The organism is Alloalcanivorax venustensis ISO4 (assembly GCF_015356855.1).
Classification (GTDB): domain Bacteria; phylum Pseudomonadota; class Gammaproteobacteria; order Pseudomonadales; family Alcanivoracaceae; genus Alloalcanivorax; species Alloalcanivorax venustensis.
Genome location: NZ_ARXR01000001.1, coordinates 112944 through 169770, shown reverse-complemented (window position 1 = coordinate 169770; position 56827 = coordinate 112944). Strand labels below are relative to the sequence as shown.

The 56827-nt window shown below is 62.6% G+C and carries 52 protein-coding genes (2 of these 52 only partly in view); 31 read left to right on the top strand and 21 right to left on the bottom strand.

Annotated elements, in window-relative coordinates; genetic code table 11:
- Nucleotides 1-439: the final stretch of a complex I NDUFA9 subunit family protein gene (locus tag ISO4_RS00755; RefSeq protein ID WP_194854811.1), read on the top strand. 470 nt of this gene lie to the left of the window's left edge; only the last 439 of its 909 coding nucleotides appear in the window; its start codon lies off the left edge, out of view; its stop codon occupies nt 437-439.
- Between the two features lie 9 nt (nt 440-448).
- On the opposite strand, the gene ISO4_RS00750 is transcribed toward ISO4_RS00755, so the two are convergent.
- From ISO4_RS00750 to ISO4_RS00740, 3 genes are all read right to left on the bottom strand, one after another.
- Nucleotides 449-2065 carry a glucan biosynthesis protein gene (locus tag ISO4_RS00750; RefSeq protein WP_194854810.1) on the bottom strand — a complete coding sequence of 539 codons (1617 nt, stop codon included), beginning with the start codon at nt 2063-2065 and terminating at the stop codon, nt 449-451.
- Between the two features lie 68 nt (nt 2066-2133).
- Complete coding sequence (locus tag ISO4_RS00745) at nt 2134-3303, bottom strand: YbfB/YjiJ family MFS transporter (protein WP_194854809.1); 1170 nt, start codon at nt 3301-3303, stop codon at nt 2134-2136.
- A 201-nt stretch (nt 3304-3504) separates the two neighbouring features.
- A complete protein-coding gene (locus tag ISO4_RS00740) occupies nt 3505-3993 on the bottom strand; it encodes an FKBP-type peptidyl-prolyl cis-trans isomerase (protein WP_194854808.1) in 489 nt (162 codons plus the stop codon).
- Nucleotides 3994-4237: 244 nt separating this feature from the next.
- Between ISO4_RS00740 and can the strand changes: the two genes are divergently transcribed.
- Nucleotides 4238-4876, top strand: coding sequence for a carbonate dehydratase (gene can / locus ISO4_RS00735; protein ID WP_142947552.1), 639 nt, complete (start codon nt 4238-4240; stop codon nt 4874-4876).
- A 6-nt stretch (nt 4877-4882) separates the two neighbouring features.
- Here the strand turns inward: can and ISO4_RS00730 are convergent, their stop codons facing one another.
- From ISO4_RS00730 to ISO4_RS00690, 9 genes are all read right to left on the bottom strand, one after another.
- Nucleotides 4883-5449, bottom strand: coding sequence for a c-type cytochrome (locus ISO4_RS00730; RefSeq protein ID WP_142947551.1), 567 nt, complete (start codon nt 5447-5449; stop codon nt 4883-4885).
- 94 nt (nt 5450-5543) lie between these two features.
- Nucleotides 5544-6260 (bottom strand): copper resistance protein B, encoded by a 717-nt coding sequence (locus ISO4_RS00725; RefSeq protein ID WP_142947550.1) that lies wholly within the window; start codon nt 6258-6260, stop codon nt 5544-5546.
- Nucleotides 6257-8161 carry a copper resistance system multicopper oxidase gene (locus ISO4_RS00720; RefSeq protein WP_194854807.1) on the bottom strand — a complete coding sequence of 635 codons (1905 nt, stop codon included), beginning with the start codon at nt 8159-8161 and terminating at the stop codon, nt 6257-6259. The genes ISO4_RS00725 and ISO4_RS00720 overlap by 4 nt, the downstream gene beginning before the upstream one ends.
- Nucleotides 8162-8211: 50 nt before the next feature.
- Complete coding sequence (locus ISO4_RS00715) at nt 8212-8583, bottom strand: hypothetical protein (protein ID WP_194854806.1); 372 nt, start codon at nt 8581-8583, stop codon at nt 8212-8214.
- Between the two features lie 62 nt (nt 8584-8645).
- Entirely contained in the window at nt 8646-9428 is a 783-nt protein-coding gene (locus ISO4_RS00710) for an SDR family NAD(P)-dependent oxidoreductase (RefSeq protein ID WP_067605000.1), read from the bottom strand.
- Nucleotides 9429-9500: 72 nt separating this feature from the next.
- Nucleotides 9501-10202 (bottom strand): DUF6901 family protein, encoded by a 702-nt coding sequence (locus ISO4_RS00705; RefSeq protein WP_194854805.1) that lies wholly within the window; start codon nt 10200-10202, stop codon nt 9501-9503.
- Nucleotides 10192-11649 (bottom strand): sensor histidine kinase, encoded by a 1458-nt coding sequence (locus ISO4_RS00700; protein WP_194854804.1) that lies wholly within the window; start codon nt 11647-11649, stop codon nt 10192-10194. The genes ISO4_RS00705 and ISO4_RS00700 overlap by 11 nt, the downstream gene beginning before the upstream one ends.
- Before the next feature lie 5 nt (nt 11650-11654).
- Entirely contained in the window at nt 11655-12107 is a 453-nt protein-coding gene (locus ISO4_RS00695; protein WP_138773370.1) for a response regulator, read from the bottom strand.
- Between the two features lie 167 nt (nt 12108-12274).
- Nucleotides 12275-12706: a PaaI family thioesterase gene (locus ISO4_RS00690; RefSeq protein WP_194854803.1), complete on the bottom strand. Its 432-nt coding sequence runs from the start codon at nt 12704-12706 to the stop codon at nt 12275-12277.
- A 500-nt stretch (nt 12707-13206) separates the two neighbouring features.
- On the opposite strand from ISO4_RS00690, the gene ISO4_RS00685 reads away from it, so the two are divergent.
- The 5 genes from ISO4_RS00685 to ISO4_RS00665 all read left to right on the top strand — a co-directional run bounded on the left by ISO4_RS00685 (nt 13207) and on the right by ISO4_RS00665 (nt 20674).
- A complete protein-coding gene (locus ISO4_RS00685) occupies nt 13207-14556 on the top strand; it encodes a TolC family protein (protein WP_194854802.1) in 1350 nt (449 codons plus the stop codon).
- A complete protein-coding gene (locus ISO4_RS00680) occupies nt 14553-15773 on the top strand; it encodes an efflux RND transporter periplasmic adaptor subunit (RefSeq protein ID WP_194854801.1) in 1221 nt (406 codons plus the stop codon). Before ISO4_RS00685 ends, ISO4_RS00680 begins: the two co-directional genes overlap by 4 nt.
- A gap of 13 nt (nt 15774-15786) precedes the next feature.
- Nucleotides 15787-18894 (top strand): efflux RND transporter permease subunit, encoded by a 3108-nt coding sequence (locus ISO4_RS00675; protein WP_142947545.1) that lies wholly within the window; start codon nt 15787-15789, stop codon nt 18892-18894.
- A gap of 49 nt (nt 18895-18943) precedes the next feature.
- Nucleotides 18944-19270: a P-II family nitrogen regulator gene (locus ISO4_RS00670; protein ID WP_194854800.1), complete on the top strand. Its 327-nt coding sequence runs from the start codon at nt 18944-18946 to the stop codon at nt 19268-19270.
- A 105-nt stretch (nt 19271-19375) separates the two neighbouring features.
- Nucleotides 19376-20674, top strand: coding sequence for a cation diffusion facilitator family transporter (locus ISO4_RS00665; protein WP_194854799.1), 1299 nt, complete (start codon nt 19376-19378; stop codon nt 20672-20674).
- A 340-nt stretch (nt 20675-21014) separates the two neighbouring features.
- Here ISO4_RS00665 and ISO4_RS00660 read toward each other — a convergent pair whose 3' ends face one another.
- Complete coding sequence (locus tag ISO4_RS00660; protein WP_194854798.1) at nt 21015-21911, bottom strand: cation transporter; 897 nt, start codon at nt 21909-21911, stop codon at nt 21015-21017.
- Between the two features lie 95 nt (nt 21912-22006).
- On the opposite strand from ISO4_RS00660, the gene cadR reads away from it, so the two are divergent.
- Nucleotides 22007-22405, top strand: coding sequence for a Cd(II)/Pb(II)-responsive transcriptional regulator (cadR, locus tag ISO4_RS00655; protein ID WP_067609328.1), 399 nt, complete (start codon nt 22007-22009; stop codon nt 22403-22405).
- Between the two features lie 109 nt (nt 22406-22514).
- Here the strand turns inward: cadR and ISO4_RS00650 are convergent, their stop codons facing one another.
- From ISO4_RS00650 to ISO4_RS00640, 3 genes are all read right to left on the bottom strand, one after another.
- Complete coding sequence (locus ISO4_RS00650; protein WP_194854797.1) at nt 22515-23447, bottom strand: bile acid:sodium symporter family protein; 933 nt, start codon at nt 23445-23447, stop codon at nt 22515-22517.
- Nucleotides 23448-23462: 15 nt separating this feature from the next.
- Nucleotides 23463-24692, bottom strand: a complete 1230-nt coding sequence (gene nhaD / locus ISO4_RS00645) for a sodium:proton antiporter NhaD (protein WP_067604968.1) — start codon at nt 24690-24692, stop codon at nt 23463-23465.
- 86 nt (nt 24693-24778) lie between these two features.
- On the bottom strand, nt 24779-25627 hold the full coding sequence (locus tag ISO4_RS00640; RefSeq protein WP_067604966.1) for an SDR family oxidoreductase: 849 nt from the start codon (nt 25625-25627) through the stop codon (nt 24779-24781).
- A gap of 157 nt (nt 25628-25784) precedes the next feature.
- Here ISO4_RS00640 and ISO4_RS00635 point away from each other — a divergent pair, with 157 nt between their 5' ends.
- Entirely contained in the window at nt 25785-26417 is a 633-nt protein-coding gene (locus tag ISO4_RS00635; RefSeq protein WP_067604964.1) for a carboxymuconolactone decarboxylase family protein, read from the top strand.
- Here the strand turns inward: ISO4_RS00635 and ISO4_RS00630 are convergent.
- A complete protein-coding gene (locus ISO4_RS00630) occupies nt 26414-26830 on the bottom strand; it encodes a MerR family transcriptional regulator (RefSeq protein WP_067604962.1) in 417 nt (138 codons plus the stop codon). The genes ISO4_RS00635 and ISO4_RS00630 overlap by 4 nt on opposite strands.
- A gap of 144 nt (nt 26831-26974) precedes the next feature.
- Here ISO4_RS00630 and ISO4_RS00625 point away from each other — a divergent pair, with 144 nt between their 5' ends.
- The 15 genes from ISO4_RS00625 (at nt 26975) to ISO4_RS00555 (ending at nt 42051) form a co-directional block, all read left to right on the top strand.
- Nucleotides 26975-27163, top strand: a complete 189-nt coding sequence (locus ISO4_RS00625) for a type II toxin-antitoxin system VapB family antitoxin (protein ID WP_067604960.1) — start codon at nt 26975-26977, stop codon at nt 27161-27163.
- Nucleotides 27160-27549, top strand: a complete 390-nt coding sequence (locus ISO4_RS00620) for a type II toxin-antitoxin system VapC family toxin (RefSeq protein ID WP_067604959.1) — start codon at nt 27160-27162, stop codon at nt 27547-27549. Before ISO4_RS00625 ends, ISO4_RS00620 begins: the two co-directional genes overlap by 4 nt.
- A 62-nt stretch (nt 27550-27611) precedes the next feature.
- Complete coding sequence (locus tag ISO4_RS00615; RefSeq protein WP_067604957.1) at nt 27612-27953, top strand: DUF3703 domain-containing protein; 342 nt, start codon at nt 27612-27614, stop codon at nt 27951-27953.
- A gap of 56 nt (nt 27954-28009) precedes the next feature.
- Nucleotides 28010-28348 carry a hypothetical protein gene (locus ISO4_RS00610; protein ID WP_138773357.1) on the top strand — a complete coding sequence of 113 codons (339 nt, stop codon included), beginning with the start codon at nt 28010-28012 and terminating at the stop codon, nt 28346-28348.
- A 59-nt stretch (nt 28349-28407) separates the two neighbouring features.
- Nucleotides 28408-29703, top strand: a complete 1296-nt coding sequence (locus tag ISO4_RS00605) for a TolC family protein (RefSeq protein ID WP_194854796.1) — start codon at nt 28408-28410, stop codon at nt 29701-29703.
- Nucleotides 29700-30923 (top strand): efflux RND transporter periplasmic adaptor subunit, encoded by a 1224-nt coding sequence (locus ISO4_RS00600; RefSeq protein ID WP_194854795.1) that lies wholly within the window; start codon nt 29700-29702, stop codon nt 30921-30923. Before ISO4_RS00605 ends, ISO4_RS00600 begins: the two co-directional genes overlap by 4 nt.
- 24 nt (nt 30924-30947) lie before the next feature.
- Complete coding sequence (locus ISO4_RS00595; RefSeq protein WP_067604952.1) at nt 30948-34073, top strand: efflux RND transporter permease subunit; 3126 nt, start codon at nt 30948-30950, stop codon at nt 34071-34073.
- Nucleotides 34074-34274: 201 nt separating this feature from the next.
- Entirely contained in the window at nt 34275-35192 is a 918-nt protein-coding gene (locus tag ISO4_RS00590; protein WP_067604950.1) for a cation diffusion facilitator family transporter, read from the top strand.
- A 23-nt stretch (nt 35193-35215) separates the two neighbouring features.
- Complete coding sequence (locus ISO4_RS00585; protein WP_067604948.1) at nt 35216-35869, top strand: cation transporter; 654 nt, start codon at nt 35216-35218, stop codon at nt 35867-35869.
- Between the two features lie 33 nt (nt 35870-35902).
- Nucleotides 35903-36118, top strand: coding sequence for a DUF3820 family protein (locus tag ISO4_RS00580; protein ID WP_067604947.1), 216 nt, complete (start codon nt 35903-35905; stop codon nt 36116-36118).
- 109 nt (nt 36119-36227) lie between these two features.
- Complete coding sequence (locus ISO4_RS00575; protein ID WP_194854794.1) at nt 36228-37367, top strand: efflux RND transporter periplasmic adaptor subunit; 1140 nt, start codon at nt 36228-36230, stop codon at nt 37365-37367.
- Nucleotides 37367-39325: a MacB family efflux pump subunit gene (locus ISO4_RS00570; RefSeq protein WP_194854793.1), complete on the top strand. Its 1959-nt coding sequence runs from the start codon at nt 37367-37369 to the stop codon at nt 39323-39325. The genes ISO4_RS00575 and ISO4_RS00570 overlap by 1 nt, the downstream gene beginning before the upstream one ends.
- Entirely contained in the window at nt 39318-40733 is a 1416-nt protein-coding gene (locus ISO4_RS00565; protein ID WP_194854792.1) for an efflux transporter outer membrane subunit, read from the top strand. The genes ISO4_RS00570 and ISO4_RS00565 overlap by 8 nt, the downstream gene beginning before the upstream one ends.
- 41 nt (nt 40734-40774) lie before the next feature.
- Nucleotides 40775-41683 carry a histone deacetylase family protein gene (locus ISO4_RS00560; RefSeq protein WP_194854791.1) on the top strand — a complete coding sequence of 303 codons (909 nt, stop codon included), beginning with the start codon at nt 40775-40777 and terminating at the stop codon, nt 41681-41683.
- Complete coding sequence (locus tag ISO4_RS00555; protein ID WP_194854790.1) at nt 41683-42051, top strand: sirohydrochlorin chelatase; 369 nt, start codon at nt 41683-41685, stop codon at nt 42049-42051. The genes ISO4_RS00560 and ISO4_RS00555 overlap by 1 nt, the downstream gene beginning before the upstream one ends.
- 10 nt (nt 42052-42061) lie before the next feature.
- Here the strand turns inward: ISO4_RS00555 and ISO4_RS00550 are convergent, their stop codons facing one another.
- From ISO4_RS00550 to cfa, 4 genes are all read right to left on the bottom strand, one after another.
- Nucleotides 42062-43252, bottom strand: coding sequence for a lipid A deacylase LpxR family protein (locus ISO4_RS00550; RefSeq protein WP_228547810.1), 1191 nt, complete (start codon nt 43250-43252; stop codon nt 42062-42064).
- A gap of 133 nt (nt 43253-43385) precedes the next feature.
- Nucleotides 43386-45695 carry a TonB-dependent siderophore receptor gene (locus ISO4_RS00545; protein WP_228547809.1) on the bottom strand — a complete coding sequence of 770 codons (2310 nt, stop codon included), beginning with the start codon at nt 45693-45695 and terminating at the stop codon, nt 43386-43388.
- A gap of 94 nt (nt 45696-45789) precedes the next feature.
- Entirely contained in the window at nt 45790-46968 is a 1179-nt protein-coding gene (locus ISO4_RS00540; protein WP_185956855.1) for a sigma-70 family RNA polymerase sigma factor, read from the bottom strand.
- A gap of 93 nt (nt 46969-47061) precedes the next feature.
- Nucleotides 47062-48243 carry a cyclopropane fatty acyl phospholipid synthase gene (gene cfa / locus ISO4_RS00535; protein ID WP_194854789.1) on the bottom strand — a complete coding sequence of 394 codons (1182 nt, stop codon included), beginning with the start codon at nt 48241-48243 and terminating at the stop codon, nt 47062-47064.
- Between the two features lie 368 nt (nt 48244-48611).
- On the opposite strand from cfa, the gene ISO4_RS00530 reads away from it, so the two are divergent.
- The 7 genes from ISO4_RS00530 to ISO4_RS00500 all read left to right on the top strand — a co-directional run.
- On the top strand, nt 48612-48944 hold the full coding sequence (locus ISO4_RS00530) for a hypothetical protein (protein ID WP_142947532.1): 333 nt from the start codon (nt 48612-48614) through the stop codon (nt 48942-48944).
- 75 nt (nt 48945-49019) lie between these two features.
- Nucleotides 49020-49268 (top strand): hypothetical protein, encoded by a 249-nt coding sequence (locus ISO4_RS00525; RefSeq protein ID WP_142947531.1) that lies wholly within the window; start codon nt 49020-49022, stop codon nt 49266-49268.
- Between the two features lie 716 nt (nt 49269-49984).
- Nucleotides 49985-51328: a TolC family protein gene (locus ISO4_RS00520; protein ID WP_194854788.1), complete on the top strand. Its 1344-nt coding sequence runs from the start codon at nt 49985-49987 to the stop codon at nt 51326-51328.
- A gap of 5 nt (nt 51329-51333) precedes the next feature.
- Nucleotides 51334-53229: an efflux RND transporter periplasmic adaptor subunit gene (locus ISO4_RS00515; RefSeq protein WP_194854787.1), complete on the top strand. Its 1896-nt coding sequence runs from the start codon at nt 51334-51336 to the stop codon at nt 53227-53229.
- Nucleotides 53223-56456 carry an efflux RND transporter permease subunit gene (locus tag ISO4_RS00510; RefSeq protein ID WP_194854786.1) on the top strand — a complete coding sequence of 1078 codons (3234 nt, stop codon included), beginning with the start codon at nt 53223-53225 and terminating at the stop codon, nt 56454-56456. The genes ISO4_RS00515 and ISO4_RS00510 overlap by 7 nt, the downstream gene beginning before the upstream one ends.
- Before the next feature lie 89 nt (nt 56457-56545).
- Entirely contained in the window at nt 56546-56782 is a 237-nt protein-coding gene (locus ISO4_RS00505) for a hypothetical protein (protein WP_142947527.1), read from the top strand.
- Nucleotides 56779-56827, top strand: partial view of a DUF411 domain-containing protein gene (locus tag ISO4_RS00500; RefSeq protein ID WP_221929718.1) — the beginning only. The gene runs 422 nt beyond the window's last position; the window shows 49 of its 471 coding nt (coding positions 1-49); the start codon lies at nt 56779-56781; the stop codon falls past the right edge of the window. Before ISO4_RS00505 ends, ISO4_RS00500 begins: the two co-directional genes overlap by 4 nt.

The following is a 56827-nucleotide window of genomic DNA, read 5'->3' as shown; positions in this document are numbered from 1 at the left end:
GGACGCGTTGATTCGCTCCCTGGCGATGCTCAGCCGCGCCCCGGTGATTCCGTTGTTCGGGCGTGGCCTGACGCGGTTGCAGCCGGTCTGGGTGGAGGACGTGGCCGGGGCGCTGGCACGGCTGGCGGACCACACCGCGCCGGCGGCGGGGCTCTATGAGCTGGGCGGCGCCGAGACGCTCCGGTACCGGGCGCTGGTGGCCGCCGTGTGCCGTCATCTGGGGCGCCGCCGGGTGCGGCTGGCGGTGCCCTTCGTGCTCTGGCATCTGCTGGCGATGGGGTTGTCGCGGCTGCCGTCGCCACCCCTGACGCGGGACCAGCTCTGGCTGATGGCCAAGGACAACGTGGCCTCCCGGGAGGCGGACGGCTTCGCCGCCCTGGGCATGCGGCCACGGGGTGTCCGCGAGGCCTTGCCGGTCTGCCTGGGGCCGCCCCGCTAGACGTCGCGCTTAAAGGTGCGTCGGGTTGTGCAGGTCGCGCTGGTCCATGGGCGGTGGCGACCACTGATAAATCCAGGTTTCGGTGAGCGGCTCGCCGTTGTCCTTGCGCTTGAGATAGAGGCGCAGGTTGATCGGTGTGGTGTCGTCTTCCGGCGGCACCACGTCGAACATGGCCCGGTAGCCGTTGATGGCGTGCAGCGGCCGTGCCGAGGTGATCTCCACGCGGCCGGACGAGTGCTCGATCACCGGCACCACTTCCACGTCGCCGGCCAGGCCGTCGATGGGCCCGCCCAGGAAGTCCACCGCGAACCGCCAGCTGAAGTATTCCCGGGTCTGCCCGACCACGCCGCCGAGGCCGGTGCGGGTGGCCACACAGCGCGCCAGTGACGGCCGCGGCGCGCGGCCGGTCCAGGACAGGCGGTAGGCGAACAGGGCTTCCTCGCCGGGCTGTACCGGCTTGTCCGGGTTCCAGAACGCGACAATGTTGTCGAAGGTTTCGTCCAGGGTGGGGATCTCCACCAGCTGGATGCTGCCCTTGCCCCAGTCGCCCCGGGGTTCCACCCACAGGCTGGGGCGGCGTTCGTAGAACACGCCGTCGTCCTGGTAGTGATCGAAATTTCGGTCGCGCTGCAGCAGCCCGAAGCCGCGCGGATTGTGGTCGGCGAAGGCGTTGAAGCGCAGCTGGGGCGGGTTGACCAGCGGCCGCCAGATCCACTCGCCGCCGCCGGTGTGTATCGCCAGGCCGTCGGAGTCATGAATTTCCGGGCGCCAGTCCCAGGCCACCCGGCGGCTGTTTTCGCCCACCTGGTACATGCTGGTGAGCGGCGCCACCCCCAGCCGCTCGATCGGCTTGCGCGGGTAGAGGGCGGCGTCCACGTCCATGATCACGTCCCCGGACACCCGTCCGATGATAAAGCGGTAGGCGCCGGTGACGCTGGGCGAATCGAGGAAGGCGTAGACGATCACCTGGTCGGCGTCCGCCGGGCGTTCGAACCAGAAATGGGTGAATTCCGGAAACTCTTCCGGCTCCGACATGGCGGTGTTCACCGCCAGGCCCCGTGCCGACAGACCGAACTGCAGCGACGCGCTGGTGGCGCGGAAATAACTGGCGCCGAGAAAGGCGGCGATGTCCCGTTCCCAGTCGCTGTGGTGCAGCAGCCGGAAGCCGGCGAAACCCAGCCCCTCGGGCAGCGACGAGGTGTCCAGATCGGTGTGGCTGAAGTCGAACAGGTCGGTGCGGTAGGGAATCGGCCGGGCCCGGCCGTCCACCACTTCGTGCATCTTCACCGGGGTGTGGAAATTGAGGCCGAGATGGAAGAACTGCATGCGGAAGGCGGCGTCCCGGTCGTCCGCCCACAGCGCCTCATCATCGCGATACTGAATGCCCTGGTACTGGTCCCAGGACAGGTCGTCGATGGCCGGCGGGAGGTCCAGGCGGTGGCTGTGGTAGCGCTGCCCGGCGAAATGCCGCGCCATGCCTTTCAGCCAGGCGTAGCTGAACGGTTCGCCGGAGCCTTCGCCGTGGGCGCCGGCGGGCTGGCTGAGCACCCGCGCCAGGGCCGGCGCCGCCGGCAGCAGGGCGCCGCCGAACAGCCCCAGGGCCTTCAATACTGAACGTCGATCCATGTCGTCCTCTCCACTGTTTTCGTCGCCGTTGCGGCGTTCCGCTGTGCGAATAGAACGCCGGAGCGCGGCTAAGTTCCAGCCCGGCGGGCCAGAAACCCGGAACAGAACACTACCAGAGCGGCGCACAAGAGCACCGTGCCGCCGATCTCGAAAATCAGCGGGCCGCCGTTGGGGTGGGCGTACAGGGTGGCCATGGCGTAGGCGGCGCCGGCCTGGCCGACAGCGAACAGCGCGGTGGCGCGGCCCCAGGCGTGGGTGGCCCGGTGCGCCGGCACCAGCTCGGCCACCCGGCCCATGGTGCCGGCCACCATGGCCGGAATCATGGCGCCGACCACGAACGAGGACAGCGTCACCACCGCCAGGCCGGGCAGCAGCATCGGCATCATCACCGCCAGCCCCTTGCAGGAGAGCGCGCCGATCAGGGTCCAGTGCCAGCCCAGGCGCCGGGCGGCGGCGCCGGCCAGGAACGGGCCGCTGATTGCGCCGAAGGCGAACACCGCCCATTGACCGGCGGCGGCCCAGGTACCGAATTCCCGGTAGCGTTCCAGGTAATCGACCCAGAATACGGTATGCGGCACGAAGCCCACCGCGTCCATCAGGTAGGCGGCGTACAGCATGATCAGCAGAATGCCGGCACCGTTACCGTTGGCCGGGGCCTCCGCCACGGTGGGCATGGCCGGCCAGGCCCGCCACACCAGCAGGGTGGGCACCACGCAGGCCGCCGCCAGACCCACCCAGGCCAGCGCCAGCCCCTGGGTGATCAGCAGCGGCACCAGGGTGGCGGAGAACAGCACGCCCAGGCCGACGCCGGCGAAGATCCAGGTGGTGCCCCGCTTGCGCATGGATTCCGGCAACTGGGAGGCGATCAGCGACGGCGCGATCACCATCAGAAAGGCGCCGGTGACCCCGGCCACGAAACGCCACAGGCTGAACCACCACACCGGCGCCGCCCAGGCGCTGGCCAGGAAACCCAGCCCAACCAGCAGCACCGACGCCTTGATCACGCGGGTGGGGCCGAACCAGCGGCTGACGCGGCTCGCCAGCACCGCCCCCACCAGATAACCGAGCAGGTTGGCGGCGCCGACATAGCCGGCGTCCGCCTCGTTCAGCCAGCCGGCCGCGATCACGCCCGGCAGCAAGGCGGCGTAGGCGAAACGCCCCAGGCCGATGCCCACCAGGGTGGCGGAGCCGGCCATCAGCACCAGACGGCCGGGCGACAAACTCGGGTTGGGGGTCATGAGGGCTCCGGATGGGTCAATTCAGTGGCCCAGTTAATCAGAGCGCTTTTATAGCGGGAAATGGTTTTTGTAAATAGCGGGGATCGGATGCTCTATCAAGCAACCTTGGTGAGAGGTTGCCCGGCAAGCAAAAGGCCGGCGCAGGCCGTCCTCTCGCAAGCAGGCTCACTCCCATAAGGCCCCTCGCGGGGCCTCGGGGGCTTACTCTTCGTGGCCTTCGGGCCCGTGCACGTGGCCGTGCTCTTTCTCTTCGTCGGAAGCTTCGCGTACTTCGGTCACTTCCACGTCGAAGTTGAGGGTCTCACCGGCCAGCGGGTGGTTGCCGTCCACGGTGACCTGATCGCCTTCCACCTCGGTGATGGTGAAGATGCGCTGGCCCGCTTCGGTCTGCGCCTGGAACTGCATGCCCGGCTTCAGCTCGCCACCGGCGCCTTCAAAGGCGGACGTGGGGACTTGCTGGATCAGGCCTTCGTGGCGTTCGCCGTAGCCTTCTTCCGGGGTCACGGTAACTTCCAGCTTGTCGCCGGCCTGCTTGCCCACGAGCGCCTTTTCCAGGCCGGGGATGATGTTGCCGTGGCCGTGGAGGTAGTTCAGCGGTTCTTCACGCTGGCGCGAAGAGTCGATGGTCTGGCCCGCTTCGTTGGTCAGGGTGTAGTGGAAAGCCACTACGGTGTTCTCTGCGATTTGCATTGGGCGCCCTTTTGGGGTTGATGAATGTCCGACGCTGGGCGTCTCGGATGCCCGTAATGGTAACAGCCCCGTCGAGGGCTTGACCAACGCGGCGGCGGCCGTGGGCCGTGGCAACTGGCGCGAAATGACCGGCCGGGGCCGTAATGCTAAGGTTTTGAAAGACTTTTACCGTTGCACGGCGGCGCCGTTGCGGCATCATAGACGGCGCCTTGAATGGGCGGATTCCGATACAGGGAGCGCAACCGTGAAGACCCTTCCAGAACTTTTTGCCAACAATGACGAGTGGCGTCACCGGACCGAACAGAACCAACCTGGCTTCTTCAAACAGCTGGAGGGCCAGCAAAGCCCCCGTTTTCTATGGATCGGCTGTGCCGATTCCCGGGTGCCCGCCAACCAGATCGTCGGCCTGATGCCCGGCGAACTGTTCGTGCACCGCAACGTGGCCAACCTGGTCAATCACACCGACCTCAACCTGCTGTCCGTGCTGCAGTTCGCCGTGGATGTGCTCAAGGTGGAGCACATCATGGTGGTCGGCCATTACGGCTGCGGCGGCGTGCGTGCCGCCACCGAGGATCAACCCCACGGGCTGATCGACAACTGGCTGCGCCAGGTGCGCGAGCTTTACCTGCGCAACCGCAAGGCCCTGGCCGAACTGCCGGACGACGGTGCCCGCCTGGATCGCATGTGCGAGCTGAACGTGGCCCGCCAGGTGATCAACGTGGCCAACACCACCGTGGTCCAGGAAGCTTGGCGCCGCGAGCAGCCGCTGAGTATCCACGGCTGGATCTACTCCATCGCCAACGGCAAGCTCAGCGACCTGGACCTGGGTGTGAACAACAACCCGGAGCTGCGCACCCTGGAAGCGGACAGCTACAACGGTTGACCGGCGTTAATGCGCGTGCCCGCTGCCTCCGTGGTTGTGCCCGTGCCCTGACGGCGTTGTCGCGTGCTCGCCGTCACCGCCGGTCAGGTTAGCCCATTGCGATTCGGACATGTCCGGCAGGACATGCAATAGCGCCACGATGTCCCAGAGTGTCTCGTCGTCGTGGCTGGGGCCCCAGGCCGGCATGCCGCTCATTTTAATGCCGTGTTTGATCGTCCAGAATGCGCGGCGCGGGTCATGGATGCCGTGATCGGTCAGGTCCGGTGGTTGTGGATAGAGCCCGTCGCGCATGGCGCCGCTGCCTTGGCCCGGCGCCAGGTGGCAGCCGACGCACATGGCTTGGTATTGTTCCGCGCCCGCAGCCACGCGAGCGGGGTCGGAGAGGTCCCCGGGGACCGTTATGTCCTCCGCCCGGGCATCCACCGAGCGATGGCGGGCATAGCCGATCAACGCCTCGGTGGCCGACCAGTGCGGCTCATCGGCCGCGAAATTGTAGGCGCCGCTGACAACAAACACGCCCGCGCCCAACAGCAACAGGGCCACCAGCACCGACCACGCTTTTAATGTTTTCATAAACGCTCCTCGGATGTGCATTTGCGGTAATGTCTTGTGGTGAAAGGGTGCGCCGCCGAGCATCCGTTAATCGGGGCTCGACGGCGCCCGAGGGCTAGAACCAGAAGCGAACACCGGCCACCAGCGTGGTCTCGGAAACGTCGTCTCCAGCGCCACGGGTTTTGGCGGCGGTATCACCGAACTGCCGTTCCCAGTTCACGCCGATATAGGGCGCGAACTCGCGGCGGATCTCGTAGCGCAGTCGCAGACCGGCTTCGATGTCCGTGAGACCTTCGCCGATGCCGAGTTCTTCATCTTCCTTGCCGTAAAAGTTGGCTTCCACCGCCGGCACCAGGATCAGCTTCTGGGTAAACAGAATTTCGTATTCCGCCTCCAACCTCAGGTTGGTGAGTCCTTCCTCACCGACGAACAGGGTGGCCTCGCTTTCGAACAGATAGGGCGCCAGCCCTTGAACCCCGAAACTGGCCCAGTCCCGGTTCGGATCGTCCGGCTGCCAGTCCCGGCGGGCGCCGAGCTGCCAGTCCCAGAACGGTGCGAAGGCTCGGTTCCAGGCAACCCGGGTCTCGAAGCCTTCGGTTTCGCCGCCGTTGTCCATCAGGCGTTCGCCTTCGGTGCTGAGATAGAGCTTGTTCAGGTCGCCGCCGTACCAGGCGGCGGCTTCCCAGGCGGCCACGGTGCCTTCATCGGCGTCGCGGGCTTCGAACTCATCGACGATCACACGGCTGAACGCCGGCTCGTGCTTGTCCACCGCCTGAACCAAGGGTGACAGTGCTAGCAAAGCAGCGGCGGTTATCAGATGTGTCTGTTTCATGACCGTGCCTCCTTCGTCGTTGCGTTGTCGACCACGCGCACCTCGCGGAACATGCCGGCCTCCATGTGGTAAAGCAGATGACAGTGGTAGGCCCAGCGTCCGGTGGCATCGGCGCGCACCAGGTAGCTGAGTTTCTCGCCGGGTTTCACGGTGATGGTGTGCTTGCGCAGCAGTCGCCCGCCGCCCAGTTCCAGGTCGCTCCACAGGCCGTGCAGGTGAATCGGGTGGGTCATCATGGTGTCGTTGACCAGGGTGATGCGCGCCCGCTCGCCGTGGTAAAGCTCCAGGGGTACGGAGTCGGCGAACTTGATGCCGTTGAAGCTCCACATATAACGGCTCATGTTGCCGGTCAGGTGCAAGACGATCTCGCGGTCCGGCGTCAGGCTGTCCGGCGGGCCGCCGGCGGTCTCCATGTCCGCGTAGGTGAGGACCTTCCAGTCGCGTTCGCGCAGGCCGATGCCGGGATCGTCGAGCATCGCCGCCGGCGCCATGGCGCGCATGTCCACGCCCGGCCCGTATTCGGAATCCAGATGCTGGACGGCGCTGGTGCGCGGCGCCAGATCCGGGTTATCCGCCACGAACGCGAACGGCACCTTGTGGTCGCCGTCGTGCTGCATGCCTTTATGCTGCATCCCGGCATGTTTCATACCACCGTGACCCATGTCGTCGTGCTGCATGCCCTTCATGGCGCCATGGTCCATCTTGCCGTGATCCATCGCACCGTGGTTCATGCCTTCCATGTCGCCATGGTTCATGCCGGCCATGCCGCCCATACCCATTTCGGTGTGCCCCAACAGCGGCGGCGGGTCCATCTCCGGCACGGCCGCGCTCATGGCCGGGTCGGGGGTGAGGGTGCCGCGCGCGAAGCCGGAGCGGTCGATGCTTTGCGCGAACACGGTGAACGCTTGCTTTTTCTCGGGGGTGACGATCACATCGATGGTTTCCGCCACGCCCAGCCGGCATTCATGGAAGCGCACCGGTTTCACCGGCTGCCCGTCCATAGCCACCACGGTCATATCCAGGCCGGGGATGCGAATATCGAAGAACGTCATGGCGCTGGCGTTGACGAAGCGCAGCTTCACTCGTTCGCCGGGTTTGAACAGACCGGTCCAGTTGGCGTTCGGGCTGCGACCGTTAAGCAGGTAGGTATAGGTATAGCCGGTGACGTCGGCGAGGTCGCTCTGGCTCATGCGCATGGTGTTCCACATGTGCCGGTCCTTGAGCGTTTGCATCACGCCTTTTTCACGGAAGTCGCGCAGCGTGTCGAAGATCGTGCGCTCGTTGAAGTTGTAGTAGTGACTGAGCTTTTTAAGGGTGGCGTAGATTTGCTCGGGTTTTTCGTCGCTCCAGTCGGACAGCACCATCACGTAGTCCCGGTCCACCGGTTGCGGATCCGCCTCGGCGGGATCGATGACGATGGCGCCGTAGACCCCGCTTTGCTCCTGGAAACGGGAATGGCTGTGATACCAGTAGGTACCGTTTTGCTTCACCGGGAAGCGATAAGTGAAGGTCTCGCCGGGCGCGATGCCGTCGAACGATAACCCCGGCACGCCGTCCATCTGAAAGGGAAGCAGCAGCCCGTGCCAGTGGATGGAGCTGGTTTCCGGCAGGTAGTTGGTGACGTTCAGAGTCACGGTGTCGCCTTCGCGCCAGCGCAGGGTGGGTGCCGGCAGGCTGCCGTTGATCAGCGTGGCCGGGCGCGTGGTGCCGGTGATATTCACATCGGCGCCGCCGATGGCCAGGTTAAAGGTGTTGCCGCTAAGCGTGGCGGCGCCGGTCTGCCCCTGGCTGGCGAGCAGTTTGGCGGGGCTCATGCCGAGTCCGCCGATGCCGAGAGCGCCGGTGCCCAGGGCCAGACCCTGGACGAAGCGACGACGCCCCATAAGAGGTGAAGTGGTCATGTCACGACTCCTGAATAGAAAGAGGTGCGCCCACGGGCGCATGGAACCTTTTAAATCGGGAGTAGTGCGGACGGTGGCCGCCAGGGGGAGGCGTGGAAGCCGGCGAGCCGCTCGCCGGCGCGGGCGATGTGACGCCTGGGGGTGACCAGGGGCGGTCGCGCCGGCGCCAGGCTGGCCGGCATGCCGTTGGCCTGGCAGGCCTGGGTGCAAGAGCAGGGCGCGCTATCATGGACGTTGCCCTGGCAATGGATCTGAACGCTGGCGCTGTCGGCTTGCGCGCCCGCGCACGGCATTTCACTGGTGGTGCCGTGTGCCGACCCCGCCATCACGTGAGCCGCCTGTACCGGCGACCACAGCAGCCCGCCCGCCAGCCAGAGCAGCAGAATCAGAAAACCAGGGCGGGACCGCAGTGATGAATTCATAGTAGAACTATAAAACCCCGGGGCAGCCCCGGGGTCAAGCCGCAACCTGTGGCCGACGACGGTTAGCGGCGCACGCCGCTGGCATTGAGGTGGCTGCCGCCGTCCACCAGCAGCGCTTCGCCGGTGACCAGGTCGCCGCCGATCACCAGTCCCAGCACCGCCTGGGCAACGGTTTCCGGCGAGGCGGCGTCATTCAGGGCGGCGCCGGCCTTGGTCTTGGCCAGCAGGTTGGCGTAAGCCTCCTTGCCCAGCCCTTTCTCCAGCCATTCGCCCTGCACGAAGCCCGGGCAGATGGCGTTGACACGAATCTCCGGACCCAGCACCCGGGCCAGGGACTTGGTCATTGTCAGCAGGGCGCCCTTGGAGGCGGCGTAGGCGATCGAGCTGCCCACCCCGGCGAGGCCGGCGATGGAGGCCATGTTGATCACCTGGGCGGTGCCCGCCTGGCGCAGCGCTTTCTCGGCGGCGCGGGTCATCTGGTAGGGCCCCACGGTGTTCACCGCGTAGAGGTGCAGGAAGTCGTCCTTGCTCAGGCCGTCCAGATCCTGGTGGGCGCAGAATTTGGTGGTGCCGGCGTTGTTGACCAGCACGTCCAGGCGGCCGAACTCCGCCAGGGTCGCTTCCACCAGGGTCTGGCACTGGGTGTCGTCGGACACGTCCGCCTGCTGAACCAGGGTGCGGACGCCGAACGCCTCGCAATCCTTGGCCACGGCGCGGGCGCCCTCTTCGTTACGGCTGTAATTGATCACTACGTGGCAGCCCTGTTCCGCGAACAAACGGGCGGTGGCGGCGCCGATGCCGGAAGACGAACCGGTGATCAGAGCCACGGCGTTTTTTAGTTTCATGTTGATAGTCCCGAGACAAACGAAAAAGAAAATCGACGTTAACACGCCGGCCGCTGAAAGCGCATCGGGTTGCTAGGGGGCGGGGCCGGCGGCCTGGCGGAACAGCCCGGCCAGGTCGTCGAGCTGCTCGTGCAGTTCGCCGTTCACTTCCTTGGTCAGCACGTGCAGCAGGATCATCGCGTTGATCGGCGCGTCGGAGCCGTCCGGGTGACGGAAGCGGCCGACGAAACAGCGATTCAGTTCGCCCAGATTGCGGTACGCGCGGTCCATGTCTTCCAGGTTCAGCGGCAGGTCGGGGTTGTCCCGTTTCGCCAGGTAGCGGCGCAGCAGGAAGAAACCGGCGGCGCGGGTCAGGGTTTCCGTTTCCGTGCTCACCGGCAGGTGGAACAGGGCCATGGGCCGCAGGAAGCGGGTGTGCGGGCAGTCGCTGAGCGCGCACACCAGCCCGAACAGTGAACTGAGCGCCCGTTGCGCGGTGGTGTCCAGCCGGTATTCCCGTTCCCGGGTGGTGACCCTTAAATGGATGGGATCGAAGGAGCGGCCCAGTTGGTGATCGGGGAGCAGCCACGCCAGGTTGCGGGCGATCGGACAATAGCGGTGTTCGTCGCGGCTCAGCGGGCAGTGGGAACACTGGCAGTGTTCCAGCAGGGCCCAGTCCGGGGGCACGAAATCCGGGTCCACGGCGAGGCCGTGGTTCTCCGGTTCCTGGTGCAGCTCGATGTGGGTCACGCGCCCGTCGGTGCCGGTCAGCTGGTAGTGGATATCAGGCTGCATGGGCACGCTTCTTTTCCGCCAGCGGCAGGCGGATGTCGATGCGGGTACCTTCGCCGGGCGCGCTGGTGGCGGTGAGGGTGCCGCCGTGGCGCTGAATAATGTCCTGGGAGATGGACAGCCCCAGGCCGGTGCCCTGGCCAATCGGCTTGGTGGTGAAGAACGGCTCGAAGATCTGATCCAGGTGGGCCGCCTCCATGCCCGGACCGTTGTCGGTCACCGACAGGCAATACGACTGCTCGTCGCTGTGCGCTTCGATGCGGATCTCGCCACCCTGCTCCACCGCCTGGGCGGCGTTGACCAGAATGTTCATCAGCACTTGAGAGAGCTGGCTCTCCGAACCGTTCACCGGCGGCAGATCCGGCGGCAGGTGGGTGGTTACCCGCACGCGCTCCAGTTCGTGGCGTGCCAGGTTCATGGACGTGGCCACGCAGCGGGACAGATCCACCGGCTGATAGCGTTCCTGCTCGTTATGGGAAAAGTGCTTCAGGTCGCGGATGATTTTCTTGATCCGGTCGATGCCTTCGCTGGTTTCGCGCATCAGGTGGGGATGATCGTTAAGAATCATTTCCAGCGAATCCATATTCAGGCGCAATGACTGTTCCGCCTGCAGAAATTGTTCAAAGCGTTCCGGGCTGATACGGCGGCGCAGCCCGGCGATCACTTTCGACAGTGTGGTCAGGTACTGCTCGCTGCGGCGCAGGTTGGCGGAGACGAAGGCAATCGGGTTATTGATTTCGTGGGCGATGCCCGCGGAAATCGTGCCCAGGGAGGCCATTTTTTCCGAATGCAGCAGCATCGACTCCACCTGGTTGATCTTATCGTCCTTGTCGCGCACCGCCTGGATCAGTTCACTGTTCTGCGCCTTGATCTGGGTGATGTCGGTGCCGAAATAAATATAGCCGTCGTCCTCATCGGTGATGTACGACAGTGGGAAAATAAACATATTCACCCAGTACAGCTCACCGTCCTCGCCACGGCCGCACACTTCGCCGCTCCAGACGCCGCGCCGCGCCTGTTCGCAGCGCATGAAATGCGCGCTCAGTTCGGGGCGGTCCTTGGGGTGATGCATGCTTTCGTGCTGGCCGATCAGCTGCCGGAAGGAAAAACCGCTGAGGGACAGAAAGCGGTCGTTGGCGAAGGTAATGATGCCTTTTTCGTTGGTGGTCATTACACAGTATTCATCAATGATCCGCGCCAGCGGACCGAGCACCCGTTTGTTGAGTTTGTACTCGTCCGCGTTCACTTCGATCAACCGGAGTTTGCGGCCGAAGGAGCTCTGGCTCAGCGAGGCGAATTCCGACAACTTGGCTTCCACGTTCATGGAGGCCCGGTAGGTTTTGTACATGAAGAAAATGATGATCAGCAGGATCACCGTGGAGGACATCAGAAACAGCCCCTGGCTCCCCAGCCCGGCAAACGGCCCCTGTAACGATGTAAATAGATCCATGCGGGTTACTCCCCGTCGTAACCCATGCTTCTGAGGGCTTCGCGCTGGTCGCGAACGGTCTGCGCGAGAATTTTATTTTCCACCAGGATATCGCGGAACTTCAGCCCCTCTTCGACACTTTCCAGCAACTGATCGTCGTCCCAGGGTTTGGGCACGAAGCGGAAGGCGCCGGCCTGATTGATGGCGGACATCAGGGTGTCGATATCGATCACTCCGGTCAGCAGGATACGGATGGTATCCGGCTGCATGGTCCGCAGCTCCTGCAGCATTTCGATGCCGTCCATGTCCGGCATCCGGTAATCGGTGATCACCGCGTCGAATACCGTGGTGCGGGCGCGCCGTAACGCGGTGGCGGCGTCCGTGTAGGTTTCCACTTCCCAGTCCGGCCGCGTCGCCAGAACCCGGTTCAGCGCCTTGAGAATATAATCTTCGTCGTCGACAACCATGATGCGGTACATGGTGATCTCCCCTTGCCCCTTGAACCTGTTCAAATTATCGGCGCCGCTGGTTAAAAAGTCATCACCGTTCACGGCGCGCTCATTTATTCTACGAAGATACTACTACGGATTCCGCTTGAACAATCCATTTCATCGCCTTGCCGGGACCCCTTGTCGCCCCGTAATTCTCAGGCGCCGCCCGGGGTGATGATGGATTTGGTCACCGAACCGGTGGCGATCAGCTTCTCGCTGCCGTCGGGTTTCACCGCCAAGGCGTCCGCGCGCATTGCCGCCAGGGTCCGGCCGAGCCGGTCCACGCGGGCGCGGATAACCACCCGGTCGCCTTTGAAGGCGGCGCGCAGCACACTGGTGTGGGTCTCAATCGACACCGGATGCTTGTCCGCCTCCAGCAGGGTCAGGCAGGCGAAGAAGCAGGCCACGTCGAAGAACGTGTAGAGCATGCCACCGTGAAGCGAGCCCTCCGGGTTGAGGGTGAAGTCGTTGAGTTCGATTTCCACTTCGCTTTCGCCGTCGGCGGCCTTATGCAGGCGCAGGCCACAGGCGCGGTGAAGCGGGTGGGACAGCACGTCGTCACGGACTTCTTCGAAACGGCTGGGCATATCATTCTCCTTGGCCGGGTGTGTCAGGGGCGTTGAGTATAGGACAAAATGTCCGGTTGCCGAACGAGGTAGAGGCCGGTAGCATTTAGTTCATGATCCGTCTTCTGAATGCCCTCACACTCCTTGCGGTCCTGACCAACAGCCTGGTCTGGAGTGGCGATGTGGTGGCGCATACCCTGGACAAGGACGGACATTCCCACGCTGAGGCCACCAACGAGCCCTCCCAGCTTCACATCGTCACCTCCACGCCTCAATCGGACGACGGAGACGGTGATCGGCATCACTGCTGCCATCAGGCTTCCCACTTGAGCGGACTGAGTGCGGTCCCGGTGGCATTTACGGTGATTAGTAGCCCGGCATTGTCGATTGCTCCCAGCAGTCCTCCTATCAGCGGATTCTTTCGCTCCCCCTTCCGACCTCCCTCTGTCTGATTCACTGGACAAGTTTGACGGCGCTTCAGCGCCGATTTGATTCCCTGAATCACGCATACAGAGGTCTTTATGAACCGACCGTGGAAGTTGGTCGTGCCGGCGGCGTGTGTCGCCCTCGGCCTGGCGGGTCCTGTGCCCGCCGATCAGTTCAGCATGGGGCGGGTGGGCGATTATCTGGCCGAAAAGCCGGTTAACGAATCCGTCTCTCTTTCACTGCAGCAGGCGCTGGAAAAGGCGCTCCGGCGTAACAGTGCGCTGCAGTCGGCGCGCGCTGGCGTCGGACGTTTCGAGGGCCGTCTGACACACGCCAGTCGGTGGTTGCCCGCCAATCCGGAATTATCTCTGCAGGTCGCGGAGAGGGACCAGGACGGACAATCCAGTACCGATAAGGGCATCCGATTGTCCCAGGAAATTTGGATTGGCGGGCAACGGGGGCTTGGTAAAGCGGCGGCGTCCGCACGGTTGACCGCCGCCGAGCAACGGCTTGCTTTTCTCGAAACCAGTGTGCGCGCGCGAGTGCGCCTTGCCTATCTGGAAGCCTTGCTGGCCCGGGAAAGCGTTGAAACCGCTGAGCGAGCCGAGACCCTGACTGGAAAACTTTACCAGTTTGCGTCACAGCGTTTTCAGGCCGGGGCCGCCACCCAGCTAATACTCAATACCGCCCGTATTGGTGCCGCCCGCGCCCGTGCGGCACTGGTTGATGCCCGCCGGGATCATAAACGGGCTCGATTGGCGCTGATGGAACTGCTGGTGATGGATCCGGAAAGCGCCCGTTTGCGTTTGACCAGTGAACTGAGCCTGGACCGCTTTAACCTGCCGAGTATGGGCCCGCTGTTGGGAGAGGCGCTCAAGCGCCGCCAGGACCTGGTCGCCGCGGCCAGGGAGGTTGTCGCCGCGCGCAAGACACTGTCCCTATCAAAACGCCAGCTGATTCCAAATCTCAAAGTGTTCGGTTTCATGAAGGAAGAAGAAGGTGCGGACGTTGCGGGTCTGGGCGTGTCCATGCCCATTCCGGTGTGGGATACCCGCTCCGGTGAAAACCAGGTGGCGCGCGCGGAGCTGGAGCAGGCGCGCATCGAAGAAGATGCGTTGCGCTTGCAGGTTCGCACCGAAGTGATTGGCGCGGTAACCGACTACAACGCCGCTCGACAACGGCTTGAGGTATTCGGCAAGGATGTCCTGGCCAGCGCCGAGGAAAACGTCCGGCTCACAGAAAAAGCGTTTCGCGCCGGTAGTGTTGGCGCGCCGACCCTGGCCATGGCCCAGGACGATCTTATCAACACGCGAAGGGAATATCTGGATGCGCTGCGTGAAGCGATTGGCGCCGCCGCGGCCCTGGAGAGGTCCACTGGCGGTGTGGTGGCGCTGCGTGAAGCCGGAACCGAACAACTGAAGAACGCGGGAGATTCCGAATCATGAAAGTAGCCACGACGATCACGACAATGGTGTTAACTCTGGCGTTGGCGGGATGCGGTGATGCTTCTCCCGGACATGACGATGAGACCGGCCACGCCAAAAAAGAGGCGGGCCACGAAAGGTCGGAATCGGGCACCGAACACGGCGACCATAATGAAGAAGCGGGCTCGAAAGTCTCTTTAACTTCGGAGCAAAGCGCCTTGTTGAACCTCAAGACCGACAAGGTGCCCGGTGGTCGAGCCGATCAAACCATCCAGGTGCCGGCCAGCGCGCATTTCAATGCGGACCGTATCGCCCATGTGGGCCCCTTGCTCTCGGGCAGAGTGGAGAAAGTGGTTGCCGACCTCGGAGACCGGGTGGAACCCGGTGATCCACTGGCTGTCCTGTCCAGCCCGCGACTGGGCCAGGTCAAGGCGCGCTACTTGAGAAAACAGGCGGAGTTCGAGGCCGCGGCCGCCGATTTGCGCAGGCAAAGCCGCCTTGCGAAACAGAATATCGTCAGCCAGGCGGACCTGCTGGACACCCGCGCCCTTTATCGCGGTGCCCGCGCGGAAAGAAACGCCGCAAAGGCGGCGTTGCGGGCCATGGGGCTCACCGCAGAGCAAATAGCCGCGCTGGATCAGAACGATGACCTGAGCCGGTATGTATTGACCAGCCCCCTGGCCGGTGTCGTGGAAGAGCGCGATCTGGCGCCGGGGCAGATACTTTCGACGGAGCAGACCCCGATTATGGTGGTCGACGCGAGCTCTCTTTGGGTGTTCGGTCAAGTGTACGAGAAAAACGCGGATTTGGTCGCCGTGGGCCAGCCGGCGCGTTTCGACACCGTGGACGCAGCGGTCGATGGAAAAATCGACTGGGTGGCCAGCCGGCTTGATCGCGAGACCCGCACTTTGAAGGTCCGTGCGTTGATCGATAACTCTTCTCACAACATTAAAGCCGGCCAGTACGGTGATCTGACCATAACCCGCCAGGTGGCCGATCCGGTGCCTTTGGTGCCTGTCGATGCGGTGCAGACCATCAACGGGCAGACGCACGTTTTTGTGCCCGGTGACAAAGACGATGAGTATCGTGCCCAGGAAGTGCAAACCGGCGAGGAAGCCAACGGTTTAATCGAGATCAAAAGCGGTTTGCAGATTGGCGCTTCCGTAGTGACGTCCGGCGCTTTTGACCTTAAGTCCGCGCTCACCGCCAGCGGTCGTAGCGCCGCGCACGGCCACTGATCGGGAGTTCAATATGATCGAAAGATTGATTGATGCCGCGCTGCGTAACCGCTTGCTGGTACTGGTATTCATGCTCGGTGTCGCCGGTTGGGGGGTGCTCTCCTGGCGGCAGTTGCCGGTGGATTCGTTCCCGGATGTGACGCCAAGCATGGTGCAGATTTTCACCGCCTCGCCCGGCTTGTCGCCGGAGGATGTGGAAACCCTGATCAGTTATCCGGTGGAAATATCCATGTACGGCCTGCCGGGTCTGAAGCGGGTGCAGAGCACCTCGATCTTCGGGCTCTCCAGGGTCAATGTGTATTTCTCCGAAGACACAGATGTCTACTTCGCACGCCGCCTCGTGATGGAACGACTGGCCAAGGCGCGCGCCGAGATTCCCGGCGACCTTGGCGAGCCCCAGTTGGGGCCCATCACCAGCGGCCTCGGTCGGGTGATGATGTACACCCTGGAAACCGAGCCGGACAGTGACATTTCGTTGACGGAGCTGCGTGAGCTGCAGGATTGGGTGGTCAAGCCCATGATGCGCACGGTGCCGGGGGTGACCGGCGTGTTGTCTCTCGGTGGCTATGAAAAGCAGTACCAGGTCCGGCTTGATACGCGCGCTCTACTGGCGCGGGACCTTACCGTCGCGGATGTACGCGGAGCTATTACCGCTAACAATAAGAATGTGGGCGCCTCCTTTATTAATCGCGCCGGGGAAGAGAACGTGATCCGCGGTTATGGATGGGTGCCCCCGGGTAACGCCGGCTTGGATGCTATCCGTGACATCGTCATCCGTGCCCACGAGAGCACTCCGGTAACAGTCGGTGACGTGGCGAGTGTGGAGTATGGGCCGGCCATTCGCCGCGGTGCGCAAATTGCCAGTGGTGCCGAATCGGTGGGCGGCTATGTTCTTAAGCTGCTTGGTTCCAATACCAGTCAAGTCCTAAAGGACGCCAATCAAAAGCTTGAACAAATCAACGGCGCACTGCCCGACGGTGTCAGGGTAAAAGCGTTCTACTCGCAAAAGGAGTTGATCGATAAGGCGGTGGGAACCGTGGAGTCGGCGTTACTGCAGGGCGCGGTGCTGGTGATATTGATTTTATATCTCCTGTTGGGGAATCTGCGCTCCACGCTGATCGTGGTCGCCAGCCTGCCTCTCTCCGCGCTGTTCGCGTTCATCGCGATGCGCTATGTGGGGCTATCCGCCAACCTCATGAGTCTGGGGGGGTTGGCTATCGGCCTGGGCATGATGGTGGACGGTTCGGTGGTGATCCTGGAAAACATCTTCCGGCATATGGAAAATCGCGCCGAGGAGAATGTTTCCATGGCCAGGCTGGCCAGTGAGGCGGCGCGTGAGGTGGCGCGCCCCATTGTGTTTGCCAGCAGTATTATCATCATCGTCTTCCTGCCGCTTTTCACGCTGCAAGGCGTGGAAGGGAAAATGTTCTCGCCGATGGCCTACACCATCGCCTTCGCATTGCTCGGCGCCATGATTGTAGCATTGGTGCTGGTGCCCGCGCTGATGACCTATGCCTTCAAGAAGGATGGCAACTACGGTGAGCCGCGACTGGTGGGCTGGTTAAAGGATCGTTATCAGCCCGTGCTGGACAAGGTTATGGCCTGGCCCAAGGTGGTCGCCGGCGCGGCGGTACTGGTTCTGGTGCTGGGTGTATCGGTGTTTCCGCTCCTGGGCAGTGAATTCGTGCCGACCCTTCGTGAAGGGACGCTCATGGTGCGCTCTACCCTGCCACCGGCTGCCAGCCTGGACAGTGCTATCGGTTATGCCAAACGCATACAAACGGTGTTCGAGGAATTCGAACCGGTAACCGGCACCTACTCCAGAGTCGGGCGCGCTGAGGTGGGCGGTGACCCCGAACCCGTAAATGTCATCGCCACCACCATCACACTCAAACCCCTTGGTCAGTGGTCCGGCGACTACGACTATGAAGGGTTGCAGTCGGCCATGTCCGATGCGGTGGCGGACCGGCTGCCGGGGCTGGCCAATAATTTCTCTCAGCCGATTCAGTTACGTACCGACGAACTGTTATCCGGTATCAAGGCACAGATCGCGATCAGTATATTCGGTGAAAACTTCGGAGAACTCGCCCGTATCGGTGAGCAGGTCAAACGTATCGCGCAAGCCACGCCTGGCGCTGTCGATGTGCGCATGCAGCAGCAAGGGGGCAAGCCGCAGATCCGAATCCGACCGGACAGGGAGGCGATGGCCCGCTACGGTTTGAGCGTCGACCAGCTGTTCGCCACTGTGGAAACCGGTATCGGCGGCGACGCGGCCGGTCAAGTGTTCGAAGGTATTAAGCGCTTTGATCTGTTCGTGCGGCTGCGCGAGGAGCAACGCGACACGGTGTCGGCGATTGAAGACCTTTTGATCCGAACGCCGGCCGGCGCGGTGATACCGCTGACCCGCGTCGCCGATGTGGAGCGCTTCATCGGCCCGAAAATGATCTCCCGCTCCAAGGCCAGCCGGCGCCTGTTCGTGCAACTGAACGTGCGCGGCCGGGACATGGGCGGGGTGGTCACGGAGATACGTCGTAAGGTCGCCGAACAGGTGGATATGCCGACCGGCTATTTCGTCGAATACGGCGGTCAGTTCGAGAATCAGCAACGGGCCATGAAGCGTCTCTATCTGGTCGTGCCTGTGACTCTGGCGCTGATCTTTCTGCTTCTGTACACCGCCTTTAACAGCTTGCGTTATGCCGCGCTGATTTATCTGAATGTGCCGATCGCCACCATGGGTGGGATTTTCGCATTGTGGCTATCGGGCATGTATCTCTCCGTATCCGCCGCCGTCGGCTTTATCGCCGTGTTCGGCGTCGCGGTACTCAACGGCGTGGTCCTTGTGAGCTACATAAACCAATTGCGTGACGAAGGCATGGACGTTTTCGAAGCCGCCCGAACCGGCGCCATGCGGCGCTTGAGACCGGTGCTGATGACCGCGCTTACCTCTATGCTGGGCCTGCTTCCGCTGCTGATCGCCGATGGCATTGGCGCCAACGTTCAGCGTCCACTCGCCGCCGTGGTCGTGGGGGGCTTGATAACCTCCACCTTGCTGACCCTGCTGGTCATTCCGGTGGTCTATCCCTGGTTTGCCGGCGCCCGCCGGGACGATGTTGAATTCTAAAATCTGAGAACGGCCGGCATCGTCGATGGCGGCCGATAAGGAGACCGTAATGAAAGAGATAAAAGCTTACGTACGAAACAACATGGTCAACAAGGTGATTGACGCCTTAGCGCAGCTGCCGGAGCCGCCTTCGGTGGCGGCCGTTCCGCTGGAGACCTATGGTCACGGCGTCATTGACGACGCCTACGGTCGATTACGAATGACAAAGCTGGAAGTCGACATCGCCGATGCTCGCGTCGGGGAAGTCGTGGCGCTAATCGAACAGGCGGCAAAGACCGGGGAAGGGCATCCCGGCGACGGTCGGATTCTCATCACAAATGTGGAGGCCGCTTTGCGAATCGATACCGGTGAGCGTGACGAGGAAGCACTTAAGTGATCCGATTATCCAAGATGGCCCCGCTCAGAGTTCCGGCGGAAATCTCTGTTAACACTGCGTCGTCCGCAAGCTCTGGCGGCTGAGATACTCACAAGGAGAGCAACCATGTCACATGACCAAGAGCATACACGTATTGACCCTGCTTCCGGCGATCGCCGTGTATCCATAGCCATTTGGGCCAATGGTATTCTGACCGTGGCTCAGGTCGTCGGTGGTATACTCTCGGGAAGCCTCGCGCTGATCGCGGATGCCCTGCATAATTTTTCCGACATGGCCGCCTTAGTGGTCGCCTTCGCGGCGCGCAAGATCTCGGGACGACCGGCCGACGAACGGATGACGTTCGGCTACGGGCGCGTCGAGGTGGTGGCCGCCCTTATTAACTATACTACATTGATTTTAATCGGCTTTTATCTGATCTACGAGGGTGGGATGCGAATCATCAATCCGCCCGAAGTGCAGGGCTGGACGGTAGTTGTCCTCGGTGGAATTGCATTGATGGTTGACGCCCTTACCGCATTTCTGACTTATTCAATGCAGAAAGGCAGCGTTAATATCCGCGCTTTATTCCTGCACAACCTGTCGGACGCCTTCGCCTCTATTGCCGTGGTTGTCAGTGGGGCGCTTATTATTCTTTATGACATGTGGTGGATGGACCCGGCGATCACCATCGGGATTGCGCTTTACATCCTCTATTTGGCTTTCACCGAGATAGATGGTCCCATTCGCACACTGATGCTGGGCAGTCCGCCCGATATCGATAACGAGGCCGTTATAGATACGATGGCGAACGTAGCGGGCGTCGTGGACGTCCATCATGTGCATCTGTGGCAGATGGAGGAGCACGAAGCGGCGATCGACTGCCATGTGGTGTTGACGGCGGATGCTTGGTCACGAATTGAAGGCATCAAGAGTCGGATTAAACGGCAGTTGAAGGAGCGGTTTGATATTGGCCATTCCAGTCTGGAATTCGAGCATGAGCACAGTCAACATGAGAACGCTAATCTATACGGCCACGGTCGGCCCGGAGAGGGCGATGAAGCACATGTTATCGAGATTCTAAAGGATAACAGTGATGTCATTGGTCTCGAATGCCGCGGCAAGCTGTCTCTAGATGACTTGAAGGGCATACATATTACACTTCACAAGCGGCTTGCAAAGGCCCATGAGCCCGGCCTGGTTATTGATCTGACTGACTTCGAAGGTTATAAGGGCTTATCCGCCATACATGAGGATTTGAAGATGGACATCGCTCACAGAAGCGACTTTGATCGAATCGCGGTAGTCGGCGACCGAAAGTGGATTGAGCTGGGAACGTCGCTCGTCAGCGCTCTGACCTCTGCTGAAATGCGCTGGTTCGACACGTGTGATCGAGATAGTGCGGTCCAATGGGCGAGCCGGAGATGACGTGGCATGATAGTGTGCGGGCATCCGATTCGAAAACATACTAGCCCGGTTTGATAACGCCCATAACGTTGAGCTCTGATGCAAAAAAAAGCGCTTTATGCGTTTCTAATCATTTTCTCGTTGATGTTTTTCGTCAGTCTGGCTATGAATCTGTACACTGGCCGTGCCGTCTATTTGGCCCCTGTTATTGGGCTTGGCGGCATGCTGTGGTCTGTGCTTCGGCTGCGAGGTTGCACTCACATAGCGGGTGTGCGAATCGGTCGTGAAGACAAGGGGTGAATGAGATTGGGGCGGCGCTCGAAGCCATCAAGGCAGGCTCGTCATGCATCGTTGAATGGCTTTAACTCTTAAGCGCCAGAATGCGCCTGGCACCGTTCAGCACAATCACACCCGTGATTGTGCCGATAATTAGGTCCGGATAATTAGATCCGGTCCACGCGACCAAGGCGCCGGCGGTAATGACTCCCATGTTGACCACCACGTCATTGGCAGAGAATATCCAGCTTGCTTTCATATGCGCCCCGCCCTCTCGATGTTTGGATATGAGCAGAAGGCAGCTGATATTGGCAATCAGTGCGACGAACGCGATAGCCATCATCACCAGCGATTCAGGTTCACTCCCGAATGCAAAGCGTCTCATCACTTCCACGAGTACGCCTATAGCTAGAATCAGCTGGAGTACACCAGCAAGGTTGGCGGCGCGCACCTGCATTTTCACACCATGCCCAACCGCATAAAGGGCGATTGCGTACACTGCCGCATCGGCAAAGTTGTCCAGCGATTCTCCGAGCAGTCCGGTGGACTGGGCGATCAAGCCGGCAGTCATCTCCACCACGAACAAGAGAGCATTGATACCCAGCAGCCAACGCAGACTGCCGGATTCCTGCTCCGCAGAGAGGGTCGAAGATCCGGCGGCCTCGACGGTTTCGGGATCGGTAGCGATGGTCCCTTGGAGCGAGGCTCCTAGCCCTAAGGTGGCTAGCTTTTCAGTGATAGGGTCAGCCTCGCCATGATGTACGACCTCCAATCGGCGGTTCGACAGGTCAAAGGCCAGCGTGCGGACCTCTTCAAAACCGCTCAGAGCCAAGCGGATCATTCGTTCTTCTGACGGACAGTCCATCTTGGGTACCCTATAAGTGCTGGTCCATGCCCCTAATGCTCCGGAGCCGTCAGCACTATCGGTGCCCGATGGGGTTGTTGCACTACGGCCAGAGGGCCTGTCAAAGGATTGGCTCATGAAACAGGTCCAGTCGCAAAACATGATATAGCCATTCAAAACCATATGGTGGCTATAAGGTCAATAGGGTAAAGAAAACGGTGAGGAGAAGCCTGATGCTCATTAGTCAGTTGGCGCGCATGGTAGGGGTCGACACTCAGACGATTCGCTTCTATGAGCGGCAAGGTCTGTTGCCGCCGCCGGACCGGCAGGAGAATGGTTATCGTATTTATACCGAAAAACACACTGAGCAGTTGGCCTTCGTCCGCCACTGTAGGGTTCTGGACCTTTCACTGTCTGAGATTTCCGAACTGCAGAAATGCCAGGGCGATCCGCATCAGTCTTGTGCCGTCGTTAACGTCTTGGTTGACGAGCATATCTCCCATGTGCGGTCGCGGATAACGGCTCTGTTGGAGCTCGAGGAACAGCTCATTTCGCTAAGAAAGCGTTGCAACGATGACCGCGAGGTTGAGACTTGCGGGGTTCTTGCTGGAATTAGCGAAGCTGACTTTTAAGAAAGCTCCAAGCGTCATCATCGGATATTCGATGGTTGGTTGCTTACTGAGGGCCAAGAACTTTTAGTCTCATAGAAAACGTGGATCGACGTCGAAGTCCTTTAGTTCTTTATGGAGGTGCCTGGTTTCGTGCGATGATCTTGGCGGCGATAGGCGAGGTGATCATTTGAACCACGGCAAAAAAAGCGGACGGGATCGCTATTTCTGATGGCAAGCCCGATGCGGCCACGAAAGCAGCGGCAATACTGAATTCCTTTTTGCTTACGGTGAAGAGGTATGTAATCACATCCCTGCGATCATTGGTTAGTAGCCGTGAGGCCACTCCTACTAAATAGCCAATCAGATTCAGGCACAAGGCCGCCCCCGCAATGACAAAAGCGTACCAGCCGTAGTTAATAATGATTGCCGCATTTGGCCCTACCACGGCGAGCAGTATCAATAGGTAGATAATTGAACCCAGCCCCGCGTAATGGGAGTCGTGCCGTGCGAACAAGCCTCGAAATCCTGTACGCAAGCTCACACCCAACACAGTAGGGACGAAAACGATCAATACCAGTTCCAGGATGATGGATCCAAGTGGCGCTTCCAGTTGTATTCCCGTGAGCCATAGGAAAAGAAAGGGAACGATGAACGGAGACAGTGCTGTGTTGATGGCGTTGAATACCGCAGCCAGAGCAACATTGCCCCGCGCCATCAGTACCAGAAGGGGGGAGGAGACATCGGTTGGCAGAGTGCCAAGTAAGGTTTGCCCCGCAGCCAGTGGGCCACTTCCAAAAAAAAGGCGTCCGGTTAACCACCCGGCAATCGACATGGGTCCATAGACCAAGCCTAGCGCCAGGAATTGCCTTGACGGCTTACGTAGCACCGTTCGTACATCGTGCGCGTCGAAGGTGAGGCTGATAATGAACATCAGAAACGCCAGTAATGGCCCGATGCCAGGTTCCAGGAACTGACCGGTTTCTGGGATTGCTAGCCCTAACCCGGCTACAAAAATGACAAACCATACAAGTTTGGATTCGACAAAAGAAATTAATTGGTTCATCTAATTGCTTTCTGGTTACAGCAGCGCGCTGACACCCAGCACGCCGGCGAAACCGACGGAATAGGCCACCAGCAGATAGCCGGAGTACTTCAGGTAGCTGCCGAAGGTGAGCGATTCCACCTTGCTCATCGCCACCACCCCGGCGGCGGAGCCGATCACCAGCAGTGAGCCGCCCACGCCCACCGCGTAGGTGAGGGTCAGCCACTGCGGCAACGTCATCTCGATGCCGGAATTCAACAGCGCGGCGGTCAGCGGCACGTTGTCGAACAGCGACGACACCAGGCCCATCACATAGTTGGCGGCCAGCGGCGGCATCACGTCGTACAGGTGCGGGAAGTAGGCCAGCACGCCCAGCTCCTTGAGCATGCCCACCAGCAGCAGCACGCCGAGGAAAAACAGCAGGGTGTCGAACTCGATCTTGCGGATGTATTCCAGGGTGGGCTCGTCGCGGTTGAGAAACTGCACCACCATGAACATCAGCGACAGGCCGAACAAGAACATCAATACCGGCGGAATGCCGAACAGAATATTGCCGCCGATGGTGGACAGGATGGTGGCGAAGAACAGCCCGGCCACCACCTTGTCGCCGCCGTTGATGTGCACTTCTTTCTTTTCCAGCACCAGCTGGCCGTCCAGGCCCCGGGAGAGCATCAGTGACAGGGACGCCACCGCCAGAAAAGCGGGCAGGCTGAGCAGCAGCAGATGGGGGATTTCCACCTTGTCGGCCAGGAAGATCATCAGCGTGGTAACGTCGCCGGTGATCAGGGCGGTGCCGCCGGCGTTCACCGAAAACACCACCAGCACCACGTAACGCAGCAGCTTGTCCGTGGGCAGGTTCAGATTCAGCAGAATCGCGATGCACACCAGGGTGGCGGTGATGTTGTCGGCCATGGACGAGAAGCAGAACGCGAACAGGCCGGTGAGCAGCATCAACTGGCGTTCGCTCATGCGCTCGGGAATCAGCCGGTTGACGATGCCGTCGATAATGCCCTTGCTGGACAGATAGGCGACGAACGTCATCGCCGCCATCAAAAACAGCCACAGCGAGGCGATATCCAGCAGGTTGTCGTCCAGGGCGAGCATCAGCGCTTCGCGGGTCTCGCCGGCGGGCGGCGAAATGAAATACAGCACCCAGACCAGCGAACCGAAAAACAGCGTGGTCTTGGCTTTGTCGATATGAACCACGTCTTCCACAACAATGGAGACGAACCCGAGAGCTACGAGACACAGCAGCACGGCGGACATGGCGGACTTCCAGGCAGGACAGGGGAAAAGACGGCGGCGATTCTAACGCCGATACGTCAATAAAGCGACCTACCTGTTTCGCCGATTCACGACTGCTGGTTGCGGGCCACCGTGTCCAGTTGCCGGCCCAGCAGGCGGATGACCATCTCGAACGGCCAGGCGAACTTGCGCTTGAACCAATAGCCGACACGAATCTCCGGCGAGGTGTAGATCAGGTAGCGGTTGCGGCGGACGCCTTCGAGGATCGCGGTGGCCGCCTTTTCCGGTGTCACCGCGTGCTTCTGGAAACGTTTCTTGAGCCGGACCACGTCCGGGGCGGTCTGGTCGATACCGACGATATCCAGGGTCTGTACCAGGCCGGTGTCCACCGCGCCGGGGCAGGCCAGGCTGACCTTGATGCGGTGCCGGCGCAGGTCGTAGCGCATCGCCTCGCTGATGCCGCGCAGGCCGAACTTGCTGGCGTTGTAGGCGGCGTGCCAGGGCAGGCCGAACAGCCCCGCCGCCGAGGACACCGTCATCACATGGCCGCCCCGGCCGGCCGCCACCATGGCCGGCAGAAAATATTCGAACACGTGCACCGGGCCCATCAGGTTGACGTCCACCAGGGCGCGCCAATGTTTGTGCTGCAGCTTTTCCACCGGCCCCCAGATGGCGATACCGGCGATGTTCATCAGCACGTCCATGCTGCCGTGCCCGGCGTGGATGTCCTCGGCGAACGCCTTGACCGCCGCATGGTCGGCGATGTCCAGGGCGCGGCTCGACGCCACCGAGCCGCCCGCCGTCTCAATCTCGCGAACCGTGTTCTCCAGCGCCTCCCCGTTGATGTCGGTGAGGAACAGGATTGCCCCCCGGCGCGCGCTTTCCAGCGCGGCGGCGCGGCCGATGCCGCTGGCGGCGCCGGTGATAAAACACTTCTTGTTATAGAGATCGGTCATTGCCGGGGCTCCTTGGTGGCACAGTGGCTTTATCCTGCCCTGGCCGTTGCGCGTGGTCCCGTCCGGCTGGGCCATAAATCGGGCGTACCGATCCGCGAACTCCTCACCGTGCGATACTCGAACGCGCCTTTGTCCCGGTCCAGACAGGAGAAACCCGATGACCGCAGTGGAGGATTATCTGCAACCCGAGGGCGGCTGGCGGCAGCCCGTCGAAACGCGCCTGCCACCGCCGCCGCCATCGCAACGGGGCGTCGCGTTCCGCGCTATCTCGGGCGTCAGCAGACTGTTCGGGCGCGAAGAGCTACCGCGCATCTTTCCCGTCTTGAACACCAATCGTCGTCTGTTCTGGCCGTGGCTGTGGTTCGCGTCGCGGCTGATGCCGTTCGGCAGATTGCCCGCCGACCTGCGCGAAAAACTGATCCTGCGCACCGCCTGGCATTGCCGCAGCCGTTATGAATGGGGGCAGCATGTGGAGATCGCGCTATCCGCCGGGGTCTCGGACGCGGACATCGTGGCGCTGGCGACCGGACATGATGACGCCGACCCGAGCCATGCCGCCGCCCTGCGCGCCTGTGACGATCTGTGCCGGGAAAAACTGATCAGCGACGCCAACTGGCAGGTCCTGGCCGGGCACTTCAAGCCCGCCGCGCTGGTGGAGATCACCGTTCTAGTGGGGCATTACGAAATGGTGGCGGGGCTGCTGATCAACAGCGGCATCGACCTGGAGCCGTCCATCGACGCGGTGCTGGCGGACTTTAACCGGCGCGCCCGGGACGTTCGCCTGGCCTAGATATGCTCGCTGTCGCAGCGGCCGTGGTCGGCCAGCGTCTGGATTACGCCGCAGTGGGCGATGTCGCCGCCGGCGCAGTCGCGCAGCATGCGGTCGAGTTCATCGCGCAGCGCCGCCAGGGAGCGGATGCGTGCTTCCACTTCCTGGCGGTGGTGCCGGGTCAGGGCGTCCACGGCGGCGCAGTCCTGGTGGTCGTGGTCGGCCAGGCTGAGCAGCTCGCGGATCGCCTCGATGCTGAAGCCCAACTGCCGGGAGTGGCGAATGAAATGCAGCCGGTCCCGGTGGCGCTCGCCGTAGCGCCGCTGGTTGCCGGCACTGCGCGCCGGCTCGGGCATCAGGCCGATCTTTTCGTAGTAGCGGATGGTCTCCACCTTGCAGTCGGTGGCGCGGCTTAACTCGCCGATTGAAAGCATGCGGCTTCCCTCGTCTATCTGTAGTGACTACAGCTATTTAACCGAAATGGCGAGGTCAGCGAAACCGCCAATCCTGGGCATTGAAATAAGCATCATTTGGTGACATATTTGGTGCTAACCTGACACTTGGAGAGGAGCAGCAGGATGCGGACCACGATCAATATCGATGACGACTTGCTGGCCGAGGCCCAGCGGCTCACCGGCGTTAAGGAACGTACCCAGATTATCCGTGATGCCCTGGTGGCATTGATCGAACGGGAGAGCGCCTTGCGGCTGGCGCGCCTGGGCGGCTCCGAGCCGGATCTGGCGGTGCCCGGGCGCCGCCGGCCATGATTCTGGTGGACACGTCGGTGTGGGTGGACCATCTGCGCGCCGGCGACCGGGAGCTGGCCCGCCTGTTGGAGCGTAACCAGGCGCGGATACACCCCTTCGTGGTCGGCGAGCTGGCCTGCGGCAACCTGAGCCGCCGCCGCGAGGTGCTGGATTTGCTGCGGGGGTTGCCACCGGTGCCGGTCGCGGACCAGGACGAGGTGTTGTTCCTGATCGAGCGGCACGGTCTGATGGGGCGGGGTATCGGTTTCATCGACGCGCATCTGCTGGCCGCAACGCTGCTCAGTCACGCCACTTGTCTGTGGACCCGGGACAAGCGGCTCGCCGAGGTGGCGCGAGACCTGGGCGTGGACGGCGCACCGGGGCCGATGATTCATGATCGGGCTTGACCCTGTAGTGGCTACAGGTATTTCAATTGACATCCTGAGTTCACTGAAAGCAGGACGGGTCCATGAAACCTCGCCTTCGCCGGGCTTTCCGCCATGAAATGGATCTCGCGCGCCTCGCCTATCAGGAAGGCGACTGGCAAGCGGCGTTCCGTCATCTTGAGCGAGCGCACATTATCGGACAACGGTTTATCGGCCCGCACACCCTCGCGCATTGGTGGATGCTGCGAGTGGGGTGGAGACGCAGGGATGCTCGGGAGGTCCGGGGTCAGTTACCGCGACTGGTGGCGGCATTACTGCTGTCACGAATCTGGGTGCCCGCCGGTAACACCGGCGGCGCGGATGTCAGCCCGATCAAGCCGATGCCGATACCCGCTGATCTGGTGGCCCTATTGCGCCGACGGTGATTTTGACGCCATGCGCGCGTTGCCGTACTGTTTCCGCTCTGATTAAGGTGGTGTGCATGTTGAAACGTTGGGTCGCAGCAATGCTGGTTGTGTTCCTGGCCGTTAACGGGCTGGTGGTGGCGGGAGATTCCACCATCCATGCCAGCCATGACACTCCAGGCCTGTCGTTGCACGCCGACGGTGATATTAAAAACGTTTCAGCTGCTTTTCCGATGGACGCCGACGATGGCGGTTATCATGATTGTCACAACCCCGCTTGCTACGCGCCTTTAAGCGCCAGCGTGGCGGGTGCCCACTTCGCTCTTGGCAACACCTGGCCGCCGAATCCGCGTCCGGGCGCAGTGCTGTCTGGGCGCCAACCTCCCGTTCCCCCACCGAATACGGTGTCGTTCTAGCGTACTGAATGACCTCCGGCGTCCCGCGCCGTCGTTTCCCGTATTTGGAGCATAGTTTCATGCATCACCGTACTTTGTGCGGCGGCCTTGCCGTCGTGTTCGGCGGTCTAGTGCTGGTCTGGCCCTTGGCCACCGGCGCCGACACCATCGATTTGAAATCCGTGAATCTGACGACCGTCCTGTCCCGGGTGCTCGAGCGCAACCCTGGTCTGGATGAATACCCCTATCGTTTCCGCGCCGCTGATGCGGCCGTTGTTCAAGCGGGCATCCGCCCCAGTACCGAAGTCTCCCTGGAAGTGGAAAATATCGCCGGCTCCGGGCAATGGGCCGGCACCGACGGTGCGGAAGTCACGTTGGCTTTGAGCCAGACCGTCGAGTTGGGCGGTCAGCGCGACGCCCGGATGGAGAGTGCTCGCCGGGCCGGAGAAGTGAGTCGTCTGGACTACGATCTCGCGCGTCTTGACTTGCTTGGCGAAGCGAACCGGCGCTACTTGGCGCTTGTCGCCGCCGAGCGCCGCGTGACCCTGGCCGAGAAGGCCCTGGGCCTGGCCGGTGACGCCGAACAGGCCGCCCAGCGGCGCGTTGCCGCTGGCGCCGCTCCGTCATCCGAACGGCGTCGTTTGGTGCTGTCCCGGCAGGCGGCGGAACGAGACCTGGAACGGTCCCGCATGGATCGCCGTTCCGCCAGCCAACGGCTTGCTGCCCTGTGGGGAGAGACCGGTGAGCAAGGTTTGCGTGCCGCCGAAGAGCTGCTGCCCTTGCCGGACCTTCCCGGTTTGAAGCAATGGCGCGGACGTCTGGATCAGGCGCCGAGGTTGCGCGAATTCGCTTCTCTAACCCGTCTCGCTGAGGCCCGGGCCCGGTTGGCGCAAGCCAATGGCAGCCGTGACGTACGCTTTTCCGTGGGCGCTCGGCATGATGAATCCAGTGGCGATCAAGCCGCGGTGTTGGGGTTCTCCATGCCGCTTAATCTGAGCAACCCCAATCGTGGTAACGAGGCCCTTCGGCTGGCTGAAGTGGACCTTCTCGAGTCGCGCAGAAGTGCCGCGCGCATCGAGCTGTTGTCGCTGGTGGAGGGCTTGTACCTGGAGCTACAACAACGCCGCACCGAGGTCCGCTCGATTCTGGAGCAATCCCTGCCGGAAGCCCGGCGGCTCTACGAGGAAGTCCAGGCCGGCTATCGTCGCGGGCGCTACAGCGTCCTTGACCTGATTGACGCCGCTCATTCCCGTCTGGCCCTGGAGCGTCGAGTTACCGACCTGGCTGAGGGCTTTCATCAGCAACGCAATGAACTGGAGCGCCTGACCGGCACTTCCCTGGCCGCCGAAGCGCGTGCGCAAGGAGATTCCCAATGAACCGATTTATTCTGAGTGTGTTGTACGCTGGCCTGCTATCTGCTGTCACCACCGGTGCCTGGGCGGCAGGCGCGAGTGGTGGCGATCATGCTGAACGCCAGGAGCGTGAGGGGCCGCACGGGGGACGCCTGCTGGAGAAAAATGAATTCGGTCTGGAGCTGACGATATTTGAAGATGGCGTTCCACCTGAATATCGAGTCTACGCTTACCGGAACGGAAAACCCCTGGACCCGGATCAAGTAGATTTGACCATCAGGCTGGACCGTCTGGGCGGACAGCGAGACCGTATTACCTTTGTCCCGGAGCGTGACTACTTGCTGGGCCAACAGCCAGTGGCCGAACCGCATTCCTTTGATGTCACCGTGGAAGCCAGCCTGGACGGAGAGACGTATCAGTGGCGTTTCGAAAACCATGAAGGCCGCACCCTTATCCCTGAACGTCTGGCGAAAGCCTCCGGTCTCGGTACCGAAATCGCCGGTGAGCGAACCCTGGAGCGCACGCGCCAGGTCACCGGCCGGGTCGAAGCAGATCCAGACAAACTATACCGGGTCACCGCCCGCTATCCGGGCACGGTTGAGCGGGTGCTGGTGTCGGTGGGCGACCGGGTAAAAAAAGGCCAGCCGCTGGCGCGGGTGGAAGCCCGGGAGAGCCTCACCCTGCAGACGGTGACCGCACCGGCGGATGGCGTGATTACAGAGCGCTTTCTGAACGCCGGAGCGGCCACCAGCGGCGAACCAATTGTTGAGATCGGCGATTTCTCCACCCTTTGGCTGGAGCTGCATCTGTTCCCTCGTGATCTGGACGCTGTGTCCCCAGGGCAGGCTGTGCGCCGAGCGGACGACGCTACTGTGTTGGGCGCAGTGGATTACCTGTACCCCCGAGCTGACGAGGACAGTCAGGTCACCCGGGCGCGGGTAGTGGTCAACGACCCACCCGCCGATCTGCGCCCTGGCATGTTGATTGGTGCCCAGGTGGTGATTGAAAAGAAGACGGTGCCGTTGGCGGTACGCCGGGAAGCGATTCAGAGTTTCCGCGACATGCCGGTAGTGTTTGCCCGCTTCGATGAAAAGTATGAAGTGCGGATGATCAAACAAGGCATGAGTGGCGCGGATTACGTGGAAGTCACCGGTGGTTTGGAGCCAGGCACCGAATACGTGACTGAAAACAGTTTCCTAATCAAGGCCGACGTCCTTAAAGACGGCGCCACTCACGGCCACTAAGTGCTTAAGCACTAAGGAGATCTCATGATCGATGCTTTCGTGGGCTTGGTGGTCCGCCGGCGCTGGTTGGTGATGGCGCTGACCGCGTTGCTGGTGTTGGTGGGCATACGTAGCGCCGTGCAATTACCCATCGACGCGGTACCCGACATCACTAATGTCCAGGTGCAAATTAATACCAGTGCGCCAGGCTACTCGCCACTGGAATCGGAACAACGTATCACCTATCCGGTGGAAACGGCGATGGCCGGGCTGCCTAATCTCGACTACACGCGCTCGGTATCCCGATACGGTTTGTCACAGGTCACGGTAGTGTTCGAGGAGGGCACCGACCTGTACTTCGCCCGCCAGCGGGTGGCGGAAAAACTGCAAAGCGTGCGCGGGCAACTGCCCGAAGGCATGGAACCGGAGCTCGGTCCCATTGCCACCGGACTGGGTGAAATTTTCATGTACACCGTGGAAGCCGACCCGGGCGCCCGCAACGAGGAGGGTGAGCCCTACGACGCGGAAGACCTGCGTACCCTGCAGGACTGGGTGGTGCGGCCTCAGTTAATGCTGGTGGACGGCGTTACAGAGGTGAACACCATTGGCGGCTTCCAGCGCCAATATGAAGTGGCGCCGGACCCGTCGAGGCTGATCGCCCACGAACTGAGTTTGAGAGATCTGTCAGCGGCCTTGCGCGACAACAATTTAAACCTCGGTGCTGGTTATTTGGAACGCAACGGCGAGCAGTGGCTGGTGCGTTCCCCGAGCCAGGTGGCGAGCCTGGATGAGATCGCTGAGATCGTCGTGGCGCGACGCGGTGATACCGTGATACGTGTGGCGGACGTGGCGGAAGTCCGCTTCGGTAAAGAGCAGCGCACCGGCGCGGCCACCCGCAACGGTGAGGAAGTAGTGCTCGGTACCACCTTCATGCTGATCGGCGAAAACAGCCGGGAAGTGGCCAAGTCGGTAGCGGAACGTCTTCAGGAGGTTAATCGTTCCTTACCCGACGGTGTGCGTGCCGAGCCGATGTACGATCGCACCTCTCTGGTCGAAAAAACCATCGCCACGGTGGAGAAAAACCTGTTCGAAGGCGCGTTGCTGGTGGTCGTGGTGCTGTTCGCCCTGCTGGGCAACTTCCGTGCCGCCCTGATCACCGCCGCGGTCATCCCATTGAGCATGTTGTTCGCGCTCACCGGCATGGCGGCCAACCGGGTCAGTGGCAATCTGATGAGCCTGGGCGCCATCGATTTCGGCTTGATCGTCGACGGTGCCGTGATCGTGGTGGAGAACTGTCTGACCGGTCTGGCGGCGGCTCAGAAGCACCATGGGCGTTTGCTCACTTTGAAAGAGCGTTTGGACACCGTCACCCGGGCCACCCGGGAAGTGTTCAAGCCCAGTGCCTTTGGGGTGTTCATCATCATGGTGGTATACCTGCCGATCTTCGCGCTCACCGGCGTAGAAGGGAAGATGTTCCACCCCATGGCATTCACCGTGGTAGCGGCGCTTACCGGGGCGCTGATTTTATCGGTGACCTTCGTGCCGGCCGCCGTCGCCCTGTTTGTACGAGGTCGGGTGGGCCATCAGGATAACCCGGTGATGCGGGTGGCGCGGCGACTTTACCAGCCGGCTCTGGATGTCGCTCTGCGTGCTGCGGTGCCGGTATTGCTGGTGGCGGGGGTGTTGGTTGTTGCCAGCGGAGTCCTGGCGACCCGACTGGGCACCGAGTTCATCCCGCAGTTGGATGAGGGCGATGTGGCGGTCCACGCGCTGCGCATCCCCGGCACCAGCCTGAGCCAGGCATTGGAGATGCAGGAACAGGTGGACCGCCGTTTCCTGGAATTCGACGAGGTGGACAAGGTGTTCGCCAAGCTAGGCACCGCCGAGGTGGCCACCGACCCGATGCCGCCCAATGTGGCGGACACCTTTGTGATTCTGAAGCCCCGTGACCAATGGCCGGACCCGGATCGGCCCAAAGCGGATTTGGTGGCCGCCATGGCCGAGGCGGCGGAAACGCTGCCGGGCAACAAGTACGAGTTCACTCAGCCGATTCAGATGCGTTTCAATGAGCTGATCGCAGGGGTGCGCGCGGATTTGGCGGTGCGCTTTTACGGCGATGATCTGGCTCAACTGGAAGCGCTGGGTGAGCAGGCGGTATCGGTGATCAACAGGGTGCCCGGCGCCGCCGACGCCCGTCTGCAGCCGCTCTCAGGCCTGCCGGTGCTCACTGTTACACCGGACCGGGAAGCATTGGGCCGCTACGGTCTTAATGCCTCGACCGTACAGCGGACGGTGCGTGTCGCGGTGGGCGGCGAGACCTTGGGTACCGTATACCAGGGTGACAGCCGCTTCCCGTTGCGTTTGCGCTTGCCGGCGGAGAACGTGGCGGATCTGGACACCCTGAAGCGGCTTCCGATAGCGGTGCCCGGAGGTCATGACCCCGGCTATGTGCCGCTGGAAGAAGTGGCGGAGGTGGCGTTGACGCCGGGGCCTAACCAAATCGATCGCGAGAACGGCAAGCGTAATGCCATTGTATCCGCCAACGTGCGGGGCCGGGACCTGGGCTCATTTGTCGAGGATGTGCGGACGGCGGTTCGTGAGGAGATTGATCTGCCCACCGGTTATTGGGTGGACTATGGCGGTACCTTTGAGCAGCTGCAGTCCGCCTCCCGGCGTTTGGCCATCGTGGTGCCGCTTTCGCTATTGCTAATCTTCGCGTTGTTGTATGGGGCGTTCGGCAGCGCTCGCGATGCGCTGATTATTTTTACCGCCATTCCCCTGTCGCTGACCGGGGGCGTGCTGGCCCTGTGGGCACGCGACATCTCCCTGTCGATCTCCGCCGGGGTCGGGTTTATTGCCCTGTCCGGTATTGCCGTGCTCAATGGCGTGGTGATGCTGTCTCATATCAAGGATCTGATGGCGGAGGGCATGCCATTGCGGGACGCGGTGCGTGAGGGCGCGCTGCGCCGCCTGCGACCAGTGCTGATGACTGCTTTGGTAGCGGGGCTTGGTTTCGTGCCGATGGCCTTCAACACCGGCATCGGCTCGGAAGTGCAGCGTCCTCTGGCCACCGTTGTGGTTGGAGGGATCGTCACCGCTACCCTGCTTACTCTGGTGGTATTGCCGGCGCTGTACAGCCGGTTTGGCCGCAAAACGGTTGAACAAGTTTAACCTGGACCTTAACCCGAAACAGGGCGCCACCGTTTGGGCGCCCCGTCAGTATGATATGGGATTGACGATGAACTACTGGCCGTGCCTGTGCGTCGCCGGTACCGGTCGAGGACCAGGCCGAAGTCCTCTTTCTGATCGGGCTTGACCCTGTAGTGGCTACAGGTATTGGAATGTGCGGAAACGGATCGAAGGAGCCGGCCAGTGCACACCCATCACCATCATGACCATGCTCACCCGCACGGCGCGCCAAAGGATTTCGGGCGCGCCTTCGTGATCGCCATCACCCTGAACCTGGGGTTCACGGCGGTGGAATTCGTGTACGGCTTCCTCGCCCAATCCTCGGCATTGATGGCCGACGCCGGGCATAACCTGTCCGATGTGCTGGGCCTGGTGCTGGCCTGGGGCGGGGCGATGCTGGCGCGCAAAGCGCCGGACAGCCGCTTTACCTTCGGGCTGCGCGGCAGCTCGATTCTGGCGGCGCTGGCCAACGCCATGTTCCTGCTGATCGCCTGCGGCGCCATCGGCTGGGACGCCATCCGGCGGCTCGCCGATCCGCCGGAAGTGGCGTCGGTGACCGTTATGGTGGTAGCGGGCATCGGTGTTCTGATCAACCTGGCGTCGGCCTGGTTATTCGCCAAGGGCAGCAAGGGCGATTTGAATATCCGCGGTGCTTTCCTGCATCTGGCCGCCGACGCGGCGGTGTCGGTGGGCGTGGTGCTGGCCGGTCTGGCGATACTCTATACCGGCTGGAACTGGCTTGATCCGGTGACCAGCCTGCTGATCACCGTGGTGATCGTTATCGGCACCTGGGGTTTGCTGCGCGAATCCCTGAAGCTGATCCTCAATGCGGTGCCCGCGAACATCGACCTCGCCGAGGTGGACGCCTGGCTTCGGCACCAGCCCGGCGTCAGCGACATCCACGACCTGCACATCTGGGGCATGAGCACCACGGAGAGCGCGCTGACCGTCCATCTGGTGATGCCGGACGGTTTCCCCGGCGACGCCTGGCTGGACCGGGTGGCGGAGGGGCTGCATGACCATTTCGGCATCGCCCACAGCACTTTGCAGGTGGAGCGCGGCGACCGCGCCCACGTTTGTGTGCTGCACGCTTCCCATTGACCACCGCAGCGGAGGAGATCGACATGGCATGTTGCGAACCGGAATTGAACCACCAGGCGCCCGCCGCCTATCGAAACGTATTGATCGCGGTGCTCGCGATCAATCTGGTCATGTTCGCCGTGGAAGCGGCGGTGGGCCTGTTCTCTGGCTCGCGGGCACTGCGCGCCGATGCCCTGGATTTCCTGGGTGACGCCGCTACCTACGGCATCACCCTTTGGGCGCTGGGGCAATCCCTGACCTGGCGATTTCGCGCCGCCCGTATCAAGGGCTTCTCGCTGCTGCTGCTGGGGTTGCTGGTGCTGGCGGACAGCTTGGTAAGCCTGATAACCGGGGCCGCGCCCCCCGGGGTGATGATGTCCGGCATCGGCGCCTTGGCGCTGGTGGCCAACCTCACCAGCCTGATGCTGCTGGTACGCTACCGCCAGGGTGACGCCAATATCCGCTCCGCCTGGCTGTGCACGCGCAATGATGTGCTCGCTAATATATCGGTGATCGTCGCCGGCCTGCTGGTGCTGGCCAGCGGCAGCCACTGGCCGGACGTGCTGGTGGCGATGGCGATTGCCGGTTTGTTCTGCCATAGCGCGGTGTCCATTCTGCGCCAGGCCAATGCCGAACAGAGGGCCGGGCAACGTGACGGGCCGGGCCCCGGTGGTGACGGCTGCGGCCCGGCGCGTTAGTCTGCCCGGCATTTCCGCTCCAACGGCATCGTCATGAGTTTTAAAAACGAAGACCTGATCGCTGTCTGTCAGCGCACCATGCCTTTCGGTAAATACCAGGGCAGGCCGTTGATCGATCTGCCCGAATCCTACCTGCTGTGGTTCGCCGACCGCGGCTTTCCCCGCGGCGAACTGGGCCGTCTCATGGCCCTGGCGATGATTCTCAGCGTGGAAAATCTCAAGCATCTGGTAACGCCGTTCCGCGAGTGAGCGGCGGGCGTGCACGGTGGTTGGCGGTTTGACGCATATTCTTTGCATCTTTTACCGGTACCTTTGAGGTCGACGCATTCTTTTCTGGGCAGAGTATTCGGGCAGGGTCATGACACGCTGGATCAAACGTCGTTTGCTAATCGTTTCGCTGGTGGTCCTGGCCGCGCTGGCCGCGTCCTGGTGGTGGCTGTCGGGTAACGGCGCCACGGACGGGCAGTGGCAGACCGCCCGGGTCCAACCCGCCGACATCGAGGATCTGGTGACCGCCCTCGGCACCCTGGAGCCCTACGATTACGTGGACGTGGGCGCCCAGGTGTCCGGCCAGCTGGAAAAGCTGCACGTGGATCTCGGCGATAAAGTCGAAAAGGGCCAGCTGCTGGCGGAAATCGATGCCTCGGTGCAGGAGTCGCAGGTGCAGGCGGGCCTGGCGCAACTGGACGCCCTGCGCGCGCAACTGGAGCAGCAGCGCGCCGAGCTGGAACTGGCGCAGGTGCAGTTCGACCGCCAGGAGCGGCTGCGCCAGGCCGACGCCACCAGTGATGACGCCTGGCAGACCGCCAAGGCCACCCTGGCCACCACCCGCGCCCAGATCAAAGTGCTGCAGGCACAGATCGACCAGACCCAGTCCGGCCTTGAGGGCGACCAGGCGACCCTCGGCTACGCCAAGATCTACGCCCCCCGCGACGGCACCGTGGTGACCCTGGATGCCCGCGAAGGGCAAACCCTCAACGCCAACCAGACCGCGCCGATTCTGATGCGCGTCGCCGATCTCTCCACCATGACCGTGTCCACGGAGGTCTCCGAGGCGGACGTGGACCGGCTGGAGATCGGCATGCCGGGGTACTTCTCCACCCTGGGCAACAGCGCCGTGCGTTATGACAGCACGCTGCGCCAGGTGCTGCCGACCCCGGAAGTGGTCAATAACGTGGTGCTCTACACCGCCGAGTTCGATGTGGCCAACCCGGACAACGCCTTGATGTCGGGGATGACCGCCCAGGTGTTTTTCGTGGTGGAGTCCGCCGAGGGGGCGCTCAGCGTGCCCGCGTCGGCGGTGAAGAGCGGCGCCGACGGTCAGTACGTGGAGGTGCCCGCCGGCAAGGGCCGGCTGGAAAAACGTCCGGTGAAAACCGGCGTCACCGACCGGGTGCGCGTGCAGATCACCGACGGGCTCGCCGAAGGCGACACCGTGGTGATCGGTAAGGTGCAGGCGCAAACCGAGGACGAGCCGCGCCGCCGGGGTCTGTTCTGATGGCGGATCAGACGCCGCGGGCGCCGCTGATCGAGCTGCGCGACATTCGTAAACGCTTCCCCGGCGGTGATGAGGACGTGGAGGTGCTGCACGGCATTTCGCTGACCATCGAGGCCGGTGAATGCGTGGCGATCATGGGCAGCTCCGGTTCCGGCAAATCCACCCTGATGCATCTGCTCGGCTGCCTGGACCGGGCCAGCGAGGGCGAGTACCGCTTCGCCGGCCAGGACGTCAACGCCATGGACCACCAGGAACTGGCCTGGCTGCGCCGGGAAATGTTCGGCTTCGTGTTCCAGAGCTATCACCTGATCGGCACCGCCAGCGCCTGGGAAAACGTGGCGTTGCCGGCGATCTACGCGGGCATGCACCGCGATGAACGCAAGGCCCGCGCCCAGGCCCTGCTCACCGATCTGGGTCTGGGCGAGCGCCTCGACCATCGGCCCAACCAGTTGTCCGGCGGTCAGCAGCAACGGGTGTCCATCGCCCGGGCATTGATGAACGGCGGCCGCGTGATCCTCGCCGACGAGCCCACCGGCGCCCTCGACAGCCAGAGCGGCGAGGCGGTGATGGCCCACCTCACCGGGCTCGCCGACCGGGGCCACACGGTGATCCTGATCACCCACGACCCGGAAGTGGCGGCCCACGCGGACCGCATCATCGAGCTGCACGACGGCAACATCGTTGCCGACACCCGCCATCGGCCGGCCCGCGCCACCGCCGAGACCCCCTCCGCCCTGGCGCCGCCGGCGGAGTCCGGCCTGCCGGAGCCCGGTGAGATCCCCGAGGCGGTGACCATGGCGCTGCGCTCGCTGCGCGCCAACTGGCTGCGCACCCTGCTGACGCTGCTCGGCATCGTGATCGGCGTGGGCGCCGTGGTGGTGATGCTGGCCATCGGCCAGGGCGCCAAACAGGATGTGGTGGCGCGCATCGGCGATATGGGCACCAACCTGCTGGTGATCCGCCCGGACCGGGGCCAGCAGCGTAGCGCCGACGGCGTGGTGGCGACCCTGGTGCCCGAGGACGCCAAAGCGCTGGAAAGTCTGCCCAATGTGCGGGTGGCGGTGCCGGAGATTTCCGGGTCCGCCACCGCCCGCGCCCTGGGCCGGGACGTCACCACCTCGGTGAAGGCGGTGTCTTCCGCGTACCCGACCCTGCGCGACTGGGAGCGCTCCGCGGGCATCTTCTTCAACGCCGACGACGAAGCCCGCTACGCGCCGGTGGCGGTGATCGGCGAAACCGTGCGCCAGAATCTGTTCCCGGACACCGACCCGCTGGGGCAGTTCGTGCTGCTCAACAGCATCCCGTTCCAGGTGATCGGGGTGATGGGCGAGCAGGGCGCCACCAACTGGGGCGACGACCAGGACGACGTGGTGTTCGTGCCGCTCTCCACCGGCACCCTGCGGCTGTTCGGCCAGAACTATCTGCGCTCGATCACCCTGGCCGTGGAGAACATGGACGCCATCGACGCCACCGAGCAGGCGGCGGTGGATCTGCTGGTACAGCGCCACGGCACCAAGGACGTGCGGGTGTTCAATATGGCGTCCTTGCTGGACATGATTTCCGACACCCAGAACACCCTTACCATGCTGCTCGGCTCGATCGCGGCGATCTCGCTGTTGGTGGGCGGCATCGGAGTGATGAACATCATGCTGGTGAGCGTCACCGAACGTATCCATGAAATCGGCATCCGCATGGCCACGGGCGCCCGCCAGCGCAATATTCTCCAGCAGTTCCTCACCGAGGCGGTGGTGGTGTCCGCGCTGGGCGGCATCATCGGCGTGCTCGGCGGCGTCGCCGTGGGCCTGCTGTTGAAGGTGCTCGGCCTGCCGATTCTGTTTTCCGCCACGGTGGCCGCGGCGGCCTTCCTGTGCGCCGCGGTGATCGGCCTGGTGTTCGGGTTCGCGCCGGCGTTGAAGGCGGCACGGCTCAATCCGGTGGAGGCGCTCTCCAATGAGTAAAACAGCCAGCAAGTTGAAAGTTGCCAGTTGCAAAGGGGCGGTCCTGGCGGTGGCCCTCGGCGCCCTGATGGTATCCGGGTGCGCGGTGCGGTCCGGGCTGGAGACCCCGGAACCGGAGGCGCCGGCGCAGTGGGAGAATCAGATTGCCGACAGCCGCGCGGCGGTGAGCAACCCGGCCTGGTGGCAGGGCTTCGGCAGCGATGAACTGAACCAGCTGGTGGCCCGCTCGCTGAGCGACAACACCGATCTGCGCGCCGCCGCCGCCCGCGTGCTGCAGGCCGAGGGCCGGTTGCAGCAGGCCGGTTCGTCGCTGTTCCCGAGCCTGTCCCTGGACGGCGGCGCGTCCACCTCCGGCACCTTCGGCGGCACCAGCAGCGACAGCTTCCAGCTGCGCGCCAACGCCAGCTACGAGCTGGACCTGTGGGGCCGGCTGCGCAACAACAAGGCGGTCGCCGAAGCCAACCTGGAGGCCAGCCGCTTCGACCGCGACAGCGTGCGCCTGACGGTGCTGGCCAGCGTCGCCAACACCTGGCTGCAGTGGCGCTATCTGGAGGAGCGCCTGGCCCTGGCCGAGGACAGCCTGGCGCTGGCCGAGCGGGTGCTGGAACTGGTCGAGGCCAAGGTGCGTTACGGCGCGGTGTCGCCCCAGGACCTGGCCCAGCAGCGCACCCTGGTGGCCAACCAGCGCGCCGCCCTGCCGGACCTGCGCCAGCAGGCGCGGGAAACCCGCTACGCGCTGGCGGTGCTGGTGGGCGACACGCCCCAGGGCTTTCTGCTGTCGGACGGCGGGCTGGATGAACTGACCGTGCCCGAGATCGAGTCGGGGCTGCCCGCCGAAGTGCTGGCGCAGCGCCCGGACGTGGGCCGGGCCCTGGCCAATCTGATGGCCGCCGACTACGGCGTGGCGGTGGCGCGCAGCGCCTATTGGCCGTCATTGAGCCTCACCGGCGGCGCCGGCTACGCCAGCAGCTCGTTGAGTGATCTGTTCGACGGCGACGCGGTCTACAGCCTGGCGGCCTCCCTCAGCCAGCTGTTGTTCGACGGCGGCCAGGTGCGCGGCGAGAACACCACCGCCCGCGCCGCCTGGCTGGAGCAGGTGGCCACCTACCGGGGCGTGCTGCTCACCGCGCTGTCCGAGGTGGACCAGAGCCTGGGCAGCATCAACGCCCTGGAACAACAGGACCAGTTCTTCCGCGAAGCGCTGGCCCAGGCGCGCCGCAGTTTTGAAATCGCCGAGGTGCGCTATCGCGAAGGCGACATCGAGCTGACCTCGGTGTTGGACGCACAGACCAGCCTCAACAACGCGCGCCGGAACATGCTCGATCAGCGTTACAACGAACTGCTCGCCAGGGTGACCCTGTACCGGGTTCTGGGCCAGGGCCTGGCCGGTTTCCCCGAGGCGCCCTGAGGGGCGCCCGCCAAACGCCGCCGTTCCGCTATACTCCCGCCATGTCCGTACCGCTTGTCTATCATCCGTCCTACTGTTTTCCGTTTCCCGGCCGGCACCGCTTTCCGATGGAAAAGTTCCGGCTGCTGCACGAACGGCTGCGCGACAGCGGCGTCGCCGGCGCGGCCAATCTGCACCGTCCGGGGCGGGCGCGTCCGGCGCTGCTGTCGCTGGCGCACTGCCCGGAGTATCTCGACCGCTTTCTCGGCAACCGACTCGGCGAGCGGGAAGCCAAACGCATGGGCCTGCCCTGGAGTGAAGACCTGGTCCGGCGCACCTGCATCGCGCCCATGGGCACTCTGCTCACCGCCCAGCTGGCGTTGAAGCACGGCATTGCCTGCCACCTGGCCGGCGGCACCCACCACGCCCACTATGACTTCGGCTCCGGCTTCTGCATTCTCAATGATCTGGCGATCACCGCCCGGGCGTTGCGCGCCGGCGGGCTGGTGAAGCGGGTGCTGATTTTTGATTGCGACGTGCATCAGGGCGACGGCACCGCCGCCATCCTCGCCGGCGATCCGGAGCTGTTCACCTGCTCGATTCACTGCGAGAAAAACTTCCCCACCCGCAAGAGCCGCAGCGATCTTGACGTCGGCTTGCCCGTGGGACTGGAAGATGACGGCTACCTGGCGGTGGTCGAGGAGACACTGTCCGACCTGCTGCGGCAGCTACAGCCGGACCTGGTGCTGTACGATGCGGGGGTGGACGTGTACGCCGGCGACCCGCTGGGCCGGCTCGCGGTCAGCCTGACCGGGCTGGCCGAGCGCGAGCGCCGGGTGCTGACGCTGTGCCGGGAGCACGGCGTGCCCGTGGCCACGGTGATCGGCGGCGGCTACGACGACGACCGGCCGGCCCTGGCCCGGCGCCATGCCCTGGTCGTGGAAGCGGCCCACCAATTGTGGAGGCAGTAATGAGCAAAGCTCTGTTGATCATGGCCCACGGCAGCCGTGCCGAAGCCGCCAACGACGAATTCCGTTTGCTGGTGGAGCAGGTGGCCGAACAAAGCCACGACTATGTGGCGGTGCTGCCCTGTTTCCTGGAGCTGGCGCGGCCGTCACTCATGGACGCGCTGCAGCAGATCGAACACCAGCCGGTGGAGACCGTGCAGGTGTACCCGCTGTTTTTTAACAAGGGCAAGCACGTGTCCCGGGATATTCCCGACCAGGTGGAGGAGGCCCGCCAGCGTCACCCGCACCTGCGTATCGAGCTGCTGGAATACTTCGGCAACGCCGGCGGCCTGGTGTCTTTGGTGCGCGACCACATCGACGCCCAGAGCTAGCGGGCCCGCCCTAGAAGGTTCTGGCGATAATCAGGCCGCCCCACAGCAGATTGCGGTCGGCCGCCCCTTCGCGCACTTCCGACGTGTGGCCGCGCAGTACATAGCTGAGCCGCCAGCCACTGGCGAACGACTGGGTATAGCCGAGCCAGGCTTCCACGATCATGTGGTTCAACTGATCAGAATCGTAGGTCACTTCGCTGTCGCGGAACTGGCCCTGAAGAAACACGTTGTAGCCCCGCGCCACCACGGCGGCGCCACCCCACAGATAGCTTTCCGCCCGCGCCGGCCCGCCGTTGCCGCGCGCCGCGCCGTCGCCATAACTGGCCAGCTCCGGATTGAAACGCCACCAGGGGTCGGCGATGCGCCCGCCCCGGAAGCTCAGGCTCCAGCGCGCCTCGGTGAGATAGCCGGCGGACGCCTGCAGGGTGCTTTTCACTTCCAGGTTGGATGACGAGACCGCCAGGTATTTCTGCCGCGCCACCGTGTAGCGGGCGGTGGGTTCGCCGCCTTCGCTGACCTGGTGCTTCCAGCCGTCGGCGTGTTCGCTGCCGATCACCTTGTGCACCGCGTTCTGGCCGTTACCGACGATCGCCAGGCCGAGGGCGCCGACGGTCAGGCTGCTGTGCCAGGCCACGTTTTCGCGCGGGTCGATGCGCACCCGTGATTGCGACAGGTAGATCAGGCTGGCGTAGGGGCGGTCGTTGTACACCGGCTTGGACGCCGCCTTGTCTTCCGGGGTAAAGCCGAACAGCCCGAACTCGACGCTGTGGCCCTCGACGCGTTGCGCCGCGCGGCCATCCACGCCGAACAGCCCGTCCAGGGCGCCCAGCACCGGGTTCAGTGAGTACCAGGCATCGCGGGCGTCCCGGCCGGTGTAGGAGACGCTCAGGCCATAGGTGTAGTCCTGGTCCCGGTGCGAGGGCACCAGGGCGTCGTTGTCGAAGGCGAACGACCAGCTTTCCTTGTCCGCTTCGCGCTTCGGCTCGGGCCGGGGGCGGCGCGGCGTCCGTTCCTCGTGTTCCAGTAGCGCCAGTTGTATCCGGCCGGCGGGCTCCACGGCCGGGTCCGGGGAAGCCGTTTGGGGTTGCGCCAGGGCGGTGGGGGCCACGCCCAGGGCGATCAGGAAAACGGCCGTTCGCAGCAGGCCGTTGTCGGGGTGCGCGCCCCACCCTGGGGCGGCGTCATCAGATGCATTGTTCATCGTTCTCCGTTCCGCAGAAATTCGCCGTTATCGGGGCGCTACCCTAAGAGCGCGCCCCGTTTCGGCGGTAGGTCAAAACTGGCGCTTTCTTGCCTGTTTCTGCGGAACGGTTTTGTTTTTTGGCGTGGTTCTATCAACGCAGCCGATAGGTGAGCGACGCCGTCACGCTGCGCTCGGCGCCGAAATAGCAGTAATTCAGCGAGTAGCAGGACGCCACGTACTCCTTGTCCAGAAGGTTGTTGGCGTTGAGGCGCGCGCTCAGGCCGCGCACGCCCAGTTGCCCGAAGTCGTAGCCGATGGACGCGTCCATCAGTGTGTAGGACGGCACGTTCAGAGTGTTGGCGCGGTCCGCTTCGATGCCGGACAGGTAGCGCGCGCCGAGCCCCACATCCAGGCCGCTCAGGGCGCCGCCGTTGAACCGGTAGTGGCCCCAGACGCTGGCCTGGTTGCGCGGTGCCTGATTGACGCGGTTGCCTTCGATGTCCTCTTCCGCTTCCACGTATTCAATGTCGGTATAGGTGTAGCTGGCTTGCAGCCGCAGCCGGTCGGTGACCTGGCTCTGGGCGTCCAGCTCCACACCTCGCGAGCGGACCTCGCCCACCGGTACATAGACCGCCGCCTGGGGTTCGCGGATCGCCAGGTTCTCCTGGTTGATATGGAACAGCGACAGCGTGTAAAGCCCCCGGCCCTGGCGGGGCTGGTATTTGAGGCCGGTTTCGTACTGGCTGCCTTCGGTGGGCTCCAGCGGGTCGCCGTCGGCGTCGGTGTAGACGCTGGGGTTGAACGATTCGGAATAACTCACATAGGGCGCCAGGCCGTTGTCCATCCGGTACAGCGCGCCGGCGCGGCCGCTGAACTGGTCGCGGTCCTGGCTGGAACGGGCGCCGGTGTCGGTGTTCACGTTGGCGGTGCGCACCCAGTCCTGGCGGCCGCCCAGCGAAAAACGCCAGTTGTTCAGAGCGATCTGGTCCTGAATATACACACCGGTCTGGATCAGTTTGCGCTCATGCAGCACCGGGTCGGTGATCGCCAGCGGCGCGGCGCCGTATTGCGGATCGAAGGCGTCGATCGCCGGGAAGCTGCCGGAGCTCCAGGCGGCGTCCACATCACGGTGCTGGTAGTCGACGCCCACCAGCAGGGTGTGCCGCAGCGCGCCGGTGGCGAACAGGCCCTGCAGTTGATTGTCCACGGTGTAGGCATCCAGTTGTTCATCGGCGCCGGAGTAGAAGCGGCTCAGTTGGTCGGTGTTGCCCACCCAGGCAAAGCTGTACACCTGCTGCAGGTCCACGTCGCTGGTCAGGTAACGGAAATTCTGCTGCGCACTCCAGGCGTCGTTGAAGAAATGGCGCAGCTGGTAGCCGACCATTTTTTCCGTGCGCGAGAATTGCTCGTAGGCGGGCTCGCCTTCGAAAAACCGGTTGGAGATATAGCGGCCGTTGCGGGGGTACAGCGTGCCCTCGGCGGGCACGCCGCTGTGGCTGCCGCCTTGCGGGTCATCCTGGAAATAGGCCATCAGATCCAGGGTGGTGTTGTCACCCAGGTCCAGGGCCAGCGACGGCATGATCGCCCGGCGCTTGTGCTCCAGGTGGTCGAACTGGGTGTCACCCTGGTCGGTCAGCCCCACCACCCGGTAGGCGGCGCCGTCGCCCAGCGGCCCGGTGAAATCGAAGGCGGCGCCGCGGTACTGGTTATTCCCGGCGCTGAAGGTGACCTCCTGGCGGGTTTCGAATAGCGGTTTTTTACTGGTCAGATTGACCAGCCCGCCCGGTGACGCCCGGCCGTACAACACCGAGGTCGGCCCTTTGACGATCTCCACCCGCTCCAGAAAGTAGGGGTCGATCTGCATGGAGCTGAAGGTGCCGCCGTCGCCCATGGTCTTCAGGCCGTCCAGATAAATATTGTCGATGCTGTCGTCGGAGAAGCCGCGCAGCACCACATAGTCGTAGCGCTGGGAGGCGCCGATCTGCTCGGTGAATACGCCGGGGGTGTAGCGCAGCGCCTGCTGCACGGTTTCCGAGCCCTGTTCCTCCACTTGCTCGCGGCGCACCACGTTGATCGTCTGCGGCGTTTCCAGCGTCGGGGTGTCGATCTTGGTGGCCACCTGGGCGGAAACCGCCACCGGCGCCAGCGTCCCGCTGGTGGTGGGCGCCGGCTCCAGGGTGACGCTGCCATCGTCGTTGCGGCGGTGGCGCAGGCCGCTGCCGGCCAGCAGCCGGGTCAGTGCCTGGTCGATGGCGTAATCGCCGGACAGCGCCGGGCTCCTTTTGCCGGCGGTGATGGTGGCGTCGTAGATCAACTGCACGCCGGTGTCCTCGGCCAGTTCGGCCAGGGCGGCATCCAGCGGTTGCGCGGCAATATCCAGCGTGGCTGCCCGGGCACTGGCCAGCAAGGTGAGACCGGCGAGCAGCATGGCCGCGCGCAGGGTGTGTTTCATCAGGGGCATCATTGGTCCTCTCTGTTCGGATGCAAATACAAACCATTTGCGATCTGGTGCCAGGGAAGACGAAACCGCCACCGGTTTCTGAACCAGGCGCTCTTCAGGGGCCGTCTGAAAGCACCACCACGCCGGGCAGGCGCCGCACGGTGAGAGGCAGGGTCTGGCTCAAGGCGCCGAGGGCGGCGTCCGGATTCCTGATATTCAGGACACCGCTGAAGCGGCGTCCGCCGAGCTCGTGGTCCAGTAGCAGCAAGCGGTCGGGATGGTGCGGGGCCAGCTCCCGGAGAATCTCCTTTAGCGTCTGGTCGCGGAACACCAGCCGGCCCTCCAGCCAGGCGAGCGCGCGGTCCACGTCCACGCGGCGAGGGTTGCCCAGGTGACCGCGTGTCCATTCGACCTGCTCGCCGGCCCGCAACGTCAGCCGGCGGCCCGCGCCGCCGGCGACCACCTCGCCCTCCGCCACCGTGAGGCGCACCCGGTCGCCGTCGTCCCGTCGCAGTTCGAAGCGGGTGCCGGTGACCCGCACCCGCGCGTCACCGGCGTCCACCAGGAAGGGCCGGTGCGGGTCATGGGCTACCTGGAAGTAGGCACGCCCGCGCAGCAGCGTGATCCGGCGCTGGTGGCCGGTCAGGTGCAGGTCGATGGCGCTGTCGCCGGCCAGGGTCACCCGGCTGCCATCGTCCAGGGTCAGCAAACGCTGTTCCCCGGCGGCGGTGCGCTGGTCCGCACCCCACACCCGCCAGGGCAGCTGTGCCGCCGACACGACCACCAGCAGCAGTAGCGCCGCCGCCAGCCAGGCCCGGCAATGACGCAGGGCGCGACTGATGTACTTACCCGCCATGCGCTCGGAGACACCCAAACGGGCGCCGATTTCCCGCTGGGTCAGGCCTTCCAGGCGGTGCCACAGCAGCGCCTGACGGACCGGCTCGGGGAGCTCGGTCAGCGCCGCCTGGACTCCGGCCAGGGTCTGGGCGCTGCTCGCCGCCGCTTCCGGCGTGGGGGCCTCGCTTTCCAGCCGCAGAGCCGGGTCGTGAAGGGCCACGGTCGCCGGCCGGGCGTGTTGCTGGCGCAGGTGATCGATTAACAGATTACGGGCGATACGGAACAGGAAGGCGCGCGGGTTTTGCAGCGGGGCACCGCCGTCGGCGCGCTCCAGACGCCGCAGGCGCAGGTAGACCTCCTGGCAGAGGTCGGCGGCCAGCTCCGGAGAGCCGACACGGCGATGGAAATAGCCGGCGATCTCCGGGGCGTGCTGTTGGAACAGGTCGTCGGCGCGCATGGCATCGCCCGCTTATCAAATGTGATTGATAATGATTCGTGATTGCAGTGCGGGCGATTATGCCACCACCCGACCGGCTGGCGCCAGTCGGGGTCAGCGGGGGGCCTGGTAGGTGCGGCTGCGGTGGCCGGGCTTGCTGAACACCCACTGCCAGAGCTGGATGTTGCGGGCTCGGAAGGCACCGGCGCAGACGTTCAGGTAGTAGCGCCACATGCGGTAGAAGCGCTCGTCGTAGCGGTGTTGAAGCTGTGGCCAGCCGGTCTGGAAGTTGGCGTCCCAGGCTTTGAGGGTGCGCGCGTAGTCCGGACCGAAGTTGTGCAGGTCCTCGACCACCCAGCCGGGTTCGGCGGCGCGGGCGATCTGTTTTACCGACGGCAGTTCGCCGTTGGGGAAAATATACTTGTCGATCCAGGGGTCGTGGCTGTGGCTGCTCTCATTGGTGCCGATGGTGTGCAGCAGCATCAGCCCCCGGTCCTTCAGCAGGCCCAGGGTGGTGTCCATGAAGGTCTGGTAGTTGCGGCGGCCAACGTGCTCGAACATGCCCACGGAGACCACCCGGTCGTAGCGCCCGGTCACGGCGCGGTAGTCCTTGAGCAGCACTTCCACGGGCAGGCCCTGGCAGCGCTCGCGGGCCAGTTGCGCCTGTTCGCTGGAAACGGTGACGCCTTCCGCGCGGACGCCGTAGTGTCGGGTGGCGTATTCCAGCAGGCTGCCCCAGCCGCAGCCGATGTCGAGCAGGGTCATGCCCGGTTCCAGCTCCAGCTTGCGGCAGATCAAATCCAGTTTGGCGAGCTGGGCCTCGTGGAGGGTGGTCGCGTCTTTCCAGTAGCCGCAACTGTAGGCCATGGTGTCGTCGAGCATCAGCTCGAACAGATCGTTGCCCAGATCGTAGTGCTGCTCCGCCACCTGGCGGGAACGGCGCAGGCTTTGCCGGTTGCGCAGGGTGTGGGCGAGCACCTGAAGCGCCAGCATCCAGCGGTCCTTGCCCAGATTGTCGCCGCCGGCGCGCAACATACGGAACGCGAACTCATCCAGCGCATCGCAGTCCCACCAGCCGTCCATATAGGATTCGCCCAGCCCCAGGGAACGTTGCGCGGCGATGCGGGAAAGGGTTTCGGGATCATGGATCTGCATGTCCCAGGGGCGCCGCCCGTTGATCTGGATGTCCGCATCCGCGAGCACCCGGTTGATCAAGGCGTCGATAGAGGTCGATCCGCTGGACGCGGCGCGGTCCTCTCCATGGTCCTGGCTGTCTCGACTTCGTGAACCAAGCATACAGAGGCTCCTTTGCTGGAAGACTGCATGACTGTCACGGGCTACTTCGCCGCTGCCCGACGTTTCAAATCATTCTTTGCCGCTTACCTCACGGACGCAAGCGGCAAAGTGAGCCGGATCCACGCAAATCGCATGATAAGCCGCATTTTTACAATATTATTCAGAAGCTTGGGCGCTGGTAAGCGGCGGTATGGAAGCGTTCTATTAATGTTATTTGGTGCCGCTATGCTGGCGGCGGGGGCGAGAAAGTCCACTGGGTCGAGATGTTGTTGACTTTTTAGGAGCTTGAGCCTATTCTCCGCAGCGACTTTGAATGATTTTCACGGGCAGATGTAACGAAAATGTTTGGTAGACGGAATACAAACATAGTGTTGCTGTTCTCCATGTTGCTTGTGGTTCAGAGTCTCTTTGCCGACCAAATGGTTCTTCCCTCGACCAACCATTCAGTTACTGCGGAATTGTCGGGCTGTGCCATGGTGGATGGGGTTGCCGCAATGGACGATTGCGAATCGACCGGCACGGAATGCCTGTTTCAAGCCATGGCTGGCGGTTGTGGTGTCTCTTACTGCCCCGCGCTGGTGTCCGAAGTTTGGGTTTCTGGTGATGAGGGCTCAGAACGCCTGAAGACGTCTTTTTCGAATAATTATCGAAGCGTTGTTCTTGACCTCCTAACGTATCCCCCGAATTCCTTTCTAGTGTAAGCCAATTTTTTAGTTCTTTTCTGGTTCCGTTCACTGCTGAGCCGGATTGATTTGGTTACCTATGAGGAATTTCGCATGTCTTTTTCTAAAGCCCCTTTGTATGCTCTGTTCTTGCTCGTGTTTGCGCCTTATCTGCACGCTGAAAGCGCTAACGGCGATTTGACCGAACTGTCCAGACAGGCGTCTGCTCGGCTCGCCGATAAGCCATTCCGGCCCCATCATGCCATGCATGGCGCGATGTCAAAGCTGGATGCTGAAGATAAGAAAGAAATGATGCGCGCTTGCGCTAGCATGATGCGTGAACATCACCAGTCTGGTAGTTGAGGCTCTTTGCTGCGGGTGCGTTCGCGTGCCCGCTCTATCCCCCAGTCCAGCCCTGATCTCAAGTTGCACGTCTCGGCCTTCAGTGATGCTTGGGTGTATCAAGTGCTGCGATTGAGTAGAGATATCTCGCAGAGGGTGCTTGGCGGCACATGAACTTGGCTTATTGCCATTAATTGGTAAATCGACATGTGTTTGGATCATGCAAGCTAAACGATTATGGCTGGTAGTATTCGCGGTGTTCCTCATAAGTGGCGGGCAGATGGCCTATGCTTGCGATACTGCGGAGCTAGCCTATCAACCTATTTGCTGTTGTGAGGATGGGATGACGGGTTGTGACCCGGCACCCCCTGCTTTCCCGGTGGACGGGTGTGAACATGATGCGTCGACCGCCTTTCCCGGTTCCTGCTGCGAGGCGGAGTACCGGTCGGTGGTTAAAGACGCGGCTCCTACGGTGTTCAGTGATGATCGAGCCTTGACGTGGCTACCCCTCGTTGTCTTGGTGTGCTGGCCCCTTCAGGAATCGCCTTCAACCCTATTTATAGCAAACGCTCCCCCCGACCCTGACTGGCTCCTTGCCCAGGCTGAAAGTGGTCGCACTGCCTACCTCGCCACCCTGCGTCTGCGTATCTGATTAATCCCCCGATTTGTCGTGAGGCTATGGCCTGTCCTGTTGGCGGGTCGAGGATTTTTCGTTATGCCGATTGAGGGTACTCCCCATGCGCAACGCAATTGGCGGCCTGATGGCCCTGGTGGTGTTCATTGCACCGCTGGCGGGTATCGCCGCGCCGCCGCCACAAGAACACAGTCAATCTCTACAGGAAGTAAAGACGCTGACCGCCGAACAATTGGTGGCTGCCGTTATGATCCGGAACCCGGGCCTTCAGGGGCTGGCGGCGGCTGCGGAGGCGGCAAATTACCGCATCGCCCCCGCCGGCGCTCTGGATGACCCCATGCTGACCTACGCGGGGGCGCCGAAAACCGCAGGCGGACCCCGTGGTTTTCAGGAGCGGGTGGAGCTGAGCCAAAGCCTGCCCTGGCCGGGCAAGCGTGGCCTGCGTGAAGACGCGGCCCGCGCCCGGGCCGAAGGCAGGGAGCAATCCCTTGCGGACGGCCGGCTGGCTCTCATGGCGGCCGCCAAGCGTTTATTTGCCGAATGGGCGTATATTCACCGCACTCTGAAGATAAAGCACGCTCACCGGGATCTGCTTACCGAGTTGCGGCGGGTTGCCGAGACCCAATACACGGTCGGGCGGGGCCGGCAGCAGGACGTGCTACAAGCCGAAGTGGAAGCCGCACGTATTGAGGCTGACATCGTCACTCATCAGCGACGCCGGAGCGAAGTGCAGGCAATGATCAACGGTTTGTTGAATCGTCCGCCTCAAAGCCCGTTGCCGCCGCCGGCGTCACTGCCTGCCCCTGCTGACCCTCCCACCTTGCGGATCTTGCATGAAGTTGCACTGGAGAAGCACCCGGAGCTGCGTCGTATCCAAGCACGCATTGCCGAAGCTAACGCCCAGCATAGCTTGGCCGAGAAAGAGTATTTCCCGGACTTCAAGTTGTCGGCCGGTTATAACGCGCTGTGGGATTCTCCCGACAAGCGTTGGGTGGTTGGCCTCAGCATCAATCTGCCGATTGATTTCTCCGGCAAGCGCAGCGCTCTCCGCGACGCTGCCGAAGCCGACGTCATGCGGTACCAGTGGCAATTGAGCGATCGGCAAGCGCAACTGCTTGCGCAACTGGAACAAGGGCGTGTCCGAGTACAAGAAAGGCAGGAGATCGTCGCTATTCATCAACAAAAGCTGGTGCCGCTGGCTGAGGAGAGCCTCAACGCTGCCGTCGCCGATTACCGGGCGGGTCAAGGCAGCTTCCTAACAATTATCGATGCCGAGCGGCAGCAGTTGCGGACTCAGGACAAGCTGGCTCGAGCCCATGCCGATTATATTCGGGCGCTGGCGGACTTGGAGCGCACCACTGGTAGGTCTTTGGGCGACGGCGACCGATTAACCGGAACCGGCCCAGCACCGACGAATATCCCCGTTCAGTCCTTTGGACAAGAGTAACGACTATGACTTCACGCACCACATTTATCTCACTTCTCGTTATCGGACTGCTGGTGGGTGCCGCCGGCGTATTGGGTCTTCAGAGGCTCTCCGGTGAGAAGGCAACCTCTGCCGTTCCCGATGAGGAGCCCTCCCTTAGCGCTTCCTACCAAAGCGGTCCCTTTCAATTGGGGGTCGAGATTGACCCGAAAACACCCCGGGTCGGTGAAAACGATCTGACCCTGGTATTGCTGGATGACTCTGGAGAGCCGGTCAGCGGTGCCGCCATCAAGGCGGTGGCGGAAATGCCCGCCATGGGCGCCATGCCCGCCATGCAGGCTCCGGCCGATATGCAGGAGATTGAGCCCGGTCTCTACCAGGGCACCTTTGAGCCCTCCATGGACGGTAGCTGGCCGCTGACCTTGCAAATCAGCAAGGAAGGCGTGGGATCCTCGCGGGCCAATTTTGATCTGGCCGTCGGACGAAAGGGCTTGCAGCCAGCCGGAGGCGTGACTGCTTTGAAGCGACAACAGGCGGGCGCCATGGGCAAGAACAGTGACGGCGAGTTGCCCTACCGCAGTGGCCCCTATCGCCTGGATGTGTCGATTGACCCTACCACGCCACGTGTGGGAGAGAACATCCTGAGCGTGGCTCTGCGCAATGCCGACGGTGCCCCACTGGACAACGCCGACATCAAAGCGGTGGCGGAGATGCCCGCCATGGGCGCCATGCCCGCCATGCAGGCTCCGGCCGATATGCAGGCGATCGAGCCCGGTCTCTACCGCGGCACCTTTGAACCCGCCATGGGCGGTAGTTGGCCGCTGACTCTAAAGATTGAGGCGCCGGGTATGCCAGCTCGGCAAATCAGCTTTGATTTGGCCGTCGGTCGCGAAGGCCTCCAACTGGCCTCCGGTGCCAGCCGAACCGACGGTGGCGGCATGGCCGAGGAGGCACCACCGGGTACGGTGACCCTGGACAATCGTCGTCGCCAGTTGATCGGTGTGGAAACCGCCGAGGCACAAACCTTGGCTATGACCCGCGCCATCCGCGCGGAAGGGCGGATTGCCTACGACGATACCCAACTGGCGGACGTCAGCCTCAAGTTTGATGCCTGGGTCGGCGAGCTCTACGCCGATTACGTGGGGGTTTACGTGGAAAAGGGAGAGCCCCTGTTTACCGTTTATGGTCCGGCGCTGCTCGCCGCTCAGCAGGAGTATCTGCAGTTGAAGCGCCGCAGTGGCGCCTCACAAACTTTGGTGACCGCCGCTCGAAAACGGCTTGCACTGTGGGACATGACCGACGCGGAAATCACCACCCTGGAAAAACGAGGAGAGCCCCTCGATTACGTCACCATGCACGCGCCCATCAGTGGCACAGTGGTGGCCAAGAATGTGGTGGAAGGGACCGCCCACAAGGCCGGGATGACGCTTTTGCGTATTGCCGATCTCTCCCAGGTCTGGGTGGAGGCTGATATCTACGAGGGCGAACTGCCCCTGGTGACGGAGGGCATGCCCGTTACCGTGACGCTTCCTTATCTGCCCGGTGAACAGTTTGAGGGCCAAGTGGACTACATTTACCCCTATTTGGACGACGTCAGCCGTACGGGGCGAGTGCGCCTTAGCGTCGCCAACCCTGAAGGTCGTCTCAAGCCCAATATGTACGCCGAAGTGAAGCTTAAGGCCGATCTTGGGCAGCGAGTGGCCGTGCCGGAAGAGGCGGTAATTATCGCGGGTGAACTGCGTGTGGTGTTCGAGGACCTGGGAGAGGGTCGGCTGGCACCGCGCAAAGTGCAAACCGGTCAACGGGCCGGCGGTTACATCGAAATCATCGAGGGGGTCGAGGCGGGTGACCGCGTGGTCACCTCCGGTAACTTCCTGATCGCCTCCGAGAGCCGACTCAAAGGAGGCATGGAGCAATGGTAAACGACGTACATAAGCATCCGCCCGCTCATCCCCCGGCCGAAGGGGAGGGGATTGGCTGGTTGCAGCGAATTATTGGCTATTGTGCCCGCAAACCCCTGATTACCTTGGTGGCCGTGCTTGCCCTGACCTTTGGCGGCTGGCAGGCGTTACAGCGGGCACCGTTGGATGCTATCCCTGACCTGTCAGACGTGCAGGTGATTGTCTTCACCGACTGGCCCGGGCGCAGCCCGGACCTGGTGGAGGACCAGATCACCTATCCTCTGACCACCTCCTTGCTGTCTGCGCCGGGAGTAAACTATGTGCGCGGCCAGAGCATGTTCGGCCTGTCGTTTGTCTATGTGATTTTCGACGATGGCGTGGACATGTACTGGGCCCGCTCGCGGGTACTGGAGTACCTCAACGGTGCCGCCGCCGAGTTGCCGGAGGGGGTCACTCCGACTTTGGGGCCGGATGCTACGGGTGTCGGTTGGGTCTACCAATATGCACTGAGAGATACGTCTGGCAACCACAGCCTGGCGGATCTGCGCTCACTGCAGGATTTCAATTTACGCTATGCCCTGGAAGCGGTTGAAGGGGTCGCCGAGGTGGCCTCCATCGGTGGGTTCCAGCGTGAATACCAGATCAGTCTCGACCCGAACAAACTCGCCTCTTACGACATCCCCCTCAAACGGGTCACTGAGGCGGTTGGGGACTCCAACCAGGATGTAGGTGGACGCATTCTTGAGGTGGCAGGCCACGAGCAGTTTATTCGCGGGCGGGGTTATGTGAAGTCCGTAGCGGATCTGGAAACAGTGGTGTTAAAAACCACGGCTGAGGGTGTACCGATCACGGTAAAAGACGTCGGTCACGTGGCATTGGGACCGGCTATGCAGCGCGGTCAGGCGGAGCTGGACGGCGAGGGCGTAGCCGTGGGCGGTATTGCGGTAATGCGTTATGGCGAGAACGCCCTGGAAGTTATTGACAAGGTCAAGCAGCGCCTGGAAGAGATCAAGCCCGGGCTCCCTGAAGGTGTCGAAATTGTGCCGGTCTATGATCGCTCGATTTTGATCAACGAAGCCGTTGACACGCTGACCTCGACACTGATTAAGGAGATCCTGATTGTCTCCCTGATTATCGGCGTTTTTCTGTTACACGTGCGCTCTACGCTGGTGGCCGCGATTACTCTCCCGGTAGCGGTGCTGATGTCCTTCATCCCCATGTATTTTCAGGGGCTGACCGTCAACATCATGTCTTTGGGCGGCATTGCGGTGGCCATTGGCGCCATGCTGGATGCGGCGATTGTCATTATCGACAATATCCACAAACGGTTGGCCCGGTGGGAGAGTGACGACGCCGACCCCGAGGAAAAGGCCAAGTCCCGACGGGACGTGATTATTGAGGCCATGCAGCAGGTAGGCCCCAGCATCTTTTTCTCGCTGGCAATCATCACCATCTCCTTTATGCCGGTGTTCGTCCTGGAAGGCACAGAAGGGCGCATGTTCAAGCCTCTGGCTTTTACCAAGACCTATTCCATGGCATTTGCGGCGTTCCTGTCCATCACTCTGGTGCCGGCCCTCGCGGTATGGCTGATTCGCGGCAAGATCCGTGCTGATCGCAGTAAGTTGAACCAGTGGCTGGTGGCTGCGTACCGGCCTGTGGTGGCTTTCGCCGCGCGTTTTCGGTGGGGAGTCATCGTGGGAGCGGTGTTGCTATTGCTGATCACGATCATTCCCTTCCGGCAATTGGGCAACGAGTTTATGCCACCTCTGAACGAGGGCTCGGTTCTCTTTATGCCCACCGCGCTGCCGGGAATGTCCATTTCCGAGGCCACCCAGACCATGCAGACTATGGACCGGATCATTGCCGACATTCCCGAAGTGGAGCATGTTTTCGGCAAGGTTGGTCGCTCCACCAGCGCGACCGATCCCGCGCCGTTATCCATGGTGGAAACGGTCATTACCTTGAAGCCGGAGGACCAGTGGCGCGAGGGCATGACGTGGGACGGTCTGATTCAGGAGATGGACTCGAAACTCAAGTTTCCGGGAATGCCCAATATTTTTTGGATGCCCATACAGACTCGCACCGAAATGCTCGCGACCGGTATTCGTTCAGCGTTGGGCATCAAGGTGTTTGGTCCGGACCTGGCCACTATCGAAAAAACGGGCATCGCCATTGAAAAAGCGTTGCAGGAGGATGAGCGCACCGCCGATGCCACCCGCAGCGCCTTTGCCGAGCGCAGCACCGGTGGGTACTTTCTGGATTTCACCGTCAACCGAAGTGCTGCGGCTCGCTTTGGCCTCAACGTTGGCGATGTGGAACGGGTGATCATGGCGGCCATGGGGGGGACTGTGGTGTCGCAAACCGTGGAGGGGCGCGAGCGCTACAACATCCTGGTGCGCTACGCCCGGGATTACCGCGACAACGTGGAAGCGCTGGAGCGAGTACTGGTGCCCACTCCTTCCGGGGAGCAGATTCCCATCGCCCAGGTGGCGGACATTGAGTTTCAAACCGGGCCGCCTTCCATTCGCAGTGAGGACGGGCAACTTGTGGGATTCGTCTTTGTGGACGTCAAAAGCGAAGTCGGTATTGCCGATTATGTCGAACAGGCCAAGCAGGTGGTTGGCGACCAGGTCGATGTGCCGGACGGTTATCGGCTGGCTTGGGCGGGGCAGTTCCAGTATTTTGAGCGGGCCAAAGCCAAACTCCAATTGCTGGTTCCGATCACGCTGTTCCTGATTTTCTTCATGCTCTTTATGCACCGAGGCTCCCTCGTAGAGACCCTGCTGGTGATGCTGAGTGTGCCCATTTCGCTGAGCGGGGCCGTCTGGCTGATGTGGTGGCTGGACTTTAACCTCAGTGTCGCCGTCTGGGTGGGCATGATTGCCGTTGCGGGGCTCGCCGTGGAGCTCGGGTTGCTGATGATGGTGTATCTGGATATCGCCTGGCGGGACAGGGAGGCCGAGCGCCGACTCAATACCCGTGGAGATATGACCGAAGTCGTCCAGAGCGGCGCCGGCCAACGCATCCGGCCCATGCTGATGACCGGGCTGTCGACCTTTATCGGGTTGGTGCCGATCCTGTTCGCCAGCGGTACCGGCGCGGACGTGATGCAGCGCATCGCCGCGCCCATGGTCGGCGGGGTGATTTCTGCCCTGTTGATGGTGCTGGTGGTATACCCGGCAATCTTCATGCTATGGCGGGGACGCGGTCTGCCCAAGGGGGCACCGACACCACCGCTGAAAACTTAATGCGTCATCGCCGTCCGGTACCGATCCGTACTTTCGGTACCGGGCGGCGGTACTTTCGGTACTCTACTTACTTTAACTGGAGGCAACCCATGAAAAATTTGATGCGTTCATTTTTACTTTTAGCATTTACATTTCTGGCAAACACCGCCTTGGCTGCCGAACAAGCTTCGGCTGGGATGATGCAAGACTCCGGCATGATGGGCGCTGGTTTTATGTTGGCGTGTATCGTCTTGCTGATCCTGCTGTTCATTGCCTTGGTTCTGGCGATCCTGTCCATGATTAAGTACCTGTTCTTCAGTAAATCCAAAAAAGGAGACCGTTCATGACAACCTTTCTGCGTTGGAAAAGGCGATACACATCGATCCTCAGAG

What these genes read in the sequence shown, in the direction of transcription:
- ISO4_RS00580 (WP_067604947.1), top strand. Translation starts at nt 35,903, where the DNA reads ATGAGTTTTAAAAACGAAGACCTGATCGCTGTCTGTCAGCGCACCATG.
- ISO4_RS00505 (WP_142947527.1), top strand. Translation starts at nt 56,546, where the DNA reads ATGAAAAATTTGATGCGTTCATTTTTACTTTTAGCATTTACATTTCTG.
- ISO4_RS00685 (WP_194854802.1), top strand. Translation starts at nt 13,207, where the DNA reads ATGAACCGACCGTGGAAGTTGGTCGTGCCGGCGGCGTGTGTCGCCCTC.
- ISO4_RS00675 (WP_142947545.1), top strand. Translation starts at nt 15,787, where the DNA reads ATGATCGAAAGATTGATTGATGCCGCGCTGCGTAACCGCTTGCTGGTA.
- ISO4_RS00625 (WP_067604960.1), top strand. Translation starts at nt 26,975, where the DNA reads ATGCGGACCACGATCAATATCGATGACGACTTGCTGGCCGAGGCCCAG.
- ISO4_RS00635 (WP_067604964.1), top strand. Translation starts at nt 25,785, where the DNA reads ATGACCGCAGTGGAGGATTATCTGCAACCCGAGGGCGGCTGGCGGCAG.
- ISO4_RS00605 (WP_194854796.1), top strand. Translation starts at nt 28,408, where the DNA reads ATGCATCACCGTACTTTGTGCGGCGGCCTTGCCGTCGTGTTCGGCGGT.
- ISO4_RS00610 (WP_138773357.1), top strand. Translation starts at nt 28,010, where the DNA reads ATGTTGAAACGTTGGGTCGCAGCAATGCTGGTTGTGTTCCTGGCCGTT.
- ISO4_RS00545 (WP_228547809.1), bottom strand. Translation starts at nt 45,695, where the DNA reads ATGCCCCTGATGAAACACACCCTGCGCGCGGCCATGCTGCTCGCCGGT.
- ISO4_RS00515 (WP_194854787.1), top strand. Translation starts at nt 51,334, where the DNA reads ATGACTTCACGCACCACATTTATCTCACTTCTCGTTATCGGACTGCTG.
- ISO4_RS00640 (WP_067604966.1), bottom strand. Translation starts at nt 25,627, where the DNA reads ATGACCGATCTCTATAACAAGAAGTGTTTTATCACCGGCGCCGCCAGC.
- cadR (WP_067609328.1), top strand. Translation starts at nt 22,007, where the DNA reads ATGCTCATTAGTCAGTTGGCGCGCATGGTAGGGGTCGACACTCAGACG.
- ISO4_RS00680 (WP_194854801.1), top strand. Translation starts at nt 14,553, where the DNA reads ATGAAAGTAGCCACGACGATCACGACAATGGTGTTAACTCTGGCGTTG.
- cfa (WP_194854789.1), bottom strand. Translation starts at nt 48,243, where the DNA reads ATGCTTGGTTCACGAAGTCGAGACAGCCAGGACCATGGAGAGGACCGC.
- ISO4_RS00715 (WP_194854806.1), bottom strand. Translation starts at nt 8,583, where the DNA reads ATGAATTCATCACTGCGGTCCCGCCCTGGTTTTCTGATTCTGCTGCTC.
- ISO4_RS00520 (WP_194854788.1), top strand. Translation starts at nt 49,985, where the DNA reads ATGCGCAACGCAATTGGCGGCCTGATGGCCCTGGTGGTGTTCATTGCA.
- ISO4_RS00575 (WP_194854794.1), top strand. Translation starts at nt 36,228, where the DNA reads ATGACACGCTGGATCAAACGTCGTTTGCTAATCGTTTCGCTGGTGGTC.
- ISO4_RS00730 (WP_142947551.1), bottom strand. Translation starts at nt 5,449, where the DNA reads ATGAAAACATTAAAAGCGTGGTCGGTGCTGGTGGCCCTGTTGCTGTTG.
- ISO4_RS00745 (WP_194854809.1), bottom strand. Translation starts at nt 3,303, where the DNA reads ATGACCCCCAACCCGAGTTTGTCGCCCGGCCGTCTGGTGCTGATGGCC.
- ISO4_RS00725 (WP_142947550.1), bottom strand. Translation starts at nt 6,260, where the DNA reads ATGAAACAGACACATCTGATAACCGCCGCTGCTTTGCTAGCACTGTCA.
- ISO4_RS00555 (WP_194854790.1), top strand. Translation starts at nt 41,683, where the DNA reads ATGAGCAAAGCTCTGTTGATCATGGCCCACGGCAGCCGTGCCGAAGCC.
- ISO4_RS00705 (WP_194854805.1), bottom strand. Translation starts at nt 10,202, where the DNA reads ATGCAGCCTGATATCCACTACCAGCTGACCGGCACCGACGGGCGCGTG.
- ISO4_RS00650 (WP_194854797.1), bottom strand. Translation starts at nt 23,447, where the DNA reads ATGAACCAATTAATTTCTTTTGTCGAATCCAAACTTGTATGGTTTGTC.
- ISO4_RS00560 (WP_194854791.1), top strand. Translation starts at nt 40,775, where the DNA reads ATGTCCGTACCGCTTGTCTATCATCCGTCCTACTGTTTTCCGTTTCCC.
- ISO4_RS00720 (WP_194854807.1), bottom strand. Translation starts at nt 8,161, where the DNA reads ATGACCACTTCACCTCTTATGGGGCGTCGTCGCTTCGTCCAGGGTCTG.
- ISO4_RS00740 (WP_194854808.1), bottom strand. Translation starts at nt 3,993, where the DNA reads ATGCAAATCGCAGAGAACACCGTAGTGGCTTTCCACTACACCCTGACC.
- ISO4_RS00585 (WP_067604948.1), top strand. Translation starts at nt 35,216, where the DNA reads ATGGCATGTTGCGAACCGGAATTGAACCACCAGGCGCCCGCCGCCTAT.
- ISO4_RS00620 (WP_067604959.1), top strand. Translation starts at nt 27,160, where the DNA reads ATGATTCTGGTGGACACGTCGGTGTGGGTGGACCATCTGCGCGCCGGC.
- ISO4_RS00525 (WP_142947531.1), top strand. Translation starts at nt 49,020, where the DNA reads ATGTCTTTTTCTAAAGCCCCTTTGTATGCTCTGTTCTTGCTCGTGTTT.
- ISO4_RS00600 (WP_194854795.1), top strand. Translation starts at nt 29,700, where the DNA reads ATGAACCGATTTATTCTGAGTGTGTTGTACGCTGGCCTGCTATCTGCT.
- ISO4_RS00550 (WP_228547810.1), bottom strand. Translation starts at nt 43,252, where the DNA reads ATGAACAATGCATCTGATGACGCCGCCCCAGGGTGGGGCGCGCACCCC.
- ISO4_RS00660 (WP_194854798.1), bottom strand. Translation starts at nt 21,911, where the DNA reads ATGAGCCAATCCTTTGACAGGCCCTCTGGCCGTAGTGCAACAACCCCA.
- nhaD (WP_067604968.1), bottom strand. Translation starts at nt 24,692, where the DNA reads ATGTCCGCCGTGCTGCTGTGTCTCGTAGCTCTCGGGTTCGTCTCCATT.
- ISO4_RS00695 (WP_138773370.1), bottom strand. Translation starts at nt 12,107, where the DNA reads ATGTACCGCATCATGGTTGTCGACGACGAAGATTATATTCTCAAGGCG.
- ISO4_RS00615 (WP_067604957.1), top strand. Translation starts at nt 27,612, where the DNA reads ATGAAACCTCGCCTTCGCCGGGCTTTCCGCCATGAAATGGATCTCGCG.
- ISO4_RS00690 (WP_194854803.1), bottom strand. Translation starts at nt 12,706, where the DNA reads ATGCCCAGCCGTTTCGAAGAAGTCCGTGACGACGTGCTGTCCCACCCG.
- ISO4_RS00670 (WP_194854800.1), top strand. Translation starts at nt 18,944, where the DNA reads ATGAAAGAGATAAAAGCTTACGTACGAAACAACATGGTCAACAAGGTG.
- ISO4_RS00510 (WP_194854786.1), top strand. Translation starts at nt 53,223, where the DNA reads ATGGTAAACGACGTACATAAGCATCCGCCCGCTCATCCCCCGGCCGAA.
- ISO4_RS00595 (WP_067604952.1), top strand. Translation starts at nt 30,948, where the DNA reads ATGATCGATGCTTTCGTGGGCTTGGTGGTCCGCCGGCGCTGGTTGGTG.
- ISO4_RS00700 (WP_194854804.1), bottom strand. Translation starts at nt 11,649, where the DNA reads ATGGATCTATTTACATCGTTACAGGGGCCGTTTGCCGGGCTGGGGAGC.
- ISO4_RS00665 (WP_194854799.1), top strand. Translation starts at nt 19,376, where the DNA reads ATGTCACATGACCAAGAGCATACACGTATTGACCCTGCTTCCGGCGAT.
- ISO4_RS00540 (WP_185956855.1), bottom strand. Translation starts at nt 46,968, where the DNA reads ATGCGCGCCGACGACCTGTTCCAACAGCACGCCCCGGAGATCGCCGGC.
- ISO4_RS00710 (WP_067605000.1), bottom strand. Translation starts at nt 9,428, where the DNA reads ATGAAACTAAAAAACGCCGTGGCTCTGATCACCGGTTCGTCTTCCGGC.
- ISO4_RS00630 (WP_067604962.1), bottom strand. Translation starts at nt 26,830, where the DNA reads ATGCTTTCAATCGGCGAGTTAAGCCGCGCCACCGACTGCAAGGTGGAG.
- ISO4_RS00570 (WP_194854793.1), top strand. Translation starts at nt 37,367, where the DNA reads ATGGCGGATCAGACGCCGCGGGCGCCGCTGATCGAGCTGCGCGACATT.
- ISO4_RS00565 (WP_194854792.1), top strand. Translation starts at nt 39,318, where the DNA reads ATGAGTAAAACAGCCAGCAAGTTGAAAGTTGCCAGTTGCAAAGGGGCG.
- ISO4_RS00750 (WP_194854810.1), bottom strand. Translation starts at nt 2,065, where the DNA reads ATGGATCGACGTTCAGTATTGAAGGCCCTGGGGCTGTTCGGCGGCGCC.